The 55639-nt window shown below is 64.1% G+C and carries 56 protein-coding genes, 2 tRNA genes and 1 pseudogene (1 of these 59 cut by a window edge); 30 read left to right on the top strand and 29 right to left on the bottom strand.

The window, feature by feature from the left end; genetic code table 11:
• Positions 1 to 451: 451 nt before the first annotated feature.
• Both desA and H0274_RS14595 read right to left on the bottom strand, forming a co-directional pair.
• Positions 452 to 1861, bottom strand: coding sequence for a syringate O-demethylase (gene desA, locus H0274_RS14590; RefSeq protein WP_226796289.1), 1410 nt, complete (start codon positions 1859 to 1861; stop codon positions 452 to 454).
• Positions 1862 to 1918: 57 nt separating this feature from the next.
• Positions 1919 to 2611: an alpha/beta fold hydrolase gene (locus H0274_RS14595; RefSeq protein ID WP_226796291.1), complete on the bottom strand. Its 693-nt coding sequence runs from the start codon at positions 2609 to 2611 to the stop codon at positions 1919 to 1921.
• A gap of 187 nt (positions 2612 to 2798) precedes the next feature.
• On the opposite strand from H0274_RS14595, the gene H0274_RS14600 reads away from it, so the two are divergent.
• Both H0274_RS14600 and folD read left to right on the top strand, forming a co-directional pair.
• Complete coding sequence (locus H0274_RS14600; RefSeq protein ID WP_226796293.1) at positions 2799 to 3668, top strand: methylenetetrahydrofolate reductase; 870 nt, start codon at positions 2799 to 2801, stop codon at positions 3666 to 3668.
• Positions 3669 to 3682: 14 nt separating this feature from the next.
• Positions 3683 to 4621 carry a bifunctional methylenetetrahydrofolate dehydrogenase/methenyltetrahydrofolate cyclohydrolase FolD gene (gene folD, locus H0274_RS14605; protein WP_226796295.1) on the top strand — a complete coding sequence of 313 codons (939 nt, stop codon included), beginning with the start codon at positions 3683 to 3685 and terminating at the stop codon, positions 4619 to 4621.
• A 51-nt stretch (positions 4622 to 4672) separates the two neighbouring features.
• Here folD and H0274_RS14610 read toward each other — a convergent pair whose 3' ends face one another.
• Positions 4673 to 5644 (bottom strand): magnesium and cobalt transport protein CorA, encoded by a 972-nt coding sequence (locus tag H0274_RS14610; protein ID WP_226796297.1) that lies wholly within the window; start codon positions 5642 to 5644, stop codon positions 4673 to 4675.
• A gap of 130 nt (positions 5645 to 5774) precedes the next feature.
• On the opposite strand from H0274_RS14610, the gene H0274_RS14615 reads away from it, so the two are divergent.
• The 5 genes from H0274_RS14615 to H0274_RS14635 all read left to right on the top strand — a co-directional run bounded on the left by H0274_RS14615 (position 5775) and on the right by H0274_RS14635 (position 12067).
• Entirely contained in the window at positions 5775 to 7253 is a 1479-nt protein-coding gene (locus H0274_RS14615) for a flavin-containing monooxygenase (protein ID WP_226796299.1), read from the top strand.
• Between the two features lie 34 nt (positions 7254 to 7287).
• On the top strand, positions 7288 to 8049 hold the full coding sequence (locus H0274_RS14620; RefSeq protein WP_226796301.1) for a competence/damage-inducible protein A: 762 nt from the start codon (positions 7288 to 7290) through the stop codon (positions 8047 to 8049).
• 29 nt (positions 8050 to 8078) lie between these two features.
• Complete coding sequence (locus H0274_RS14625) at positions 8079 to 9014, top strand: hypothetical protein (protein ID WP_226796303.1); 936 nt, start codon at positions 8079 to 8081, stop codon at positions 9012 to 9014.
• Positions 9011 to 9565, top strand: coding sequence for a chorismate--pyruvate lyase family protein (locus H0274_RS14630; protein WP_226796305.1), 555 nt, complete (start codon positions 9011 to 9013; stop codon positions 9563 to 9565). Before H0274_RS14625 ends, H0274_RS14630 begins: the two co-directional genes overlap by 4 nt.
• Before the next feature lie 186 nt (positions 9566 to 9751).
• Positions 9752 to 12067 carry a TonB-dependent receptor gene (locus H0274_RS14635; RefSeq protein ID WP_226796309.1) on the top strand — a complete coding sequence of 772 codons (2316 nt, stop codon included), beginning with the start codon at positions 9752 to 9754 and terminating at the stop codon, positions 12065 to 12067.
• A 92-nt stretch (positions 12068 to 12159) separates the two neighbouring features.
• On the opposite strand, the gene H0274_RS14640 is transcribed toward H0274_RS14635, so the two are convergent.
• From H0274_RS14640 to H0274_RS14665, 6 genes are all read right to left on the bottom strand, one after another.
• A complete protein-coding gene (locus H0274_RS14640) occupies positions 12160 to 12558 on the bottom strand; it encodes a DUF1801 domain-containing protein (RefSeq protein ID WP_226796311.1) in 399 nt (132 codons plus the stop codon).
• A gap of 196 nt (positions 12559 to 12754) precedes the next feature.
• Complete coding sequence (gene rplA, locus H0274_RS14645; protein ID WP_226796313.1) at positions 12755 to 13453, bottom strand: 50S ribosomal protein L1; 699 nt, start codon at positions 13451 to 13453, stop codon at positions 12755 to 12757.
• Positions 13454 to 13456: 3 nt separating this feature from the next.
• A complete protein-coding gene (rplK, locus tag H0274_RS14650; protein WP_226796315.1) occupies positions 13457 to 13888 on the bottom strand; it encodes a 50S ribosomal protein L11 in 432 nt (143 codons plus the stop codon).
• A gap of 206 nt (positions 13889 to 14094) precedes the next feature.
• Entirely contained in the window at positions 14095 to 14631 is a 537-nt protein-coding gene (gene nusG / locus H0274_RS14655) for a transcription termination/antitermination protein NusG (RefSeq protein WP_226796322.1), read from the bottom strand.
• A gap of 28 nt (positions 14632 to 14659) precedes the next feature.
• Positions 14660 to 14854 (bottom strand): preprotein translocase subunit SecE, encoded by a 195-nt coding sequence (gene secE, locus H0274_RS14660; RefSeq protein ID WP_226796393.1) that lies wholly within the window; start codon positions 14852 to 14854, stop codon positions 14660 to 14662.
• Between the two features lie 323 nt (positions 14855 to 15177).
• Positions 15178 to 15253 (bottom strand) — tRNA-Trp (locus tag H0274_RS14665).
• A gap of 111 nt (positions 15254 to 15364) precedes the next feature.
• Between H0274_RS14665 and aat the strand changes: the two genes are divergently transcribed.
• On the top strand, positions 15365 to 16177 hold the full coding sequence (gene aat, locus H0274_RS14670; RefSeq protein WP_226796326.1) for a leucyl/phenylalanyl-tRNA--protein transferase: 813 nt from the start codon (positions 15365 to 15367) through the stop codon (positions 16175 to 16177).
• A 35-nt stretch (positions 16178 to 16212) separates the two neighbouring features.
• Here aat and H0274_RS14675 read toward each other — a convergent pair.
• The 4 genes and pseudogenes from H0274_RS14675 to H0274_RS14690 all read right to left on the bottom strand — a co-directional run.
• Positions 16213 to 16623 (bottom strand): annotated as a pseudogene (locus H0274_RS14675) (DUF2155 domain-containing protein); the annotation flags it as partial.
• A 2-nt stretch (positions 16624 to 16625) separates the two neighbouring features.
• On the bottom strand, positions 16626 to 17027 hold the full coding sequence (locus H0274_RS14680) for an NADH:ubiquinone oxidoreductase subunit NDUFA12 (RefSeq protein ID WP_226796328.1): 402 nt from the start codon (positions 17025 to 17027) through the stop codon (positions 16626 to 16628).
• A 118-nt stretch (positions 17028 to 17145) separates the two neighbouring features.
• On the bottom strand, positions 17146 to 17637 hold the full coding sequence (locus tag H0274_RS14685; protein WP_226796330.1) for a DUF192 domain-containing protein: 492 nt from the start codon (positions 17635 to 17637) through the stop codon (positions 17146 to 17148).
• Complete coding sequence (locus tag H0274_RS14690) at positions 17634 to 18221, bottom strand: regulatory protein RecX (protein WP_413463487.1); 588 nt, start codon at positions 18219 to 18221, stop codon at positions 17634 to 17636. The genes H0274_RS14685 and H0274_RS14690 overlap by 4 nt, the downstream gene beginning before the upstream one ends.
• A gap of 145 nt (positions 18222 to 18366) precedes the next feature.
• Between H0274_RS14690 and H0274_RS14695 the strand changes: the two genes are divergently transcribed.
• Positions 18367 to 20100 carry a fatty acyl-AMP ligase gene (locus H0274_RS14695; protein ID WP_226796334.1) on the top strand — a complete coding sequence of 578 codons (1734 nt, stop codon included), beginning with the start codon at positions 18367 to 18369 and terminating at the stop codon, positions 20098 to 20100.
• A 15-nt stretch (positions 20101 to 20115) separates the two neighbouring features.
• Here the strand turns inward: H0274_RS14695 and H0274_RS14700 are convergent, their stop codons facing one another.
• From H0274_RS14700 to H0274_RS14720, 5 genes are all read right to left on the bottom strand, one after another.
• Positions 20116 to 20952 (bottom strand): hypothetical protein, encoded by an 837-nt coding sequence (locus H0274_RS14700; RefSeq protein WP_226796336.1) that lies wholly within the window; start codon positions 20950 to 20952, stop codon positions 20116 to 20118.
• A 934-nt stretch (positions 20953 to 21886) separates the two neighbouring features.
• Positions 21887 to 22297 (bottom strand): hypothetical protein, encoded by a 411-nt coding sequence (locus H0274_RS14705; protein ID WP_226796338.1) that lies wholly within the window; start codon positions 22295 to 22297, stop codon positions 21887 to 21889.
• A gap of 32 nt (positions 22298 to 22329) precedes the next feature.
• On the bottom strand, positions 22330 to 23247 hold the full coding sequence (locus tag H0274_RS14710; RefSeq protein ID WP_226796340.1) for an SDR family NAD(P)-dependent oxidoreductase: 918 nt from the start codon (positions 23245 to 23247) through the stop codon (positions 22330 to 22332).
• Positions 23248 to 23251: 4 nt separating this feature from the next.
• Positions 23252 to 23770 (bottom strand): nuclear transport factor 2 family protein, encoded by a 519-nt coding sequence (locus tag H0274_RS14715; RefSeq protein ID WP_226796342.1) that lies wholly within the window; start codon positions 23768 to 23770, stop codon positions 23252 to 23254.
• Positions 23767 to 24336, bottom strand: coding sequence for a nuclear transport factor 2 family protein (locus tag H0274_RS14720; protein ID WP_226796344.1), 570 nt, complete (start codon positions 24334 to 24336; stop codon positions 23767 to 23769). Before H0274_RS14720 ends, H0274_RS14715 begins: the two co-directional genes overlap by 4 nt.
• Positions 24337 to 24478: 142 nt before the next feature.
• On the opposite strand from H0274_RS14720, the gene H0274_RS14725 reads away from it, so the two are divergent.
• The 8 genes from H0274_RS14725 (at position 24479) to mdlC (ending at position 35218) form a co-directional block, all read left to right on the top strand.
• Complete coding sequence (locus H0274_RS14725; protein ID WP_226796346.1) at positions 24479 to 25885, top strand: MFS transporter; 1407 nt, start codon at positions 24479 to 24481, stop codon at positions 25883 to 25885.
• A gap of 121 nt (positions 25886 to 26006) precedes the next feature.
• On the top strand, positions 26007 to 26771 hold the full coding sequence (locus H0274_RS14730; protein ID WP_226796347.1) for a nuclear transport factor 2 family protein: 765 nt from the start codon (positions 26007 to 26009) through the stop codon (positions 26769 to 26771).
• A 141-nt stretch (positions 26772 to 26912) separates the two neighbouring features.
• Entirely contained in the window at positions 26913 to 28343 is a 1431-nt protein-coding gene (locus tag H0274_RS14735; protein WP_226796348.1) for an NAD-dependent succinate-semialdehyde dehydrogenase, read from the top strand.
• 34 nt (positions 28344 to 28377) lie between these two features.
• Positions 28378 to 29943 (top strand): FAD-binding oxidoreductase, encoded by a 1566-nt coding sequence (locus H0274_RS14740; RefSeq protein ID WP_226796349.1) that lies wholly within the window; start codon positions 28378 to 28380, stop codon positions 29941 to 29943.
• A 2-nt stretch (positions 29944 to 29945) separates the two neighbouring features.
• Entirely contained in the window at positions 29946 to 31001 is a 1056-nt protein-coding gene (locus H0274_RS14745; RefSeq protein ID WP_226796350.1) for an amidohydrolase family protein, read from the top strand.
• Between the two features lie 102 nt (positions 31002 to 31103).
• Positions 31104 to 31958 carry an SDR family oxidoreductase gene (locus H0274_RS14750; RefSeq protein ID WP_264295676.1) on the top strand — a complete coding sequence of 285 codons (855 nt, stop codon included), beginning with the start codon at positions 31104 to 31106 and terminating at the stop codon, positions 31956 to 31958.
• Between the two features lie 76 nt (positions 31959 to 32034).
• Positions 32035 to 33663, top strand: coding sequence for an MFS transporter (locus H0274_RS14755; protein ID WP_226796351.1), 1629 nt, complete (start codon positions 32035 to 32037; stop codon positions 33661 to 33663).
• A 4-nt stretch (positions 33664 to 33667) separates the two neighbouring features.
• A complete protein-coding gene (gene mdlC / locus H0274_RS14760) occupies positions 33668 to 35218 on the top strand; it encodes a benzoylformate decarboxylase (RefSeq protein ID WP_226796352.1) in 1551 nt (516 codons plus the stop codon).
• Between the two features lie 13 nt (positions 35219 to 35231).
• Here the strand turns inward: mdlC and H0274_RS14765 are convergent, their stop codons facing one another.
• The 4 genes from H0274_RS14765 to hflK all read right to left on the bottom strand — a co-directional run bounded on the left by H0274_RS14765 (position 35232) and on the right by hflK (position 40210).
• Complete coding sequence (locus H0274_RS14765) at positions 35232 to 36260, bottom strand: hypothetical protein (RefSeq protein WP_226796353.1); 1029 nt, start codon at positions 36258 to 36260, stop codon at positions 35232 to 35234.
• Between the two features lie 254 nt (positions 36261 to 36514).
• Complete coding sequence (locus tag H0274_RS14770; protein WP_226796395.1) at positions 36515 to 38041, bottom strand: Do family serine endopeptidase; 1527 nt, start codon at positions 38039 to 38041, stop codon at positions 36515 to 36517.
• 138 nt (positions 38042 to 38179) lie between these two features.
• Complete coding sequence (gene hflC, locus H0274_RS14775; RefSeq protein ID WP_226796354.1) at positions 38180 to 39025, bottom strand: protease modulator HflC; 846 nt, start codon at positions 39023 to 39025, stop codon at positions 38180 to 38182.
• 3 nt (positions 39026 to 39028) lie between these two features.
• Entirely contained in the window at positions 39029 to 40210 is a 1182-nt protein-coding gene (gene hflK, locus H0274_RS14780; protein WP_226796355.1) for a protease modulator HflK, read from the bottom strand.
• 93 nt (positions 40211 to 40303) lie between these two features.
• Here hflK and H0274_RS14785 point away from each other — a divergent pair, with 93 nt between their 5' ends.
• From H0274_RS14785 to hemH, 3 genes are read left to right on the top strand one after another with little or no spacing between them, the layout of a single operon-like run.
• Positions 40304 to 41272, top strand: coding sequence for an Mrp/NBP35 family ATP-binding protein (locus H0274_RS14785; protein WP_413463486.1), 969 nt, complete (start codon positions 40304 to 40306; stop codon positions 41270 to 41272).
• Positions 41273 to 41294: 22 nt separating this feature from the next.
• Positions 41295 to 43562, top strand: coding sequence for a xanthine dehydrogenase family protein molybdopterin-binding subunit (locus H0274_RS14790; protein ID WP_226796356.1), 2268 nt, complete (start codon positions 41295 to 41297; stop codon positions 43560 to 43562).
• Positions 43563 to 43588: 26 nt separating this feature from the next.
• Positions 43589 to 44614 (top strand): ferrochelatase, encoded by a 1026-nt coding sequence (gene hemH, locus H0274_RS14795; RefSeq protein WP_226796357.1) that lies wholly within the window; start codon positions 43589 to 43591, stop codon positions 44612 to 44614.
• Positions 44615 to 44657: 43 nt separating this feature from the next.
• On the opposite strand, the gene H0274_RS14800 is transcribed toward hemH, so the two are convergent.
• From H0274_RS14800 to H0274_RS14810, 3 genes are all read right to left on the bottom strand, one after another.
• Positions 44658 to 45170: a GNAT family N-acetyltransferase gene (locus tag H0274_RS14800; protein WP_226796358.1), complete on the bottom strand. Its 513-nt coding sequence runs from the start codon at positions 45168 to 45170 to the stop codon at positions 44658 to 44660.
• A 64-nt stretch (positions 45171 to 45234) separates the two neighbouring features.
• Entirely contained in the window at positions 45235 to 45801 is a 567-nt protein-coding gene (locus tag H0274_RS14805) for an OmpA family protein (RefSeq protein ID WP_226796359.1), read from the bottom strand.
• Between the two features lie 156 nt (positions 45802 to 45957).
• On the bottom strand, positions 45958 to 46143 hold the full coding sequence (locus H0274_RS14810) for a DUF1674 domain-containing protein (protein ID WP_226796360.1): 186 nt from the start codon (positions 46141 to 46143) through the stop codon (positions 45958 to 45960).
• A gap of 53 nt (positions 46144 to 46196) precedes the next feature.
• Between H0274_RS14810 and H0274_RS14815 the strand changes: the two genes are divergently transcribed.
• Entirely contained in the window at positions 46197 to 47441 is a 1245-nt protein-coding gene (locus H0274_RS14815) for an RsmB/NOP family class I SAM-dependent RNA methyltransferase (protein ID WP_226796361.1), read from the top strand.
• 2 nt (positions 47442 to 47443) lie between these two features.
• Here the strand turns inward: H0274_RS14815 and msrA are convergent, their stop codons facing one another.
• On the bottom strand, positions 47444 to 47983 hold the full coding sequence (gene msrA, locus H0274_RS14820; RefSeq protein WP_226796362.1) for a peptide-methionine (S)-S-oxide reductase MsrA: 540 nt from the start codon (positions 47981 to 47983) through the stop codon (positions 47444 to 47446).
• A 110-nt stretch (positions 47984 to 48093) separates the two neighbouring features.
• On the opposite strand from msrA, the gene H0274_RS14825 reads away from it, so the two are divergent.
• The 9 genes from H0274_RS14825 to H0274_RS14865 all read left to right on the top strand — a co-directional run bounded on the left by H0274_RS14825 (position 48094) and on the right by H0274_RS14865 (position 54221).
• The gene (locus H0274_RS14825; protein ID WP_226796363.1) at positions 48094 to 48945 is read left to right on the top strand and encodes a class I SAM-dependent methyltransferase; all 852 of its coding nucleotides are present in this window, start codon (positions 48094 to 48096) and stop codon (positions 48943 to 48945) included.
• A gap of 94 nt (positions 48946 to 49039) precedes the next feature.
• Positions 49040 to 49492 (top strand): SgcJ/EcaC family oxidoreductase, encoded by a 453-nt coding sequence (locus H0274_RS14830; RefSeq protein WP_226796364.1) that lies wholly within the window; start codon positions 49040 to 49042, stop codon positions 49490 to 49492.
• A gap of 41 nt (positions 49493 to 49533) precedes the next feature.
• Positions 49534 to 50385, top strand: a complete 852-nt coding sequence (gene aguB / locus H0274_RS14835; RefSeq protein WP_226796365.1) for an N-carbamoylputrescine amidase — start codon at positions 49534 to 49536, stop codon at positions 50383 to 50385.
• Between the two features lie 6 nt (positions 50386 to 50391).
• A complete protein-coding gene (folK, locus tag H0274_RS14840) occupies positions 50392 to 50889 on the top strand; it encodes a 2-amino-4-hydroxy-6-hydroxymethyldihydropteridine diphosphokinase (RefSeq protein WP_226796366.1) in 498 nt (165 codons plus the stop codon).
• A gap of 32 nt (positions 50890 to 50921) precedes the next feature.
• A tRNA-Lys gene (locus tag H0274_RS14845) sits at positions 50922 to 50997 on the top strand.
• 72 nt (positions 50998 to 51069) lie between these two features.
• Complete coding sequence (locus H0274_RS14850) at positions 51070 to 51816, top strand: TonB family protein (RefSeq protein WP_226796367.1); 747 nt, start codon at positions 51070 to 51072, stop codon at positions 51814 to 51816.
• A gap of 96 nt (positions 51817 to 51912) precedes the next feature.
• The gene (locus H0274_RS14855) at positions 51913 to 52953 is read left to right on the top strand and encodes a mannose-1-phosphate guanylyltransferase (protein WP_226796368.1); all 1041 of its coding nucleotides are present in this window, start codon (positions 51913 to 51915) and stop codon (positions 52951 to 52953) included.
• 22 nt (positions 52954 to 52975) lie between these two features.
• Positions 52976 to 53773, top strand: coding sequence for a class I mannose-6-phosphate isomerase (locus H0274_RS14860; RefSeq protein ID WP_226796369.1), 798 nt, complete (start codon positions 52976 to 52978; stop codon positions 53771 to 53773).
• Positions 53774 to 53780: 7 nt separating this feature from the next.
• Positions 53781 to 54221, top strand: a complete 441-nt coding sequence (locus H0274_RS14865; RefSeq protein WP_226796370.1) for a DUF2721 domain-containing protein — start codon at positions 53781 to 53783, stop codon at positions 54219 to 54221.
• 200 nt (positions 54222 to 54421) lie between these two features.
• On the opposite strand, the gene H0274_RS14870 is transcribed toward H0274_RS14865, so the two are convergent.
• The 3 genes in view from H0274_RS14870 to H0274_RS14880 are tightly spaced (at most 10 nt apart) and all read right to left on the bottom strand, a layout consistent with a single transcriptional unit that may run on beyond the window.
• On the bottom strand, positions 54422 to 54730 hold the full coding sequence (locus H0274_RS14870; RefSeq protein ID WP_226796397.1) for a polyhydroxyalkanoic acid system family protein: 309 nt from the start codon (positions 54728 to 54730) through the stop codon (positions 54422 to 54424).
• Entirely contained in the window at positions 54730 to 55485 is a 756-nt protein-coding gene (locus H0274_RS14875) for a hypothetical protein (protein WP_226796371.1), read from the bottom strand. Before H0274_RS14875 ends, H0274_RS14870 begins: the two co-directional genes overlap by 1 nt.
• Before the next feature lie 10 nt (positions 55486 to 55495).
• Positions 55496 to 55639, bottom strand: the 3' portion of a protein-coding gene (locus tag H0274_RS14880) for a toxic anion resistance protein (RefSeq protein ID WP_226796372.1). It continues 1065 nt past the right edge of the window; the window shows 144 of its 1209 coding nt (coding positions 1066–1209); the start codon falls outside the window, past its right edge; it ends in the stop codon at positions 55496 to 55498.

A 55639-nucleotide genomic window follows, 5' to 3' on the forward strand; every position in this document is an offset into this window, starting at 1 on the left:
CGAACCACGTTCCCGTCAGATCGAAGGGAGGGGCAGGCCGCTCCTTCTTCAGATTCTCCGGCGCCAAAGCACCCAGATAGCCCGGATGCTTCGGGATCATCTGCTGAAACCGCTCCTCCGATATCGGCGCAGAGCGGTTGGATTGGGCGGCTGCGGGCCCTGCCCATACGCCCAGAGCGACCGTTCCCGCCATGACGGTAGCCGCAATTCTCCCAAGGCGTGGTGAGGCGCCTTTCACCATTCATCTTCTCCCAGCTGTCTGGCGCGGCCTGTCTTCGGCCGCTTCCCGCATGGGCTTGCCAGAAAGCAGTTGATGAAATCAATAAGGTTTGTGTCTGCGGGGGATATTTGTTTTCAAGGCGCTGCATCTGCCCACGAGGCCGATCGCCAAACGAAAAGGGCGGCCGCTTGCGCGACCGCCCCTTCGTTTTGACAGAAACTGTCAGCCGGATCAGGCGTTCGCGCCCTTGCCGGTCTGGCGCCAGCTGTCGGCATAGGCGTTACGCGCCACGGCCGAATAGGGCACCGGCGAAACGATCGCCTTAATTTCGGTCTGCACGTGCGGCTCGACGGTCGGCTTGGTGGTGCCGCCATTGGGTTCGCCCCAAACCAGCGTCACTTCCTTGCCGAATTCGGCGAAGTCCGGATCGATCATGCCGATCGACAGCATCGCGCCTTCGTTCGACGAATAGCCGATCCAGGTCGAAACGCCGATCACCTTGCCGTCGCACTTCACTTCGTCGAACGGGTGCATTGCATACACGGCGCTCGGGAATTCGAAGTACTTCGCACGGTCGCCCTTGGCGAACATCGAGCTCATGACGCGGTTCACGTCTTCCGGATCGAGAGCCAGCGTGACCTTCTGCTTGTGCTTCTGGTCAGCCATCTTCTCCAGGGCTTCGCGGCCGATGAAGTCATGGTCGAACTTCACGATGATGCCGTAACCGATATCCCAGGGGGTCAGGTAGTAGCCTTCGATGCTTTCCGGCACGTAGGAACCGCCGATGGAGCACTTGCCAGCATAGGAGTTCGCCGAAGCCCACTCGCGGAAGCCCTTCGAGATTTCGTCGTCACCGGTGAAGGTGGCGGGCAGCGGCGAAGGCAGCCAGCCCGATTCCAGGGTGTTCGACGAATAGGCGCGGCCGCCGACCAGGGTCAGACCGAATTCCTTGCCGGCTTCCACCAGCGCGCCATGCACGGTGGCGTAGTCGTCCCAGGGGCCGAACAGTTCGTAACCCGGCTGACCGGCCATGCCGTGGCGGAGCGCGATCACGTCCTTACCGGCGATGTCGATGTGGGCCATGTTGAAGAACTTGATGTCCGGCGGGGTCTGACCCATCGCCTTTTCCAGCACCTTCATGGCGTTCGGGCCCTGAAGCTGGAAACGATAGTTCTTGCGCTTGCCGTCGGTACGCAGGGCGGTACGCTCGTCGCGTTCCACCTTCACGTTCCACTTGCCGGTCGAGGCGTGATATTCGGCCCATTCGATCGCCGGAGCGCGGCCGACCAGGCTGAAGGTTTCCTCGTCCAGATAGAACAGGATCACGTCGCCGATCACATAGCCGTCGGGGGTCACGGGAACCCACTGCTTGGCCTTGTTCACGGTGAAGTTCTTGAAGCTGTTGATGCCGAGGTAGTTCAGCATCGCGAAGGCGTCGGGGCCGGTCACATAGAGTTCGACCATGTGGTACGACTGGTTGAACAGAACGGCGCTTTCCGACCAGGCGCGCTGTTCGTTGCGCCAGTTGGAATATTCAGCCGGAACGCCCGGATAGACGTTCGGACCGACCTGCTGGTTGCGCAGGAAGTCGACGACGTTGTCGACCGAATCCAGCTTCTGCTGAAGGGTTTGCTCACTCATTTCATACCTCTCCTAAGGAAAAAGGGCTTGGTTGAAGCTACGGGTTGAACGGATGGGTTAGTCGTCCGCCGGCCGGGCAAGCCAGTCGGCAATCGCTGCGTTCACCGCTTCGGGCGCCTCGGCCATGATCATGTGGCCGGCACCGGGGACGATGACGAGTTCGGAATTCGGAATGGCGGCAGCAATCTTTTCATGCTGCGCGGGGCCGCTCCAGCTATCCTCCGCGCCGGTCATCACCAGCGTGGGGCATGTGATCGTGGGAAGCAGGCTTTCCACTTCGGGACGCCCCAGCAAGGCAGCGATCTGCGCTTCGAACACCTGCGTACCGGCGCGGATGCACATGTCGCGCATGGGGGCCATCAGCTCCTCTTCACCATGGCGCGCGGGCGCCACCATTGGCGGCAACCAGGTATCGACCAGAGCTTCTGCACCCTTTTCCCGCCCAATCGCGATCAGCGCCTCGCGCTTCTCTCGCTCGCCGGGCTGGACAGGATGCATGCCGGTGCTGACCAGGGCGAGTCGCCGCACGCGTTCCGGCGCCAGTCTGAACACTTCCAGCGCCACACGTCCACCCATGGAGTGGCCGAACAGGTCAAATCGCTCCGGGCACTGGCTCAATGCGATGCGCGCCATTTCCTGCAGCGAATCCGCCGTGCCATAGCCATCGATCGCCTTTGCTTGCGGAAAGGCGGCCGTTTGCGCGGCATAAAGGCTGGCATCGCAAATCAGGCCTGGCAGCAGGATCAGCATCCGGTCTCCCTGGAAGTCGCTGGTGCAACTTTCTTCGTCAACGTGAACATTTCACCTATACGAATAAATGACCCTTTGCTAGAGACATTCTTGCAATGGCGGCCCTTGCGTGAAAAAGGGGCGCAAAATCCAACCATCAAGGCGAATCCGCCTCCAGCAGCCGCCTGGAACATTTGGGAGCACACTCATGTCCTACGCCGCCATCCATCCCGACTGGGAAAAGCCGCGCGCCAATATGGTCGATGGCTATTCGCTCGAAATGACGGCGAAGGAGATCGAAGGTCTCAAGGAAGCCGCGCCGCTGATCCGCCCCGGCACCCAGATCGCCGTGACCTTCCTTCCCGGTGAGGAAATGAGCCAGCGCGTGGAATGCGCCAAGCTGGTGCGCGACCTCGGCTTCGAACCGATCGTCCACCTGTCGGCCCGTCGCTTCACTTCGGAAGCCGAGCTTGAACAGTATCTGTCGGACATCACCAGCCAGGCTGCCGTGAAGCGCGTCTTCATCATCGCGGGCGACCCGCCGGAGCCGGAAGGCCCCTATTCGGACTCGCTGCAGATCATCGAGACCGGCCTGCTTGAAAAGTATGGCATCGAGATCGTCGGCATTGGCGGCCATCCCGAAGGCCACCCCAACGTCTCCAAGCCCGACCTGTGGGTGTGGATGGAAAAGAAGATCGCGGCGATCCGTGCGCGCGGCATGACCCCGCTGGTCGTGACGCAGTTCGCGTTCGACGATGATGCGATCATCGAATGGGTCAAGGAAATGCGCGGCCGCGGCATCGACGTTCCGGTGCGCCTCGGCGTCCCCGGCCCTGCCGGCATCAAGCGCCTGCTGGGCTTCGCCAAGCGCTGCGGCGTGGGCGCTTCGGCTTCTGTCATGAAGAAGTACGGCATCTCGCTGACCAACCTCATCGGCAGCGCCGGTCCGGACAAGCTGGTCAACTCGCTCGACAAGGGCCTGACCGAGGAAGCCGGACGCGTTCGCCTTCACCTCTATCCCTTCGGCGCGCTCACTGCGTCGGCGGAATGGATCAATAATTACGCCGCCAAACACTGAGGCAATATCAACGCATGGCTGACATTATCGACGGACGCGCGGTAGCGCGGAAACTTGACGAGGAAACCGCAGCCGAAGTGCGCGCGATGGTCGAGGCGGGGCTTCCCCGCCCCGGCCTCGCCGTGGTTCTGGTGGGGAACGATCCGGCGAGTGAGGTCTATGTCGGCCGCAAGATCAAGGGCTGCGAAAGTACAGGCATTCTCTCCGTCGAGCACCGGCTGCCGGAAGAAACGACGCAGGACAGCCTGCTGACCTTGATCGCCCGCCTCAATGCCGATCCTTCGGTGCATGGTATCCTGGTGCAGGTGCCGCTGCCCAAGCATATCGACACCGGTGTGGTGCTGCGCGCGATTGCTCCTTCCAAGGATGTCGACGGCTTCCATCCGGTGAATGTGGGCCGCCTGTCCACCGGCACCGGCGGTATCGTGCCCTGCACTCCGCTGGGCGTGACCAAGCTGCTCGACACCGTGTTCGACGATCTGACCGGCCTCGACGTGGTGGTCATCGGCAAGTCCAACATCGTGGGCAAGCCGATCGCCATGCTGCTGCTCGAGCGTGAGGCGACCGTTACCGTCACACATATCGAAACCAAGGATCTGCCGGGCCTGTGCTGCAAGGCCGACATCATCATCGCCGCAGCCGGTGCCCCGCGCCTGGTCAAGGGTGACTGGGTGAAGGAAGGCGCGGTCATCATCGATGTGGGCATCACGCGTATCAAGGGCGAAGACGGCAAGACCAAGCTGGTGGGCGACGTTGCCTTCGAGGAAGTACAGCATGCCCGCGCCGTTACTCCGGTGCCCGGCGGCGTCGGCCCGATGACCATTTCCTGCCTGCTGGCCAATACGGTTCAGGCCGCGAAGGAACAGCTTTCCGGCAAGAGCAGCGACGGCTTCCAGATCGACTGGGACGATCTGCCGGATCGTTCGATGATCTTCAGCCAGTCGGAAGACTGATCGCTTTGCGGAACGCAATTGGAAGGGGCCCGGAAACGGGCCCTTTCTTTTTCAGAGCCAGCCGATCCGCCGGAACCGCACATACAGGCCCAGGCATATTGTCAGCATCAGCCCGGTGATGATGAAATAGCCATGGCGCCAGTGCAATTCGGGCATGAAGTCGAAGTTCATGCCATAGACCCCGGCCACGGCCGTGGGCACGCCGAGAATGGCCGCCCATGCTGCCAGCTGCCGGGTGATGGCGCCCTGTCGGTTCTGTTCGAGCAGGCTGGCCACTTCGACAATGCTGCCCAGCGTATCGTTCAGCGCCCGCGCACGGCCGAGGCTGTGGCGGACATGATCGTGGATGTCGCTGAAATAGGGGCGAGCCTTCTTGTCGATCGCCGGGAGGCTGGCGGAGGCGAGCTTGCCGGCCACTTCCTCCATATGCCCCACATTGCTCTCAAAACGCCGCAGCCGGCGGCGCAGGCGGAAGATGCGGCGGATGCGGGCCTGATCGGGAAACCCGGCCACGGCGCCTTCCTCCATCTCCTCCACCGCGAGGTCGAGCTTATCGAGCAGGGGGACATAGCCGTCCGCCAGATAATCGAGCAGCCCATGCAGCACCACATCCGGCCCTTGGGCCAGGCGCTGGGGATTGGCCTCCAGTTGCTGGCGCAGCGCGGTATGCGCCCGCGCGCTGCCCTGGCGCACGGTGATGATGAAATTCCGGTCAAGGAAGATCGCGGTCTGCCCATAGGCGATGCCCTCCTCGTCCTGCAGGGCGGCGGTGCATGCCATGACGAACAGCATCGATCCGAAGGCTTCGGCCTTGGCAGGGGCGCCGCGCGTCAGTGCATCCTCGATTGCCAGAGGGTGCAGGCCATAGCGATCCTGCAGCAGCGCCAGCTCCGCAGGAGTAGGGTCGGCCACGCCTATCCAGTCGAACTCCCCCTCCACGGCAGGCAGGCTACACCGCTGCAGATCGAGTGCGGGATCGGTGACCTTCCCCGCCAGATAACGCCTTGCCGCAACAATGGTCATGCAGCACCATCTGACAGAGGCGCGCAGGGCTGGCAATCGCCGCCGGACGGCCCGCCGGCTGGAGCAGGCGGGCCCATTGGCGAAAGCGGGGAAACGGCTTACACAAATGTAAGCAAAGGGAGAGAGATCGATGACGGGCGATTTTGATGTCCTGATCGTCGGCGCCGGTATTTCCGGCATTTCGATGGCAGCGCATATGAAGATGCTGTGTCCCGGCCGCCACTATGCGATGGTGGAGCGGCGCGACAATCTGGGCGGCACCTGGGATCTGTTCCGTTATCCCGGCATCCGGTCCGACAGTGACATGCACAGCTTCGGCTTTCGTTTCGAGCCCTGGATTCACGAGCAATCCATCGCCGACGGGCCGAACATCCTCGATTATCTCAACCGCGTCGTCGACAAATATGCCATCCGTCCGAACATCCGCTTCGGGCAGAAAGTGCTGCGCGCCGATTTCCGCAAGGACGAGGGATTATGGCACGTCGAGCTGGAAGATAGCACCGGCCTGCGCAGCCATTGCACCGCCTCGTTCCTCTATCTCGGTTCCGGCTATTACGATTACGACGATCCCTACGATCCCGGCTTCCCCGGCAAGGAGGAGTTCCGGGGCACCATCGTCCATCCGCAATTCTGGCCGGAAGGACTGGACTATCGCGGCAAGCAGGTGGTGGTGGTCGGATCGGGCGCCACGGCGGTGACGATCGTGCCCGCGATGGCGCGCGATGCCGGCCACGTCACCATGCTGCAGCGTACGCCCACCTGGATGGGCGCACGGCCGCAGAAGGATGCAATCGCCAATTTCCTGCGCAAGATCCTGCCGGAGAAGCTCGCCTATCGGATTACACGCTTCAAGAATATCCGGATGCACAACTTCATCTTCAAACGGGCTCGCGCCAAGCCCGAGAAGATAGCGGGCTTCCTGACGAAGAAGGCGCGGGCTGCACTGGGCGATGCCTGGAATGCCCGGGATTTCCTGCCGCCCTATAATCCGTGGGAACAACGCCTGTGCCTGGTGCCTGATGGAGATCTGTTCGAGGCTGTGAAATCCGGCAAAGCCTCCATCGTGACCGACCGGATCGAGTGCTTCGACGCCGCCGGCATCCGGCTGGAAAGCGGCGCGCATCTGGATGCGGACATCATCGTCACTGCAACCGGCCTTGCCCTGACCATGGGCGGCAAGATCGCGATAAGTGTGGACGGCGCGCCGGTCGACTGGACGCAGCGCTGGTTCTATCGCGGCTGCATGTTCTCCAACCTGCCCAATTTTGCGGTGGTGTTCGGCTATCTCAACGCATCGTGGACCCTGCGGGCGGACAATACCGCCCAATATATCTGCGGCGTGCTGAACCGGATGGAAGCCTTGGGCGCGGACCTCGTCTATCCCTCCCTGCCTGACGAGAGCGTGCTGGTGGAGGATGACGTGTTCAACTATTCCTCCGGCTATATCCAGCGCGCGCGGCCCATGATGCCCAAAAGCGCGGCGGCCCTGCCATGGCGGCTCAACATGGATTACCTTGCCGATGCGAAGGATTTCCGCGAGCGCCCGGTGGACGATGGCGTCCTTGCCTTTGAAAAGACAAAGGAAGCGATAGCGCAAGCTGCGGAGTAGCGGGGCGAGGTAATTTGTCCTAACCACCCTGCCCATGGGTAAAGGTGAACGAATCTGGACGGCGGCGCTGATCGTGATCGGCGACGAGATTCTGTCCGGCCGCACGCAGGACAAGAACATCGCGCAGGTGGCCGGCTGGCTGCAGGTGCAGGGCATTCGTCTCATGGAAGTGCGCGTGGTGCCCGATGTGCTGGAAGCCATCGTGGAGGCAGTGAATGCCTTGCGCGTGCGGCACGATTATCTCTTTACGACTGGCGGGATCGGCCCCACGCATGATGACATTACCGTGGATGCCATCGCCGCGGCGCTGGGCGTACCGGTAGTGGTCCATCCCGAAGCGCGCCGGATTCTGGAAGACTATTACGTCACCCGCGGCGGCATCAATGAAGGGCGCCTGCGCATGGCGCGCGTGCCCGAAGGGGCGGATCTGATCCCCAATCGCATGTCCGGCGCGCCGGGCATTCACGTGGAGAATATCTTCGTCATGGCAGGCGTCCCCACGATCTGCGCGCAGATGCTCGACGGGCTGACCGGGACATTGGAAGGCGGCGCCGTGCTGCTCACCGAAACGATCGGTTGCTGGATAGCTGAAAGCGAAGTCGCAACCTTGCTGCGGGAAGTGGAAGCGACCCATGAAGGGAGCCAGATCGGCAGCTATCCCTTCTTCCGCGAGGGCAAGACCGGCGCCAATTTCGTGATCCGTTCGACCGATCCCGAAACGCTGCGCAGCGCGGTCGATACTCTGTGCGAAGGGCTGGGCGAACTGGGCAAGGATTTCACGCCGGGCGGCATCTAGATCCGGCGGAAGTGGGAGAGACGAACATCATGACTCGCGACGAACTGGCGGGTGCGATCACCCGCGTGCTCGAAGCCATGGCCACGCATGATCCGGCAAATGCCGGGCTGGCGGCCGGGGCCCGTTATACCGAGAACGGGCAGGAACTGGCCCTGGGCGATGGCCTGTGGCGCACGCTCGATACACTGGGCGCCTATCGTCACGATTTCCTCGATCCGGTCGGCGGACAGGGCGCGACCATCACTACCATTGCCGAAGGCGCGGTGCGCTCGATCCTTGTGCTGCGGGTGAAGCTCGGCGCCGGGGGCATTTCGGAAGTGGAGGCCATCGCGGCCCGGCCCGACGCCGTCACCGGACAGGCCCCTTTCGCGGACGGCCCGAACCAGCTCGACCTGTCAGGCGGCCCTGCGCCCGAATGGTTCGCCCCGATCCCCGAGGCCGAGCGGCTTTCGCGCGCGGAACTGCGCCGCGTGGCCAATATGTATTTCAGCGGGATCGAGAAGAACGACGGCAAGGGCGAATATCCCTTCGCCGATGGCTGCATCCGCATCGAAAACGGTTTCCGCACAACCGATGTCCCCGGCCTCGCCCCCGCGCAGGAAGCACCTGCCGACAAGGACACGCCCTATCAGCCCGATTTCCGCGCAATGGGCGCCCGTGCCCAGCTGGAAACCGGCTTCTTCCGCTTCGTCGACCGCATCCGCGACCGGCGCTTCCCGATAATCGACGAGGAGCGCGGGACCGTGTTCTCCTTCGCCTTCTTCGATCATTCGGGAACGGTGCGCGAATATGAACTGGCGAATGGCCGCAAGGTGACCACCGGCCTTACCCGCCCCTTCAGCTGGGAAATCGGTGAAGGCTTCCGGATCGAGAAGGGGCTGTTCACCCGGATCGAGGCAGTGATGACCGCCTGCCCCTATGGCATGCGTTCCAACTGGCCGCTGGAGGAAGGCGATATAGCGTGAGGGCACGGCCCCTCACCGCGCTGGCATTCTGCATGGTGCTTGCGGCCTGCACCGGGCCGCAATCGGCCCGGCTCGGCCAGTTCGAAGCTGCCCTTGCCGCACGGGACAGTGCCACAGCAGCCCTGGAAGGATGGTGCGGCGCGCGCGGATTTGCCGACCCCGCAAAGGTGATTGCGACGCCGCTGGCCGGCGAGCCGCTGGACGCCAGCGAAGAGATACGAGCCTTGCTGGGCGTCACGGCGCAGGAACCGCTCGGCTATCGCCATGTCCGCTTGTCCTGCGGCGGGCGGGCAATGTCGGATGCCCATAATTGGTATGTTCCCGCCCGATTGACGGCGGCAATGAACAGCATGCTGGAAAACAGCGATACGCCTTTCGGCAAGGTGGTCGCCCCGCTGGGTTTCGCGCGTGAGAGGCTGGCAACCCGGCGCGGCGCTTTCCCGGAATGCCCGCGCGGCACCGTCCTGTCTCACCGGGCATTGCTGCGCCTGCCGGACGGGCGGCCGATCAGCCTCGTCGTCGAATGCTATGGCGAGGCTAATCTGCACTGAGATGCGGCAGGCGCGTTAGCCCCATTTGGCTCAGCCTGAATGCCCATTGTGGCACCGTAGCATCACTTTTCGGCCATCTTTCCGATGCTCGCCGAAGCCCCCTTGCAACTTGTCCGCGCATCATCGTAACTGGCGTTAACTTAACGACCGTTACGTTAATCGGTCGAGGATATAGGGAGAATGTTGATGCCTTACGGCCTTTCGCCGCGCGCATTCCGCGCCGGTGCTGCAAATCTTGCGATCGCCGTGTCTCTCTTCACTGGCGGCACTGCCTTTGCCCAGGACGAAGGCAGCAGCCAGCAGGGCGGCGTCCACGAAATCGTGGTGACTGCCCAGTTCAAGAGCCAGAACATCCAGGAAACCCCGCTGGCGATCACCGCGGTCGATTCCACTCTGATGGAAGCGCGCAGCCAGACCAATGTGCAGGACGTTGCCCAGCGCGCGCCCAGCGTCAGCTTCACCGCCGGCGGCCAGGGCGGCGGCGCGCAGACCGCGGCCGCGAATATTCGCGGTATCGGCCAGAGCGACTTCCAGTTCCCCAACGAACCCGGCGTCGGCATCTATATCGACGATGTCTATTACGGCATTTCCTTCGCCAGCGCCTTCGACCTGGTCGATCTTGACCGCGTCGAAATCCTGCGCGGCCCGCAGGGCACGCTTTCGGGCAAGAACTCGATCGGCGGCTCGATCAAGCTGTTCAGCCGCAAACCGAACGACGATCCCGACGCCTATGTCGAAGCGACCGTCGGCTCCTTCGGGCGCCTGGGTCTGAAGGCCGCAACCAATGCCACCATCGTGCCTGACAAGCTCTATCTGCGCCTCACCGGCGTGGGCAAATATGTCGACGGCTATCTCAAGCGCCTCGACTATGAATGCGTTACCGGCAAAGCTGCCCCTGGCGGCGTGCAGGCATCGCCTGCCGAGGATTGCGTGGTCGGCACCGAAGGCGGACAGAACGTGCTTGCCGCGCGCGGCGCCCTGCGCTGGATCGTGAACGACCGGATCGAGAACAATTTCATCGCCGACGTCACGCGGGACCGTTCGGAAGCCTCGCCGGGCAAGGCGATCTTCCTGCCGCCCATCAACGGCAATGATTACGTCACCGGGCCGGAAGAATACACCAACTACGCTACCTATACCGGCTATCCGGGCCTGGCGGACCAATACACCAACCCGGCGATCAGCTACGTCAATTCGTGGGGCTTCTCGAACAATCTCGAAATCGGCCTGAGCGACAATGTCACCCTGACCTCGATCACAGCCTTCCGCCATGCGGACGGCAAAAGCTCGTGGGATGGCGACAACTCGCCCGAGAACGTCTCCAACAACACCACCATCTTCGACCATGACCAGTTCACTCAGGAACTGCGCCTTTCGGCCACTCTGGGCGAGATGTTCGACATGACGGTGGGCGGCTATTACTACAAGGGCGACAGCCGCATCGGCGGCCGCGTGAATGTGGGCGCTGCCGGGCTGGACTTCGTTTCGAACGATCCGTTCAAGCAGACTTCCAAGTCGGCCTTCATCCACGGCGTGATGCACATCACCGATCAGCTGAACCTGACCGCTGGCGTGCGCTATACGGACGAGAACAAGACCTATACCTTCAGCCGCAGCAACCCCAATCCGAGCCTGCCCACCGATCCGCGCGTGGCCTCGCTCGATGGGCTGACCAAGTCCTTCTCGGGCGACAATATCGACTGGCGCGTGGCGCTGGACTACGAAGTGCTGCCCGACATCCGCTTCTACGGACAGGTCGCCACCGGCTTCAAGGGCGGCGGCATCAACCCGCGTCCCTATCTGGAAGCGCAAGCCGTTCCCTATGCCCAGGAAAAGGCCACCTCCTATGAGGCAGGTCTCAAGACCATGCTGTTCGACCGCAGGCTGCGGCTCAACATGGCCTATTACCACACCGACTATAATGACTATCAGGGTCTGGTCAGCTCGTGCCCCGATCTCAGCCCTCCGGGCTTCACCTTCTGCTCGGCCACGCGCAATGTGGGCGATGCGAAGATCGACGGTTTCGAAGTGGAATTCGACGCTCAGCCGGTCGAAGGCCTCTCGATCGACGGTTCGGTCAGCTATACGAAGTTCGATTTCGTGACCGGCATCGATGGCTCCAGCATCGTTCCGGGCGTTACCAAGGCGCCCTTCGTGCCCGAATGGAAATATGCCATTGGCGGACAATACGAACTGCAGCTGGCCGGCCTGGGTTCGCTCACGCCGCGCGTGGACTGGACCTGGCAGTCGGAGATGGAAAGCAACATCCCCAACGGCATTCCGGGCTTCCTGCTGGGCCGGGTGGAATCGCGCGGCCTGCTCAATGCCCGCGTGACCTTCAAGACCGAGGACAAGGATTGGGAAGTGGCCCTGGCGGCCACCAATCTCACCGACAAGTTCTACTATGCCAACAAATATGACCGCGTGAGCCAGTCCGGCAATGCCTATGGCCTGCCCGGCCGCCCGCGCGAGATCATGTTCAGCATCAAGCGCAACTTCTGATCGCAATCCTCTCGCGATCGATAAAGGAACGGGGCGGTGCGCAAGCGCCGCCCCGTCTTTTTAGGCCCGTTTCGTTTGCGCCACTCTATTGTTCAGCGTCTTGTCCTGGCGCGATTGTGCCGGGCCGCCGCGCGCACCAGCGCCTTGAAGGCTTCCGGATCGACCGCCTCCCCTTCGCGCAGATCGATGGCGCGGCGGGCATTGCCATCCAGGCTGGCGTTGAACAGGCCCGCCGGATCTTCCAGCGCAGCCCCCTGCGCGAAAGTCAGCTTCACCTTGTCCCTGTAGGTCTCCCCGGTGCAGAGGATGCCTTCATCCTCCCACACAGGCACGCCCAGCGGGTTCGAGGGCTTGCGCCACTTCACTGCCTCCACCACCTCCGGCAGGGCCTCATGGATCAGCGAGCGCAGGCGGGCGAGTGTCTGCCCCCGCCAATCGGACAGACTGGCAAGACGCTCGTCGATCAGTTCGGATGGGCTCTTGTCGCTCATGCCCCGAGATTAATGGCGGGCAGGCGACGGGCAAAACAAAAAGGCCGGAGGATTGCTCCCCCGGCCCCTTGGTGATTTCGCTTTGCCGCATCACGGTCCGAACCTGAAAGGTTCGCAAGCGCGAATGCGCGTCGGCCCTCAGGCCGCCCCCTCGGAGGCACCCGGCCTGAAAAGGCCGGATAGCCGCGAGAGAAAATTACGCGCCGGCAATCTCGGTCGTGTCGATCTTCAGGCCGGGGCCCATGGTCGAGGTCACCGAGATCTTGCGGACATACTTGCCCTTCGAACCCGAGGGCTTGGCCTTGAGGATCGCATCGACGAAAGCATCGAAGTTGGACTTCAGCTGCTCGTCCGTGAAGGAGAGCTTGCCGATGCCCGAGTGGATGATGCCCTGCTTTTCGACGCGGAACTCGACCTGGCCGGCCTTGGCGACCTTCACCGCATTGGCCACGTCCATCGTCACGGTGCCCAGCTTCGGGTTCGGCATCAGGCCCTTGGGGCCCAGCACCTTACCGAGACGGCCAACCACGCCCATCATGTCGGGGGTGGCGATGACGCGGTCGTAATCGAGGTTGCCGGCCTGCATGTCTTCCATCAGGTCTTCGGCGCCAACCTTGTCCGCACCGGCTTCGAGAGCTTCGGCGGCCTTGGCGTCCTTGGCGAACACGGCGACCTTCATTTCCTTGCCGGTACCGGCAGGCAGCGAGACCATGCCGCGGACCATCTGGTCTGCGTGACGCGGATCGACGCCCAGGTTCAGCGCGACTTCGACGGTTTCGTCAAACTTCTTGCTGGCGTTTTCGCGCAGGGTCACCAGCGCTTCGCTCAGGCTGTACAGCTTTTCGGCGTCGAGCTTCTCGGTCAGCGCCTTCTGCTTCTTGCTCAGCTTGCCCATGTCTTAGCCCTCCACCACTTCGAGGCCCATCGAACGCGCGGAGCCTTCGATGATCTTGGTCGCCTGCTCGATATCGTTCGCATTGAGGTCGGCCATCTTGGCCTGCGCGATTTCAGCGAGCTGCGAACGCTTGATCGTTCCGGCCGAAACCTTGCCCGGCTCCTTCGAGCCCGACTTCAGGTTGGCGGCCTTCTTGATGAGGAAGGTGGCCGGCGGCGTCTTGGTGAGGAAGGTGAAGGAGCGGTCCGCATAGACGGTGATGACCGTCGGGATCGGCATGCCCTTTTCCATTTCCTGCGTGGCGGCATTGAACGCCTTGCAGAATTCCATGATGTTCACGCCGCGCTGACCCAGGGCAGGGCCGATCGGCGGAGACGGGGTAGCGGAGCCCGCGGGCACCTGGAGCTTGATATAGCCCTCAATCTTCTTGGCCATGGGAAGGCCTCCTTTCGCACTGTCGCCCCGCCTTGCGGCAAAACCTTTCGGCAAGGGCTCATGTTAAGCGGTATTTGCGGAGCCTTTCCCAAGGCCCCTCCCGCACGGAATCCCGCGCGCAAACGCGGGAAGCGGCGCCCCTACAGCAGGAAACGCCGAATTACAACCGCGATCCCGCCCGGCGCGTGCCGCAGCGGGATACCGGCTTACTTGGAAAGTTCGACGTGCTCGAAATCCAGCTCGACCGGAGTCGCGCGGCCGAAGATCGAAACCGAAACCTTGACCTTGTTCTTGTCGAAATCCAGCTCTTCCACCACGCCGGTGAAGCTGCTGAACGGGCCTTCCAGCACCTTGACCTGATCGCCGATCTCGTAATCGACGTGGACTTCGCGCTTGGGCATCGCGGCGGCTTCTTCGCGCGCGCCGAAATAACGGGCAGCTTCGCGTTCCGAAATCGGCTGCGGCTTGCCGTTGGGGCCCAGGAAGCCGGTCACCTTCGGGGTGTTCTTGATGAGGTGATACACGTCATCGTTGAGGTTGAGCTTGGCCAGCACATAGCCGGGCATGGTCTTGCGCTCGACCTGAACCTTCTTGCCGCGCTTCACTTCCGTGATGGTCTCGGCCGGGACTTCGACCTGTTCGACCCCGTCGGAGAGGCCCATGCGTTCCGCCTCCGAGATGATCGAATCGCGGACCTTGTTCTCGAAGCCAGAATAGGCGTGGATGATGTACCAGCGGGACATTGCTTACGGTTCCGTCTCTTGGGTCAGCTCAGGCCAGCGACAGGAGCCACTGGACGATCGCGGAAAACAGAGTGTCGACTCCCAGGAAGAACACCGAGAGGATCACCATCATGATCGCCACGAAAATGCCGGTGGTGACAGTTTCCTGACGGGTGGGCCACACTACCTTGCGGGCTTCAGCCTGCACCTGGCGCATGAATTCGCCCGGATTGATCTTGGCCATGGTTTTCTCGCTTCCGTTTTCGCGATCGGCAAACAAACTCGTCATGCATTCCGCCAAAGGATCTTCGCCGCCCCGGTAATTTACCGGGAGGGGCAAGGATTCTCCGATGTCGGAAAGCCCGACCGCATGTAGCGACGGTGCATCGCCATGGCAAGAGAGGCAGGAGTTTAAGGCTGCGGCGGCAGTTACGTTTCGCGATTGCGGCCTGATCGCGCCGGATCGGGGCCCCTGCGATTCGCTCACCCGCGCCGCGGGCCAGCCTGCGAATCAGGCGCGACGGATGGCGCCATCCGTCCGGTTTCAGGGCAAGGGAGGAAATGGCCTGGCAGGAGTGGCAGGATTCGAACCCGCGGCCCTCGGTTTTGGAGACCGATGCTCTACCAACTGAGCTACACTCCTCCAGGCGGTTGCGCCTCTATCGCCAAGCCTGCGGGATAGCAACCCGCGATCTCAGATGACTGGACAACACTTCCCATTTCCGCCGGGGACAGAGACTGGTAAATAGCGCAAATGCACGCTCCTGCGCCCAAGATCATTCCGCCGGATACGCTGCTGCTGGCCTATCGCAGCGGCATATTTCCCATGGCGGACAGCCGCGATGACCCGGAAGTATTCTGGGTGGAGCCCCGGCTGCGCGCGATTCTGCCGCTGGATGGCTTTCATTGCTCGCGCTCGCTGGCAAAGGTGATCCGGCAGGATCGCTTCATCGTGACCTGCAACGAGGCTTTTGACGAAGTGCTGGATGCCTGCGCCGCCCCGCGCGACGGGCGCCCGGAAAGCTGGATCAGCGAGCGAATCGCCGCCAGCTACCGCACGCTCCACATGTCCGGCCATGCCCATTCGATCGAATGCTGGCTGCCCGATGGTGAAGGTGGGCGCAGGCTGGTGGGCGGGCTTTACGGCGTGAGCTTCGACCGGGTGTTCTGCGGCGAGAGCATGTTCAGCCGCACGCGCGATTCATCCAAGGTGGCGCTGGCCTGGCTGGTGGCGCTGCTGCGCCGGGCGGGGGCGGAATTGCTCGATTGCCAGTTCCTGACCGAGCATCTGGCCTCGCTAGGCGCGGTGGAAGTGCCGCAGGCGCGCTATCTGGAATTGCTGGCAAAGGCCTGCCGCCCCGGCCCCGAGGCGGATTTGCCCGCGGCCTATTCGGCGTTGCTGGCCGAAGCTGCCGGGCTGGGCGCGGCGGCGGGCGATGCACTTTCCTCAGGCGTGGGTTCGGCTCCGGCAGCAGAAGCGGAAGATGCCGCGCCGCGACCCTGCGGAGGCAAAGGCGATTCCTCGCCCGGGAAGCTCATCGCGCAATCCTTGACCCATACGTCATAGATCGGATGCTCCACCACGTTGAGCGAGGGGGAGTTCTTGAACAGCCAGCCCGAGAAGGCGCGCATCCATTTGGGATTCGCGCCGGGCGAGCTGCGCTGGGCGATCAGCACCTGAACGAAAGCCCCCGTTTCGGGCGGATTTTCCCACGGCGCCGTCTTCTCGCAAGTGGCGAGGCGCACGATCACATCGCCGACGCGCTTCGATTCGCCGGGCTTGATCAGAATGTCCTGCGTCAGATTGTTGCGCTTGTTCAGCAGGCCCAGCGTGGCCACGCGTTCTTCGCGCGGAGTGCCCAGCCCTTCATCCGCGACCACGGCAGGCATGTCGGCAGAGGCGAATTCCTTGGGGACGACGGTTTCCTGCCCTTCGGGCACAGAAGGTTCGCCCTTGCAGGCCGCCAGCATGCCGAGAAGCAGCAGAGCCGGAAGGGCTGTCGCCCGGCGCATGATCAGGCGTCCGGATTCCAGGGTTCGTAATCGCCCGTGGCGCGGGCACGCACGCCGCCGCGCTCAAGGGCGCCGGCCGGGCGATAGGCTGCCGCAGTGCCGGTGGCGTTGGGCGTGTAATCCACTTCCCAGATGCGCGGCGGGGGCAGGTTGCTTTCGGGCACGCCGTCAAACGAGCCGTGCAGCCAGCCATGCCATTCGGCCGGAACGCGGCTGGCATCGTTGGCGCCATTATAGATGACCCAGCGCCGTTCGCGTCCTTCGACGGTCTTCTTGTTCTTCGCGCGGTAATAGCGGTTGCCCTGCGCATCGGTGCCCACATGCTCGCCATTCATCGAGCTGAACATCGCGGTGCCGATGGTGGCGCCGTCCCACCAGGTGAAGATCTTGCCGAGGATTCCCATGGGCGCCGCGTTAGCCGCAAAGCCGGGGGCTGTGCAAGCCAAACACTGCGCCCCTCATGCGCAAATCGGGCGGGGCGTTCCGGGGGAGCCCAGGGTCAGGCCCAAGGCCAGGTGTGCTCTACCATTCCACCTTGGCGCCCGGCTCGATCCCCAGCTCGGCCGCGCGCCCGCCATTCAGCTCCAGCACGGCGGAAGCAATGCCATCCGACGTCTGCGGATCGAGCGAATAGGGCACGGTATTGGCCGCGATGTTCAGGATTTTCCCATCGGTGCCGATGAAAATGATGTCCAGCGGGATCACCGTATTGCGCATCCAGAAGCTGGCGAAATCGGGCGGGCGGCGCGGGAAGATCATCCCCTCATCCGCGCCCATCTGCTTGCGGAACATCAGGCCCTTGGCCTGTTCTTCCTCGCTGCGGGCCACTTCCACCATGAAGCGATGCACCTTGCCGCCCTGCGTGATGGTCAGCGGGATGACCTCAAGGCCGGATTCGGAGTGACGGGAAGATGGGGTCTGCGCGGTCGGGCTGCCGGTGGAGGCGGCATCCTGCGCGGAACAGCCCGCAAGCGCGGCGAATGCGGCCAATGCAATGAACCTGGAAACCGTCACGACCACTCCTCTTCTCCGGGGCCCACTTCGTCAGGCCCCGCCGCCCATTCCTCGGCGGCCTCGGGGCTGGGGGCATCCACCAATTCGCGGATATTGTCGAGGCTGTGCCCCGCGCGCAGCATGGCGGCGATCTGTTTCTCGCGCATGGCACGATCCACCGGCGTTGCAGCGAAGGGGCCGAAGCGGCGCTTGCGGGCCAGTGCCAGCACGGCGCGGCGCTGTTCCCCCGCACCGGCGCGCAGCCCCTCGCGAATCTCCTGCGATATGCCCGCCGCGTTCAGCGCCTGACTCACCCGGCGCGGGCCATAGCCCCGGCGCAGCAACCCGCCTGCCTTGACGCGGGCATAGCTGGCGTCGTCCACATAGCCGAGCGCGGCATAGCGGCTGACCAGCGCGGCGATATCCGGCTCCCCATCCCCGTCCCAGCCCCGTTCGCGCAATTTGCGCGCCAGATAGGCTTCGAGCTTCGCCGCGCTGGTGGCAAAGCGCGCGACATAGGCCAGCGCCAGTTCTTCCAGACGCGCGCGATCGAGCGGTTTCGGCGGCTTTTTTTGCCGGGGATTGTGACGATCGGCCGAACGCATGGCCATATTCGTGCCACAGTCCCCGTAGATTGGACAGCATGCGCGAGGTGTATATTCCGCAAGGGATGTAGCTTTTCAGCTTGCGTTCAAGCGCCCGGCAGGATTTGGGGCGCGCTTTGGGATCAAGAACGGGTTTCTCTAGACCATGACCGACGCCGTATTAGTGCCTACTCCGAACAAGTGCGAATTGCCGCGCCGTCGCGCCGATTTCGCCACCTTTGCGGAGGCGCTGGACTATGCCGCTCAAGGCGTGAAGGGCTTCAATTTCCACGATCCGCGCGGGACGCTGATCAGGCCCTACCCCTTCAGCGAGCTGCGCCAGGATGCGCTGAAGATGGCCTATCGCCTGATCGCCCATGGCGCCAAGCCGGGTGACCGGATGGCACTGATCGCGGAAACGGGCCCGGATTTCGCCGCCCTGTTCTGCGGTGCCATCTATGCCGGCGTCTGGCCCGTGCCCCTGCCGCTGCCCACCAGCTTTGGCGGCAAGGATCATTATATCGATCAGATCGCCGTGCAGATGGAAAGCGCGGAACCGAAGTTCCTCTTCTACCCCGAAGAGATCGAGGGCATGGCCCTGGCCGCGGCCGAGCGGCAGGGTTGCGAGGGAATTTCCTGGCAGTCCTTCGCTGCGGAAGACGCGCCCGAGGTGGAGCTGCCGCAGCTCGATCCGGAAGCCATCTGCTTCCTGCAATATTCCAGCGGTTCCACCCGCTTCCCGCATGGCGTGGCGGTGACGCATCGCTCGCTGCTGCATAATCTTGCCGGCCATGGCCACGGCATGCAGATCGGCCCGCTGGACCGCTGCGTCAGCTGGCTACCCTGGTATCACGACATGGGGCTGGTGGGCTGCTTCCTCTCGCCCATCGGCAACCAGTTCTCGGTCGATTATCTGAAGACCGAGGATTTCGCCCGCCGTCCGCTGGCTTGGCTCGATCTCATCAGCCGCAACCCGGATATGTCGGTCAGCTTCTCGCCCACTTTCGGCTATGACATCTGCGCCCGCCGCGTTTCCAGCCAGACCCATGTGGCCGAACGTTTCGACCTGTCGCGCTGGCGCATCGCGGGCAACGGGGCGGATATGATCCGGCCCGACGTGATGCAGAATTTCGTCAACGTCTTTGCCGAAGCCGGCTTCCGCGCCGATGCCTTCCTGCCCAGCTACGGCCTGGCCGAAGCGACCCTGGCGGTCACGCTGATGCCGCCGGGCGAAGGCATTCATGTGGAACTGGTGGAGGAAGAACGCCTTTCCGGCACCCCGCGCGATCTCTCGCGCCCGGCCCGCTATCGCGCCATCGTGAATTGCGGCAAGCCGGTGAAGGGCATGGAACTGGAAATCCGGGGCGAGACAGGCGATGCCCTGCCCGATCACCATATCGGCAAAGTATGGTGCCGCGGCCAGAGCGTGATGCATTCCTATTACCGCGATCCTGAAGCGACCGCCGCCTGTCTGGTGGATGGCTGGCTGGATACGGGCGACATGGGCTATATGGCCAATGGCTATCTGTTCATCGTCGGCCGCGCGAAGGACATGATCATCATCAACGGCAAGAACCACTGGCCCCAGGATATCGAATGGGCCGTGGAGCAGCTGCCGGGCTTCAACCATGGCGACATTGCCGCCTTCTCCATCGAAATGGACACGGGCGAGGAAGTCCCCGCCGTGCTGGTCCATTGCCGCGTTTCGGACGAGGACAAGCGCGTGGAACTGCGCGAGCAGATCCGCGACAAGGTCCGCTCGGTCACCGGCATGAACTGCGTGGTGGAACTCGTGCCCCCCCGCACCCTGCCCCGCACCAGCTCGGGCAAGCTCAGCCGCGCCAAGGCGAAGAAGCTTTATCTGTCCGGCGAGATCGAGCCTTACAAGATCGCGGCGTAAGAAAGCGAGGCTGGGTCAGTCGGCGACGACCCAGCGCCCGTTCCGAAAACGATAGACGAAGGGGCTGATGCAGCGCGGCTGCGCCAGGCAATCTTCCCGAACCGTCTGCTTGAAATTTTCGAGGCGCGGGCCGTCCTGCATAAAGGCAATGAAGACGAACTGGTCGGAAACCGCTGTCGCGAACAAATCCGGCGACAGTTGAGGCTCTGCGGCCGTCCACCATTCCGTGTCCGCAAGCAGACTTGGCAGATATTCGAATTCCTCGAAGACGTAGGGCTGCCCTTCCTTGAGCCCATCAAGCGATAACTCAGGGAGAATCGCCTTGGTCTGCTTCATTGCCAGGGGCCATGCCTCCTCCTGGGTGAGGCCCAGCTCCCGCAGTTCCTTCAGCGCGGGAACGCTTATTGTGCTGGGACTATCCAACGCGAGCAGGGCATAGAGCCCCTCCCCAATCTGGCGATATTGCGGCCGATCGTCGGCGGGAATGGCATCGCGCAAATAATCTATATAGTCCTGATCGCGAACGAGAATTCGCAGATCCTCCTTCGAGGCTTCGGTTCGTGGAGCAGTCAGTTTGGCGACGTAGTCCTGCTTGACTGACTCGCAATCGTCCGCTGAGGCATTCAGACAGAACCCATAGATGCGGTGAAGATTGTAGAGTGCGTCGTCCCGGCGATCCTCATTCGGGGCAACTATTACAAGCGGTTCGTCCGCCTTCACCTGGAGCGTCTCGCCCGGCAGCGCCGATTGCAGGCGCTGCAACATATCCTTGGCGAAAGCCTCTTCAGTGGGTGCGGCGTCGCACGCGCTGGCGACACAGAGAGCGGCAAGGGCGATGAAGAAGCGGACCATGCAGCTTAGTAGGGTTGGCAATATGGCGGCGCAATTGAGCAGGATCACTTAACGTCGGCAATCCGACACAGGCCCCCATCCGGCGGCGAGCCCGGACATAACGCCAGCGTGTAGAACAAACCAATCGCGCGGCCGGCACGGCGTCAGGAACTGAGGCGCGTGCGGAGCGGGCGGAGGGAGTTGCGAGAGACCGGGCGCCCATCCGCAGCGCCTTGGGTTCGGCCCTTTGATCGGTGATCGGCCAGGAAAGGCGCCACGGGCTCGCGTGCGGCGTGCTTTCCCTCGCGAGTGATCATCTCGCGCCACTGGCGGTGATCCGTCCCGGAGAGCCCGTCCTCCAGGGACAGGTGTGCACGGGCAGAGGAGAGCACCACACATCCGATCATCCGCGTCTGAGCGCTGGGAGGCATTGCCATTGGGAGAACCGCCCAAGGGAGCACACACCCGCGCCGGCCGCGTTGTTCTGTTGAACAAGGGAGGCTTGCGGTCGACATCGCGCCCCTCCGGACTGGTAGGTAATTGCAGGTTTGCTAGTCCTGCAATGTGCTGGGGCATATAACCGAAACGGTTCGAAATGTCAAGTGAAAACGCCAATTCAACACAAGCCTCCCTCGTCATCCCAGCGAAAGCTGGGATCGCTGACCGGATTGCGTGGGGTAATGTGGAAGGGTTTCACGCGGAGACGCGGGGGCGCGGAGAGAGAGTGGGCGCTCGCAGAGGCGCAGAGGCGCAGGGAGGAGCGGGGCGCAGGGAGGAGCGGCTGGGCGCATTCCCTCCGCGCCTCCGCGTCTCCGCGTGAGTATTATTGGGTTCGCGCAAAGAGCGCTGAGGGGCTGCCCCAAGCCCTACCCTTCTAATGAGGGCCAAGCGCCACATCTTCGCGTGCTTTGCGCAAACCAAAAACTCCACGCCTCTGCGAGCGCAAAACCTCCTGCTAAATCCCCGAAGCGTCCAGCAACAGCAGGCAGGGCTGCATGATCGCCGCCATGGTCTTCTGCCCGCTGCCGGCCCCGGTGCCATCGGCCTGCAAGCGCTCGGCCTCAGCCTTGTAGAGCGCCTGCACCTGTTCGCGGCTGAGCTTCATCTCGTCCATCAGCCGGGCGCTCGACTGAACGAAGAATTCCTTGCCGCGCTGTGCCAGCGGGGGGAAGGCCAAGGCGCTCTGCACACCGCGCGCCTGTTCGCCAGCGGTGATCGCAAAGGCGGCTGAGCAGCGCAGCAGGGTCTTCTGTTCGAGGTTCATCTGCGGTTCGCCCGCCGGCGCGCCGCCCGTCTGGGGCCCCGTCTGAGCAAGCGCGGGAGCGGCGCAAAGCGCAAGCGCGCCGGCAAGGAGAAAGCGGGTCATTCCCGCGCGCCTGCCATGCCCGGCCCTAAGGCTCACTGCACCGCATCGGCGGCACGGCGGGCCTGTTCGAAACTGTCGCGGCGCATCTTCTCGAAGGCGACGCGCTGTTCGAAACCGGCATCCTGCGGATAATCCCGGTAATCGGCCAGGATTTCGTCAAACAATTCCTCCAGCTCTTCCTTGTGATCGGGGTGCGTGAAGATATTCGCCCGGTTCTCCCGCAGGCCGTCCAGAATGCGGGCGCCGATGATGTCAGGCTCCATGCCGAATTCGTGCACGCCCTCCAGCCGCTTCACTGCCTCCGTATCGACCGGCTTCATCGCGCCCTTCAGCGTATCGGGCCGCACATCGTCGCTGGCGTAGATATAGCTCTTCACCAGGCCGGGATGGACCACGGAAACTCCGATGCCATATTTGTACATCGAATGGCGCAGCGAATAGGACAGGCCGCGCACCGCGAATTTGGCGGTATTGTAGATGCCCGGCGCCCCGCCCGCGATAAAGCTGGCCATGCTGGCGGTGTTGACGATGTGGCCGCCCTTCACTTCACCGGAAAGCGCGCGTTCCTTCATGCGCGGGGCGAAGGTCATCACCCCGTTGATGACGCCGTGCAGATCGACCCCCAGCACCCAGTCCCAATCGTCATAGGAACTGTCCTCGATCGTCTGGAACAGGTTGATGCCGGCATTGTTGAACAGCAGGCTGACCGGGCCGAATTCGGCCTCCACCCGGTCTGCCGCATCGCGGAAGCCATCGCGGCTGGAGACATCGAGCTGCACGCCCATCACCTCGCGATTGTCCAGCGTGGCCAGCGCCTTGTCGATGGAATCCTGGCGAATATCGGCAATGGCGACCTTGCATCCCTCGTTCAGGAGATTGCGCACGATGCCGATCCCCACGCCATTGGCGCCGCCGGTGACGAAGGCAGTGCGACCCACGAAATCCTTCATCCTATCAGTTCCTTTCCCCAGCCGCGCGCGCGGCCGCATCATCGTAATGCCGGACCGGGTTTGCGGAGGGAGTCTCCCGCCCCGGAATGAACTCGTTATAAATCTTGCGCCGCCTGAACAGCCACTGACCGTTCACGCGGGCAAGCTGGTCCTCATAGGTGCCGAAGCTCTGGATTTCGGGCGTGCGGCCGGGGCCGCCATCGGTCAGTTCCCACCAGAAGGCGGTGGTCCATGCCTCGTCCCCTTCCACGCGGATCACGATGTGGTCCAGCACATGGCGCAGCAAGGCCGGGCTGCCATCCTCGCGCTTGAACAGATCGCCCACCGCATCGCGGAACTTCTCGGCGCCAAGGCGGATCTCTTCCCTGCCGGTCAGCGTGGCCATGGCATAATCGAGCACGCCATCCTCGGTGAAGCAGGCGGCATAGGCTTCGGTATCGTGCCAATCCATCGCGAAGAGATAGCGGCCCATCAGATCCTTGATCTCGGCCCGGTCGCGGGCAAGCTGTGCCGGATCGCTCATGCCCGGGCCTTTTTCGCCCGCTCGTCCAGCAGGCGCACCGGATTGACCTCGCCCGTGGAACGGCCTTCGAGGAATTCGTTGAGGATGCGGCGCTTGCTGAACAGCCAGCGGCCATCCTGCTTCACCAGCTCGTCCTCATAAGTGCCGAAAGTGCCTGCCTTGGGCTTTCCGCCCGGCCCGTCATTCGCCATTTCCCACCAGAAGGCGACGGTAAAGGCACGGTCGCCCTCGATCCGGATCACCGTCTGCGAAATGATGTGCCGCAGGATCGCCGGATTGCCGTCCGCATCCTTGTAGAACTGGCCGATGGCCTGCTTGAAGGCGCGCACGCTCTCGCTGATGGCCTGGCGCCCCCTGGCGGTGCCGCGCGCGAATTCCAGTTCGCCATCCTCGGTGAACATGTCGAGATAGGCGTCGTAATCGCCCCAATCCATCGCGAAGAGATAGCGCGCCATCAGGTCTTCGATCGCTGCCCGATCCTCGGCGTAACCCGCCTGCATCACTGCCGCGCTCATCGCCGTGAAACCTGCTGCGATACCTTGCCTGCGGTGGCCTGCATGATGCACTCTCCCTATGGTTACCGGAGCCTCTTGGCCTCACGGACAATGTCAATTTTTGCTTCGCCTTTTTGTATTCACCACTTACAAATTGGCCAAGCACATTCCGCGAGTCTCCACAAAGAGAGACATCGAAGGAGAGGAACAGGCAATGGCGATTGCGCCGAATGCACAGGAATTGACTGCGGAAGCTCAGGCAAGCAGCACCTCAAGCCAGCCCTGGCCTTCGGAAAAAGCGGGATATTTCGCTCTTTTTGCGATCATTTTCACCACCTTCGTCACTTTCCTGGATCAGACGGCATTCGGCCTGCTGGCTGAAAAAATGAAGGTCAGCTTCGGCATTACCGACTTCACCCTGGGCCTGCTGCTGGGCCCGGTGACAGTGGTGGCCTATGTGGTCGTAGGCATTCCGCTGGCCCGGCTGGTGGACATCTATCCGCGCAAATACGTTCTTTCGGCCGGCATTGCCGCGCTGGGCGGAATCATGGCCCTGGGCGGGCTGGCGCAAAGCCTGTGGCAGCTGATCTTCACGCGCCTGTTCGTAGGCGCGAGTTCATCGGCCAACGGGCCCGGTTCCTATTCCATGCTGGCGGATTATTTCCGTCCCTTGCGCATTCCGCTGGTCTTCGCGCTGCTGCAGCTCGGCTTTATTCTGGGCCAGTCGCTGGGCAATATTCTGGGCGGCAGGCTGATCGCCTGGACCGAATCCTTCGGCGAGACGGTGACCCTGCTGGGGATCACCATTTTCAGCTGGCAGATCGTGCTGCTGCTGGTGGGCGCGCCGGGGCTGATCGCGGCATTGCTGTTCCTGCTGGTGAAGGAACCGCCGCGCCGCAGCCCGCCCGAAGCGCGCAAGCTGGTTGATCCGGGCGCTTCTTTCGGGCGCAAGTTCCTGGCCTTCATGGGGCTGGATGCCGCAATCGCCATCTGGCAGCGCAAGGCGGTGTTCCTGCCGCTGTTCCTGGCGCTGGCCATGTCCGCCATCGAAAGCCAGGGCCTGCCCCAGTTCCGCACCCCCTTCATGGTGCGCACCTATGGCTGGGACGAGGCGCAGATCGGCGGCGTGCTGGGCTCGATGCTGCTGGTGGCGATGCTGGCCGGTATCTTCGCGGGCGGAATATTCGTCTCGTGGATGGGCAAGCGCTACAAGGATGCGAATATCCGCGCGACGGCGATCATCTTCGCCTGCACCACGATAGTGACCATCGCCATGCCGCTGATGCCCACCGGGGAAGGCGCGCTGATCTGCATGGCGCTGGCATCCTTCTTCGGCCTGGCGGGCGCGCCGGCCCAGAATGCCGCGATCCAGCGGATCGTGCCGAATGAAATGCGCGGGCAGGTGACGGCGCTCTATCTGTTCATGTTCACTTTCTTCGGCGCCATGGGCCCGATGGTGATCGGCGGCGTCAGCACGTTCATCGTGGGGGACGAGCAGCAGATCTGGGAAGCCATCCTGATCACCGCCTGCCTGTTCCTGCCTTTGGCGACCTTCTTGATGTGGCGCGGCATACGCCCATATCGCGAAGAGGTGGAGCGGCTGGAGGCCGAGGGCAAATAGCCGCGACAAAGGGAAACAGGGCAACAGGACGGGGCAGAACCGTGGCCGAAAGCTTGCCGTTGACAGGTCAAGGCCACTGCGCAATTTGTAAGTAAAGCTTACTATTTCGGGAGAGTACCGCATGTCCGATGACCGGGTTGCCGCGCTTGAAGCGAAGCTGGCAGAACTCGAACACCGCCTCACCGTCCGCGAGGACGAGCTGGACGTGAAGAAGCTGCAATATCTCTACGGCTATCTGATCGACAAATGCATGTACGATCAGGTGGTGGACCTGTTCACCGACGATGGCGAAGTGCGCTTCTTCGGCGGCGTGTGGAAGGGCAAGGCAGGCGTTGCCCGCCTCTATATCGACCGCTTCCGCAAGCGCTTCACCCACAATAACAACGGCCCGGTGGACGGCTTCCTGCTGGACCATCCGCAGATCCAGACGATCATCGACATCGAGCCCGACGGCATGACCGCGAAGCTGCGCGGCCGTTCCACCATGCAGGCCGGCCGCCACAAGGATTATGCCGATCCGGCCGCGGGCCTGGGCGTGCGCCAGTGGTGGGAAGGCGGCCTCTACGAGAATACCTACAAGAAGGGCGCCGACGGCAAGTGGCGCATCCATGTGCTGAATTACTTCCCGCACTGGCATGCCGATTTTGACAAGGGCTGGGCCTATACCGATCCGGAATATACCCCCTTCATCAAGACCCTCTATCCCGAAGACCCGGCCGGGCCGGACGAACTGATCGAGGATCACTGGCTGTGGCCGGTCCACAAGCTGCTGCCGTTCCACATGAAGCACCCGATCACGGGTGAGGAAATGGTCGCGCAGCGCTGGGAAGGCGATGCCAGGCGCGATGCGGAACGCGCAGCCAAAAAGGCCGAAACCACGAAATGAATTCCGGGAAAGGGGCGGCATTTGCGTGCCGCCCCTTTCGCATCTGTCCCAGCCCGCTGGTGCGCACTTTTTCGCTTGCAAGTCAGGCGCAATGGATCAACCGCGCAGCCACATCCCCCCGGGCGAATGGAGTTGCTTGAAATGAGTGCATACCCCTCCCTCCATATGGTCATCGACGGCGAGAAGGTTTCAGGCGGCGCGCGCCGCACCTTCCCCGTGGTCAATCCCGTAACCGGCGAAACGCTGGGCGAATTGCCGCTGGCCGATCCCGCCGACCTCGATCGCGCGCTGGAAACCGCCGAGCGCGGCTTCCAGATCTGGCGCAAGGCCCCTGCCGCGCAGCGCGCCGCCGTGCTGAACGGCGCGGCCCGCCTGATGGCCGAACGGCAGGAAGAAATCGCCCGCATCGCCACGATGGAACAGGGCAAGCCGCTGGCCGAAAGCCGCATCGAAGTGATGATGAATGTCGGCCTGTTCCATTTCTACGCCGGCGAATGCCACCGCCTCTATGGCCGCGAACTCGTCCGCCCGGACGGTTTCCGCTCGGTCGTGCGGCACGAGCCGGTCGGCCCCGTGGCCGCCTTCGCGCCGTGGAACTTCCCCATCGGCAATCCGGGCCGCAAGCTGGGCGCGCCCATCGCGGCGGGCTGTTCGGTGATCATGAAGTCGGCTGAGGAAACCCCGGCTTCCGCCCTTGCCGTGCTGCAGTGCCTCTATGACGCCGGCCTGCCCAAGGAAGTGGCGCAGGCCGTGTTCGGCGTGCCCGATGAAGTGAGCCGCCATCTGCTGGGCAGCCGGATCATCCGCAAGCTCAGCTTCACCGGCTCCACCGTGGTGGGCAAGCACCTGTTGAAGCTCTCGGCGGAGAACATGCTGCGCACCACCATGGAGCTGGGCGGCCATGGCCCGGTGCTGGTGTTCGGCGATGCCGATATCGACAAGGCGCTGGATACGGCGGTTGGCGGCAAATACCGCAATTGCGGCCAGGTCTGCGTCTCGCCCACGCGCTTCATCGTTGAAGAAACCATCTTCGAGAAGTTCCGTGACGGCTTCATCGAACGGGCCAAGGCGATCAAGGTGGGCGATGGCCTGCAGGACGGCACGCAGATGGGCCCGATGGCCAATCCGCGCCGCCCCGAAGCGATGGACCGTCTGATCGGCCAGGCGAAGGACAAGGGCGCCAAGCTGGGCACCGGTGGCGAGCGGATCGGCAATCAGGGCTTCTTCTATGCCCCGTCCGTCCTGTCCGAGATTCCGCTCGATGCGGACATCATGAACGAGGAACCCTTCGGCCCGGTCGCCCTGATCAATCCGTTCAAGGGCGAGGAAGAGATGATCGCGGAAGCGAACCGCCTGCCCTTCGGCCTTGCCGCCTATGCCTGGACCGGCGACGCCAAGCGCCAGCAGCGCCTGGCCCGCGAGATCGAATCCGGCATGATCGGCATCAACAGCCACATGATCGGCGGCGCCGACGCTCCGTTCGGCGGCGTGAAGTGGTCCGGCCACGGCAGCGAGGACGGCCCCGAGGGCGTGCTGGCCTGCATGGTCACCAAGGCCGTCCACGAAGGATAAGCACACACAGACGGGAAGGGAGAGGAACGGAACTATGGATGACAAGACACTTGCGCCGGGCAGCCTGGATCAGGCTGTCCGCGCGATGGAAGCAGCACTAGGTTCCGAAAATGTCCTGACCCAGCAGGCCGCCATGGCCGATTACGGCGATCCCTTTGCCCCTCCCGGCGAATGGTATCGCCCGGGGGCGGTGCTGCTGCCCGGCAGTGTGGAGGAAGTGCAGGCGGTGCTGCGCATCGCCAATGAACACGGCACTCCCGTCTGGACCAGCAGCCAGGGCCGCAACAAGGGCTATGGCGGTGGTGCGCCGCGCGTTTCGGGCAGCTTCGCGCTGTCGCTGCGGCGCATGAACCGCGTGCTGGAAGTGGACGAGGAAAACTGCATGGCGCTGGTCGAGCCCGGCGTCCGCTTCTTCGACCTTTACGATCACCTGCGCGCCATCGGCTCCAAGCTGTGGATGTCGGTCCCCGATCTGGGTGGCGGCAGCGTGATCGGCAATGCGCTGGAACACGGGGTGGGCTACACCCCCATTGGCGATCATTTCGGCCAGCATTGCGGCATGGAAGTGGTGCTGCCCAATGGCGACATCCTGCGCACCGGCATGGGCGGCATGTCCAATCCGCATAACTGGCTGATCTATCCCCACAGCGCCGGGCCCAACTGGGACGGCATCTTCACCCAGTCCAATTACGGCATCGTCACCAAGATGGGCGTGGCCCTGATGCCTGCCCCGGAAGTCTATGCGCCGGGCTGGTTCATGCTCGACAATGAAGAGCATTTCGGAACCTTCCTGGAAGTGCTGCGGCCCCTGATGATCGACGGCACAATTTCCAACCAGCCGATGATCATCAACGCCGTCTGCGCCGCCAGCGCATTCTGGGGGCGCGAGGAATGGTACACGGGAAGCGATCCCATTCCCGAAGAAGTGATCGACCGGATCGCGGCCACGCCGGGCTTCGGCCGCTGGGTGATGCGCTTTGCCGTGATGGGGGACGAGCCCGTCGTGCGGCATAACCGCGCCAAGATCGAGGCCGCCTTTGCCACGATTCCGGGCGCCAGCGTGATGTTCGAGGAATTCGATGGCCGCAATCTGCCCGAATTCGAGAATCCGCATCACCGCGTCCAGGCCGGTATTCCCTCCATGGCGCTGGATCGCATGACCCGCTGGTATGGCGGCGAGGATGGGGGCCATATCGGCTTTTCCTGCGCCATGCCGATTGCAGGCAAGGATGGATGCGCCATTCGCGATCTGACGCGGGGCGTGCTGAACGAACGCGGGCTGGATTATTCGGCGGCAATCATCGTCGGACGCCGCAGCATGATCCATGTCGCGCTGGTGGTGTTCGACACTACCGATGAAGAACAGACCCGCAGCGCCTATGCCGCCACCAAGGCCATGCTCGAGCCTGCGGCCCGGCTCGGCTATGGCGAATATCGCAGCCATGTGGACTTCATGGATGAAGTTGCCGCGCTCTACGATTTCAACAACAACGCCCAGCAGCGTTTCGCCCAGAAGATCAAGGATTGCCTCGATCCCAACGGCATCCTCTCGCCGGGCAAGCAGGGCATCTGGCCCTCCTCTTATTGCAACAAGGACTGATTGTGACACACGAACTCAAGACCGGAGGTGACCGCGGTTACCTGCGCATTGCCACCGAAGAAGCCTTCGCCACCCAGGAACAGTTCGACGCCATCATGCGGCTGGTGAAGGAAGGCCGCGCCGACGAAGGCACGATGTCTCTGTGGGGCTTTTACGGCACCAGCGCCTCGGAACGCACCACTTTCATCCGCGAGCGCCTGCTCGACGTCGGCGAGCTGCGCATCCAGGCAATGGACGATACCGGCATCGACAAGGCCGTGCTGGCGCTGACCAGCCCCGGCGTCCAGTCGCTGTTCGACGTGGAAGAGGCCAAGGGCATTGCGCGGCGTTCCAACGACATTCTGAAGGATGCCTGCGAGAAATATCCCGACCGCTTTTATGGCATGATCGCCATCGCCCCGCAGGACCCGGAATGGTCCGCCGAGGAACTGAAGCGCGGCAAGGAAGAACTGGGCTTCCACGGCGTTCAGGTGAACAGCCACACCCATGGCCATTATCTGGACGAGGAACAGTTCGACCCGATCCTGCGCGCCTGCGCCGATCTGGACCTGCCGCTCTACATCCACCCGCAGGGCCCGCCGGACGGCATGATCGGCACCATGGTGGAAGCCGGGCTTGACGGGGCCGTGTTCGGCTTCGGCGTGGAAACCAGTTTCCACGGGCTGCGCATGATGACCACGGGGGTGTTCGACCGCTATCCCGGCCTGCAGATGATGCTGGGCCACGGTTGCGAGGCGATCCCCTATTGGATCTATCGCCACAATTACATGCATCAGGCCGGTGTCCGCTCGAAGCGCTATCCGCGCCTGCAACCGCTGCAGCACGATCTGTTCCACTATCTGCGCAACAATGTGCTGGCCACCAACAGCGGCATGCCCTTCGGCCCCGCCATCAAGCTCCTGATCGAGGTGATGGGCGAGGACCGGGTGATGTATGCGATGGATTACCCCTACGAATACGTGCCCGACGAAGTCCGCTGGATGGACAATCTGGACATCACGCCGGAACAGAAGAAGAAGTTCTTCCAGACCAATGCGGAGCGCTGGTTCAAGCTCTGATCACGGCGCTGGCGCGCGGGCGATTGCCGCCTGCGCGCCCGCGTGCTTCAAGGCCCGCAAATGAATGGATCACGCCGATAAGGGGCCCCAGGGGAGAGAGACATGACCATCTATGCGATTTGCGGAGCCTCCGGCCAGCTCGGCCATCTGGTGCTCGATGCCCTGCTGCGCAAAGTGCCCGCCGCCAATGTCGTCGCCCTGGCGCGCGATCCCGCCAAGCTGGCCGATTATGCGGCCAAGGGCGTGGAAGTGCGCGCGGCCGATTATGACGCGCCCGAAACGCTCGCCCCCGCGCTTGCCGGAGTGGACCGGCTGCTGCTCATTTCGGGCAGCGCCATCGGCCAGCGCCCGCGCCAGCATCAGGCCGTGATCGACGCGGCAAAACAGGCAGGCGTGGGCTACATGGCCTATACTTCCATCCTCCATGCCGACCGTTCGCCGATCAAGCTGGGCGAGGAACACCGCCAGACCGAGGCCGCGCTGGCCGCCAGCGGCCTGTCCCACGACCTGCTGCGCAATGGCTGGTATAATGAAAATTACGTCTTCTCGCTTCCCGCCCAGATCGAGGCTGGCGTGATTACCGGCGCGCAGGGCGATGGCAGGATCAATTCCGCCTCCCGCAAGGATCTGGCCGAAGGCGCCGCCGCCGTGCTGCTGGAGGGCAAGGGTGGCGATATTTATGAACTGGCTGGCGACACAGGCTGGACCCTGGCCGAATTCGCTGCGGAGCTTTCCCGCCAGTCGGGCAAGCCGGTTGCCTATGTGAACATGGGCGAGGAAGACCATGCCCAGTCGCTGATCGCGGCTGGCTTCCCCGAATATGCCGCGCGAGTAATCGCCAATTCGGCCTACAGCACCAGTCTGGGCGCGCTGGAGGAAACCGGCGGGACTCTGGGCAAGCTGATCGGCCGCCCGACCACGCCGATTGCGGAAACGATTGCGGAGGCGCTGCGTTAAGCCGGTTCAGGCATGAGTGTACTCGCCCCCGACCCCGCATTCGGCAGGGGCGGAGAGTGCGGGGGGAGGAGAAAAGATGGCGAGCAGCACAGCCGATAAGGGCGTGAGCGAAGGCGCAAAAGTCAGCCGTGCGGGCTGGTATGCGCTCACCATGGTTTCGGCCGCGCAGGCAATGAGCCTGCTGGACCGGCAGATCCTTTCCATCCTGGCCCCGCATATCCGCGAGGATCTTCAGATCGGCGATGCCGAGCTGGGCCTGCTTTACGGCACGCTTTTCGCGCTGTTCTATGCCCTCTTCTCGCTCCCGCTCGGCCGTCTGGTCGATGGCTGGGTGCGCACCAAGCTGCTGGCGCTGTGCCTTGCCGCATGGTCGATCTCCGCCGGGCTGGCCGCTTTTGCCAGCGGCTTCACGCTGCTCGCCATTTCCCGCCTCGGCGTGGGCATTGGCGAGGCCGCGACGCAACCTGCCGCCAATTCGATCATCTTCGACGAATTTCCTCGCCGCCTGCGCGGCACCGCCATGGCGGCGCTGGGCATTGCCGTGGCGCTGGGGCTGGGCCTGTCCATGACTCTGGGCGGCGTGGTCGCCCAATGGTGGGACACTGCCTTCCCCGATGGCGGGCCGGGCGGCTTTTCCGGCTGGCAGGCCGCCTTCCTGATCGCCGCCCTGCCCGGCCTGCCGCTCGCCTGGCTGATCTGGCGCATGCGCGAGCCGGTGCGCGGCGGGATGGACGGTATTGCCGCCCCGGAAGATCCCACGCCCTTCAAATCCAGCGCCGGAGTGCTGGCGGCGGTCACGCCGGGCACTAACTGGTTCTACCTCTGGCACCGCAGGGCGGGCGCAAGGCAATGGACGATCAACATCGCCAGCCTGGCCCTGATCCTGCTGGTCTGCATCGGCATGACCCGGCTGACGCAGGGCTTCTCCCCCCGGCCTGCGGTGGAGGCGCTTGGCCTGTCGATCGATCCCCATGTGATGCAATGGTTCGTCGTCGGCTTCGGCGCCTTCGTGATCGTGAACCTGTTCCAGAGCTTCAAGCTGACCGACAAGCCCGCCTATAATGTGATCCTCTCCCCCTCGCTGCTGCTGCTGATGGTGGTGGGCGGCCTTCAGACCTCGATCAATTACGGCGTGATGGGCTTCACCCCCTCCTTCCTGATCCGCGAATTCGGCCTTTCGCCTGCGGCAACCGGCCTGCAATTCGGCCTGCTATCCGCCGCGCTGGGGATGATCGGCCCGATCCTGGCCGGGCCCCTGTCGGACTGGCTGACGCGCCGCATGGGCGGGCGGGGCCGGGTCTTGCTGACCCTTGCCGCTCTGGGCATTTCGCCCTTCTTCGGCATCTGGACCTTCAGCGCCCCGGATGCGACCAGCTTCTATCTGCGTTTCACCGTCTACAGCCTGATCCTCACCCTGTGGCTGCCGCCGATCTATTCGCTGATGTACGATCTGGTCCTGCCGCGCATGCGGGGCATCACCAGTTCGGTCTATATCATCGTTTCCACTCTGCTGGGCCTTGGCATGGGCCCCTATTTCGTGGGCATCGTGAGCGACCGCAATGGCGGGGATCTTGGCCAGGCGATCATGTCGGTCAATGTGGTTGCCCCGGCGATCGTGCTGATATTGCTGTTCGTGCTGTTCAGGGTGAACCGTGACGAATCAACCATGCTGGCGCGGGCGCGCGCCGGCGGAGAACCTGTGTAAGAACATGACCAACGAAAAAGTCACCGTCCGCGAAGCCGCCTTCCGCATCTTCCAGCATTTCGGCGTGGATCGCCTGTTCGGCAATCCCGGCAGCACCGAATTGCCGATGCTCAAGGCCATGCCCTTCCCCTATGTCATGGGCCTGAACGAGGCTGTGGTGATGGGCATGGCGGATGGCTATGCCCGCGCCACGGGCAAGCCTTCGCTGGTGAACCTGCACAGTTCCGCCGGAACGGGCCATTCGCTGGGCAATCTCTTCACTGCCTATAAGAACAACACGCCCATCGTGGTCACCGCCGGGCAGCAGGCGCGCAGCATCCTGCCGCATGACCCCTTCCTGTTCGCGGAACGGGCGACGGAATTCCCCCGCCCTTACGTGAAATTCTCGGTCGAGCCTGCGCGGGCGGAAGACGTGCCGCTGGCGCTTATCCGCGCCTTCATCACCGCGCTGACTCCGCCGATGGGCCCCGTATTCGTCTCCATCCCGGTGGACGACTGGGACCGCGAATGCGAAATGCCGCTGCTGCCCGAAGTGGCGCTGACCCGCACGCCCGATGGCGACGGGCTGGAACGGATCGCAAGGATGCTCGACGCGGCCAGCCGCCCCGCACTGGTGCTGGGCACGGGCGTTGCCAATTGCGGCGGATGGGAAGATGCCATCGAACTGGCCGAGAAGATCGGCGCCAGCGTATGGGCCGCGCCCTATGCCGCGCGGGAGACTTTCCCCGAAAACCACCCGCAATTCGCCGGTTTCCTGCCTGCCTGGCGGGATCAGATCCAGACATTGCTCGATCCCTTCGACGCGATACTGGTCGCGGGCGCACCGGTGTTCACCTATCATGTGGAGGGCAGCGGGCCGCACTGGCCGCGCCATGCCCAGCTTGCCGCGCTGAGCGACGATCCCAATCATCTGGCCGCCCTGCCCGGCGGTTTCGGCGTATTGGGCGATGTCGGCGCGGGACTGGCGATCATCTCCGAATTCGCGAAGGAACGCGCGTTCAATGGCCCCAGCCACCAACTGAAAAGCCCCGAGCCCGCCATGAACGCCCCCTATGTGCTCAAGCGCGTATCGGAGCTGCGGCCCGAGCAGGCCGTGATCGTGGAAGAGGCGCCGACCGCGCGCGGGCCGGAGCATGACGTGCTGCCCATCACGCGCGAGGGCGGCTTCTATACCTGCGCCAGCGGCGGCCTCGGCTATTCCCTGCCGGCCTCCATCGGCATTGCCCTGGGCCAGCCGGACAAGGTGATCGCAATCCTTGGCGATGGCAGCGCGATGTACACGATCCAGGGGCTATTTGCTGCGAAGCTGGAAGCGGCCAATGTCAGCTTCGTGATCCTGAACAATGCGGCCTATGCCGCGCTGACAGGCTTTTCCGGCGAGTTCGGCATGAACCATGTGCCCGGCTGCGACCTCAGCGGGCTGGACTTCGCTTTGCTGGCGGAAGGCCACGGCGTGCCCGCCCGCCGCGTGGACACGCTGGGCGAACTGGACGAGGCGCTGGAATGGAGCTTTGCCCAGACCGGCCCTTCACTGCTGGACATCAGGATCGCCTGATTAGGTCGTAAACCTAATTGCCTGCCACGGCTGCGGCATCCGTCCGCCTTTTGGCGCGCGATCCGGTTATGGCCTCGGTCACCGTGTTCCGCTCGTGGCAGGCATATTCGAAGATCGTGTAGCTCTCGTCGCGGGTCCATTGCAGGTCCGCCGTCCACGGGGCGGTGAAGACGGCGGGATCGTCATAGGTCATGCGATAGGCAATCGTGTCGCGCCCGGTCCTCGTCAGCCGTTCGGTCACCTTGGCCTCCGGGCCGACCGGAAGGGTGGCGTTTTCCCGACCGGGGATGGGGCCTGCGGCACGTTTCGCCAGATCGGTGGTTGCGCTATCGCCGCTGACGATATTGGTCGTCTCGATCACAAGCGTGTCGCCTTCCCAGTGCCCCCGGCTGTTGCCATGCCATGCGCGCATCTGTGAGGGCCATGGCTCCGTGCGGCCAAGCGGGATCACCCGCGCGCCGAAGGTTTCGAGCTGCAGCACGACATAGCCGGGCGACTGGAACACGCGGATGCCGTTATTATAGGGCTGCGGCAACATGACCGCAGGGAAGCCCCGCGTGATGCAGCGTTCGAACGGGTCGAGATCGCTGATCCAGTTCACCACATCCACTGACCGCCAGGTGGACCGGCCCTTGGCATAAAGCTCTGCCGCTTGTGGAGTGAGCGGCGGCAGACGCCCATCCGCCGGCCTGACGATCAAGGAGGTGCGCCTGCCGAACGGCGTCGCCCGCAGCCAGTCCGCAAGGCCCGTCGTGCCGCCGCCCCGGAGTTCCACCGTATAAGCGGCGTCGGATATTTCGGCCTCGCGCAGCCGTTCGGCGAATTCCTTGTCGGTCAGTTCGGCGCGAGTTCCCATTTCCGCCGGGCGCTCAAGCCGGATACGGGCATCATTGATATTCTGGAGCGGCCAGGTCCCGCGAAGATCGGGATCGCCCCATGGCGTCTTCGGCATATCCGAATCCGGCGCCACCAACGGGGCGGCGGTGGCGCCGACCGGGGGCGACTGCGCTCCGGCCCGGTCATTGGCGACAACGAATGTCACTGCCGATACCGCGCAGCAAACAGGGATCAGGCGCAATATCCGGATCATTCGAATCCCCCACACAGCCAGGCCATGTGTATGCAAGTGCTATCCCGATGACGCGCCTACAGCCAGCAAAAATCAGTGCGCGCGGCGGCGATAGTGGATGGCAATGGGGCCATCACAGCGCGTGTTTGCAGGCGATGTAATCGCCAAAGAAAAAGGCGCGCCTCCAGCGGGGCGCGCCTTTTCGTAATGGCCTGTGGCCTGTTGGATCAGCGCAGGCGCACGGGGATGAAATCCTGCGGACGGCGCAGCGGCTTCACCTGCAGCAGCACCGCATCGCGGCCCGCATCCTTGGCGGCCTTAACCGCAGCTTCCAGTTCTGCCACCGAGGTGATCGGGTTGTTATTGACGCCCAGCACCACGTCGCCGCGCTGCAGCTTGCGGCCCGCATCGGCGTTGGCATCCACGGCGTCGATCACCGCGCCCTTGGTGCCGCTGGGCAGGCCGAGCTGGCCCGCGATCTGCGGGGTCAGTTCGATGGCGCGCACGCCCAGTGACTTCTCCAGCACGCCTTCGGCCTGTTCCGGCGCGGGCTGGCCCGGCTGGGGCTTGCCTTCCGGATCGAACACGCGGCCGGCCAGTTCTTCCTCGCTTGGGCGCTTGCCGACCGTGGCGGTCAGGCTCAGCTTCTGGCCCTTGCGCAGCACTTCCAGCGGCACGCGGGTACCCGGCGCGATATTGGCGACGAGGTAGGACAGGGTCTGATCCGGCGTCACGTTCTGGCCATTGACCTTCAGCACGATGTCCCCCGCCTGCAGCCCGGCCTTGTCCGCCGGTTCGCCGGGTTCGACCGACTGGATGAATTCGCCGCGATTGCTAGGCACACCCAGCGATGCTGCAATATCCTCGTCCATCGGACGAATGCGGACGCCGAGATAGCCACGCTCGATCACCTGGCCCTTCATCAGCTTCTGCACGATCGGCTCGGCGATTTCGGCGGGGATCGAGAAGCCGATGCCCACGCTGCCGCCCGAAGGCGAGAAGATCGCATTATTGATGCCGATCACCTGACCCTGCATGTCGAACAGCGGGCCGCCCGAATTGCCCCGGTTGATCGAGGTATCGGTCTGGATATAGCGGTCATAGGCGCCGCCGCTGCCGGTGTTGCGATAGACGGCCGAGATGATGCCCGCCGTTACCGTGCCGCCAAGGCCGAAGGGCTGACCGATGGCGATCACCCAGTCACCCACGCGGGATTTGCGGGAATCGCCGAACTCCACGAAGGGAAACGGCTTGGCACGTTCGATCTTCAGCACGGCAAGATCGGATGCGGCATCATTACCCACCAGCGTGGCGGGATATTCGGTGCCGTCGGTCAGGGTGACGGTGATCTGTTCCACCTTGCCCTGCCCATCTGCGGTGATGACATGGTTATTGGTGACGACATAGCCATCCGCCGAGATCAGGAAGCCGGAGCCGAGCGACTGCGCCTCACGCGTCTGCGGCACGCCGCCGCCGCGCGGGGTGAGGCCGCCGAACAGGTCACCGAAGGGGCTCCCCGCGAAGGGGTTGGTGTTCACGGTGATGCGCTGGCGGGTGGAGATATTGACCACCGCGGGCTGCAATTGTTCGGTCAGGTCCGCAAAGCTGGCCGGGGCGCCTGCCCGCGGCACGACATGCTGCATCCGGCTTTCGTCATTCTGGGCGACCTGTGCCCCGGCAGGATGACCGGTGATAAGAGAAATGGCCGCGCCGCCAATCAGCAGCGCCGATGAAAATCCATAAGCGTAACGCACGGGCTTCACGTCCTTTGTTCCTCTCGTATAGGCGCCTCGCGGCGCTTGCTCGGGCCGTGGCATTCTCATGCGCCTGTGGCCTGAACTGAAATTGAATGACAATCGTAGTCGGCCCGGAAGCCGCGCCAAAAGCGGGTTTTAGCGGCGGCCCCGGAACTGACGGAGATATTCGTTATCGGGCGAAAGGATGATCGAGCTTTCCGACTCGGTGGAGGCGAAAGTCGTATCGTAGCTCTGCATCGCGCGGTAGAAATCGTAGAATTCCGGATCCTTGCCGAAGCTCTGGGCATAGATCTTCGCTGCCTGGGCATCGGCCTCGGCCCGGATGATCTGCGCGTCGCGCAGGCCCGTGGCCTTGGTGGTGGCGGCTTCCTGTTCACGCGCGGATTGCATGCGGGCAAAGGCGGATTGCAGCGGAGAACCCTGCGGCAAATCGGCCCGCTTGATCCGCACATCCAGCACCTGCGCGCCATATTCACGCGCTTCTTCATCCAGCTTGTTGCGGATATTGTGCATGGTGGTGCCGCGTTCCGCCGTCAGCAGCGAGGCGAAGCTGCGGCGGCCCAGTTCCTGGCGCACGACCGAGCTGAAGATGGGTGAAAGCTGGGCTTCCACATTCTCCGTCGTGCCGACGGTGCGGACCATCTTCACCGGATCGATGATGCGATAGCGGGCATAGGCATCCACTTCCAGCCGCAGCTGATCCGTGGAAAGCACCTGCTGGGGCTGCATGTCCAGATCGCGCACGCGCTTGTCGATGCGCTGCACCCTTTCGAAGAAGGGAATGCGCCACACGATGCCCGCGCCGGTTTCGCCATAGGCGGTTTTCGGCTTGAAGCGGTTGACCACGCGCACCGGCTCACCGGTACGGATGATCACGGCCTGTTCCTGTTCCGGCACCACGACGATGCTGGACAGCACGGCTGCCGCCACCACGACCAGGCCGATGATCGCAACCTTGTAGTTCTGCCACACGGTGTTCATCGCTTACTGCCCTCCCGCAGGCTTGGCGGCGGCCCGCTTCTTGATTTCAGGCAGGGGCAGATAAGGCGTCACGCCATTGGTCTCCACAATCGTCTTGTCGGTACGGCTGAGCACGCGCTCCATGGTTTCGTAATACATGCGCCGGCGGGTCACCTCGGGGGCGAGCCGGTATTGCTCATAGACCTTGTCGAAGGCCGCAGCATCGCCCTGCGCGCGGGCAAGCACCTGCTGCGCGGCGGCTTCGGCCTGGTTCTTGTAGGTTTCTGCTTCCTGCTGCGCGGCGGACACGGCCTTGAAGGCTTCTTCCACTTCGGTCGGCGGATCGGTCTTGCGGATTTCCACGCCCTGGATCTGCACGCCCGAACGATAGGCATCGAGCACGTTCTGCATCCGCGCGCGGACATTGGCCTCGATATTGGCGCGGCCCGCACCGGAAAAGACGCTGTCCAGCGGCTCTTCCGCAACGGAAGCGCGCATCGCAGCCTCCGCCACTTCGCGCACGGTATTTTCCGGCTCCGCCAGCTGATAGCGGAACTGCGTCAGATCCTTGATGCTCCAGCGCACGAGGTAGGACAGGTTCACCAGATTCTGATCGCCCGTCAGCATCAGCTTCTGCGTATCGCCATCGGGAATCTGGAAGATCCGGATTTCGGAAACCTGCTCCACATGCACATCCTGGATCGGCCAGGGCAGAGTGAGCGAAATGCCCGAACCGATGGTGCGCGAATATTTGCCGAAGGTGGAAACGATCCCCTGCTCCTTCGGGCCGAGCTGATGCACCATGGAGAAGGCCAGCCACAGGGCGACCACACCGGTAACGATCAGCGGCATCCAGCTGCGCCCGCCGGGTGCGGGGGGCAGGCGGAAATTGGGCGGGCCACCGGGGCCGCCCTGCCTGCGACGCGGGCCTTCGGGGCCGCGCTGTTTGAAGATGTCCTCTATGCTGGCGGAACGGCGAGGTTCACCGTCACCGGGATCGCTCCTGCCACCGGGAAGCCAGGGATTGCGCGGCCCGCGCGGGGGCTCACTGCCCTGCCCGCCGCCGCTGTCGCCGCCTTCGCCGGAGGGTTCACCGCCAGAGGAAGTGTTGCCCTTGCCATCATCCGCACCGCCGCTGCCGCCCCAGGGGCTCTTGCCTGCCATGGCGAGCGCGATGCGATCGAAAAATCCGCCCATTCGTTCCATGGCCCCACTTATAGGCACGAAATCCGCGAAAAACAGGGTGGGGTTTGCAGATTTTCCCTGCAAGCCCGGTCGAGCTTCGCTAACGGGGGTGGGATGAGTATGGAAGAAACCCTGAAAAGCCGCCTTCCCGCCAAGGCGCTGGAGCGGCTGCAGACCCTGCGCCTGAACGATGGTGTTGCCACCCTGATCCTCGATGCCAGCGGCCTCGATGCCCTTGCGCGCGACAAAATGGAGATCGCCGTGCGCGATACTCTGCGCGATGCCGAGGGCGTGAGCGAAGTGCGCGTGGCGCTGATGGCCGACAAGGCCCCGCCCGTGGCGCGGCGCATCATTGCCATCGGTTCGGGCAAGGGCGGTGTGGGCAAATCCACGCTGACCGCCAATCTGGCTGTCGCCCTGAAGAAGGCAGGCCGCAAGGTCGGCGTAGTGGATGCGGATATTTACGGCCCCTCCCAGCCGACGCTGCTGGCCAGCCAGGGCGAGAGGCCGCGCGCGGAAGGCAACAAGCTGATCCCGGTGCCCAGCGCGGCGGGCATTCCCGTGCTGTCGATGGGCCATCTGGTGGAACCGGGCAAGGCCATCGCCTGGCGCGGGCCGATGGCGGGCAATGCGCTGGGCCAGCTGATCGATGCCGAATGGGGCGATGTGGACCTGCTGCTGATCGACCTGCCGCCGGGCACGGGCGATGTGCAGCTGACCATGCTGCAACGCTTCAAGCCCGCAGGCGCGGTGATCGTTTCCACGCCGCAGGATCTCGCCCTGATCGACGCGACCCGCGCGATGCAGCTGTTCGAGGCGGGACAAGTGCCGATCATCGGCATTGTGGAGAATATGGCGGGCTATATCTGCCCTCATTGCGGCGAAGTGTCCGATCCCTTCGGCCATGGCGGGGCGGAAATCGCCGCGCGGGAAAAGGGCGTGAATTTCCTGGGCCGCGTGCCGCTGGCGATGGAAATCCGCATGGCGAGCGATGCGGGCACCCCGCCCGCCGCCGGGGACGGGGCGGAAGCCGCGGCCTTTGCCGATATTGCCGCCCGGCTTTCGGACTGGCTCGGGGCCTGACGCAACCGGGGGGAGGCACGCCATGCAATTATCGCGCAGAGGGGTGCTGGCAGGGGCGGCCATCGGCGGCGGATTGCTGGTTGCCTGGACATTGCGCCCCCGCCGCTTCGCCCCTCCGCTCAGTGCGGGCCGCAACGAGGCGAGCTTCGATGCCTGGTTGAAGATCGCAGGCGATGGCGTGATCACCGTGGCCGTGCCCCAGCTCGAAATGGGGCAAGGCGTCACCACGATCCTGCCGCAAGTCGTGGCGATGGAACTGGGCGCGGACTGGCGACAGATCGCTGTGGAGCCCACCCCGGTCAGCGGCGCCTATCCCAATCTGCCGCTGGCGGCGCGCTGGGCGCCCTTGTGGAAGCCTGCCCTGCCCTTCCTGGCGGACGATGCCGATGACTGGCTGGTGCGCCGCTTTGCCGAGGATCACCGCTTCATGGTGACGGCGGACGGCACCTCGCTCGCCGCCTATGAGGGGCCTTGCCGCAATGCCGCCGCCGCCGCGCGGGGAATGCTGGCGATGGAAGCAGCGGATCGCTGGGGCGTGGCCTGGGAAGAATGCGAGGCTGAAGGCGGCTTCATCGTCCACGGCAAGCGCCGCCTCAGCTTCGCCGAACTGGCGCTGGACGCAGCCGGGCGCACTCCGCCCGATCCGCCGCCCTTGCGTTCCCTCCCTCCCGCCGAAAAGCCGAGCGAGCTGGGCGCGGAAGCCCCGATCTTCTATCCCCGGCTGGACCTGCCCGCCAAGGTGGACGGATCGCTGCTGTTCGCGGGCGATGTGCGCCTGCCGGACATGGTCTATGCCGCGATTATCCATGGGCCGATCGACCGCTCCACGTTGAAGAGCTTCGATGCGCAGGCCGCCGCCGGTTCGCCCGGGCTGGTCGGGATCGTGAAAGGCAAGCGCTGGATCGCGGCCGTGGGCCGCACATGGTTCGCCGCCGACAAGGCGCTGCGCAAACTGGCCCCCAGCTTCATGGTATCGCGCGGAATCGACAGCGGCCGGATCGAGGATGCACTGGAAAATGCGGTGATGAAGGGCGCGGCGGAGCGGATCGTGACGCGCGGCGATGGCACGGACCCGATGGGCAAGCCCACCCTGCGCGCGCGCTATGACGTATCCCCCGCGCTCCACGCCACTCTGGAAACCTCCAGCGCCACGGCCCGGTTGATCGACGGCAGGCTGGAACTGTGGATCGCCACTCAGGCACCCGAACATGCGCGCGAGGCGGCGGCGAAGGCGCTGGGTATTTCCACCGCCGATGTCGTGCTCTACCCCATGCCAGCAGGCGGCAGTTTCGACCGGCGGCTGGAAGTGGATCACGCCATCGAAGTGGCGCTGATCGCGCGGGAAGTGGGCCGTCCGGTGCAACTCGTCTGGTCACGCGGGCAGGAGGCTTTGGCCGGGCGCCCACGCACGCCGGTGGCCGCGCTGCTATCCGCGAAGACGAGCGAGAGCGGCCATATCGCCGTCTGGCGCGCCAAGCTGGCGCTACCGCCCACGACGCAGGAATTTGGCGAGCGGCAGTTCAACAATCTTGCCAGCTGGTCCGCCATCGAGGCGAGCGAGGGCCGGGCCGATCCCATGGCCGTGGAAGGGGCCGATCCGCCCTATGACATGGATCATGTCGCGGTGGATCACGTGCCGGTGAATATCGGCCTGCCCACCGGGCGGATGCGCGGCAATGCCCATGGCTACACCTGCTTTTTCACTGAAAGCTTCGTTGACGAGCTGGCCGCGCTGCACAAGCGGGAGCCGCTGTCATATCGCATGGAAATGCTGGGCCACGATCCGCGCCTTGCCCAATGTTTGCAGCGCGCCGCCCGGCTGGCCGAATGGGGCGGCGGCGGAGAACAAAGCGGCCAGGGCCTCGCCTGCCACCGCATGGGCCCCCTGGAGGGCGGCGGGCGCATCGCCGCAATCGCCACGGCCAGCCAGGGCGAAGGCGGGGTGAAGGTGGAAAAGCTCTCCGTCTCGGTGGATATCGGGCGCATCGTCAATATCGACATCGCTCGCCAGCAGATCGAGGGCGGGCTGATCTTCGGCATGGGCCTCGCTCTGGGATCGGCGACCGACTACGAACGCGGCCATCCCACTGCCACAAGGCTGGCCGCGCTGGACCTGCCGACCCTGGCCGATTGCCCGCAGATCGAGGTGGACTTCGTGGATAGCGATGCCGAACCTTTCGATCCGGGCGAGCTGGGCGTGGCCGTGGTGGCCCCGGCCATCGCCAATGCGCTGTTTTCGGCAACGGGGCTGCGCTTGCGGCGCCTGCCCTTGTTGTCAGGTGGCTTGTAAGGCAAGGCAACCTATGGGCCTTTCACATGACTTATACTGAACAGAAACTCCCTGCCGATCATCCCCCCGTCCGCACGGGCGGCGTGGGCGTGCTGCTGATCAATCTCGGCACACCGGATGCGCCTACTCCGGCGGCAGTGAAGCGCTATCTGGCGGAGTTCCTGTCCGATCCGCGCGTGGTGGAAATCCCTGCGCTGCTGTGGCAGCCGATCCTGCGCGGGATCATCCTGAACACGCGCCCGAAGAAATCGGCCCATGCCTATCAGCAGGTGTGGACCGAGAAGGGTTCCCCCCTCGCCGCGATCACTGCCGAACAGGCCGAAGCCCTGCAGGCCCGGCTGGGCAGTACAGCCGTGGTCCGCTGGGGCATGCGCTATGGCAATCCCTCCATCCCCCAGGAGCTGAAGGCGCTGATGGATCAGGGGTGCGACCGTATCCTGCTGGCCCCGCTCTATCCGCAATATGCCGCCGCCACCAATGCCACGGTGATGGACAAGGTCAGCGACACGATGCGCGCTATGCGCTGGCAGCCCGCGCTGCGCGTCCTGCCGCCCTATTATGACGATCCCGTCCATATCGCCGCGCTGGCAAGGGATCTGGGGGCGCAACTGGATGCGCTGGATTTCGAGCCGGAAGTGCTGCTGCTGAGCTTCCACGGCATGCCGGAGCGCACGCTGCATCTGGGCGATCCCTACCACTGCCAATGCCAGAAGACCGCGCGCCTGCTGGGCGAGGCACTGGGGCGGCCTCGCCTGCGAATCGACACGACCTTCCAATCCCGCTTCGGCCGCGCCAAATGGCTGGAACCGGCCACTGACGTGGTGCTGGAAGTAGAGGCGAAGGCGGGCACGAAGCGTATGGCCGTGGCCGCGCCGGGCTTTTCTGCCGATTGCCTGGAAACGCTGGAGGAACTGGCGATCCGGGGCCGCGATCAGTTCATGGCGGCAGGCGGGGAGCGATATGCCACGCTGGCCTGCCTCAATGCGGGCGAGGCGGGAATGGATATGCTGGAAGCGCTGGTGCGGCGCGAACTGGCGGGGTGGGTCGAATGACCACACAACCTTGGATGCCTGCGGGAGAGGTTTTGGGGGCCACTCACCCCCGCGCCCAATCCTCCACTTCCAGCGCCAGATCCACGCTGTCCAGCCATTCCCCGCCAATATACCAGCTCTTCTCGCGATAGCCGGTTTCGGCAAAACCCAGCCGCCTGAGCAGTCTCAGGCTCGCCTCGTTGCGCGGATCGACATCGGCGATGGCGCGGGCCAGCAGATGGGTGGTGAAGCCCCGTTCCAGAATGGCGCGCAGCGCTTCCTGCGCGAAGCCCTGGCCCCAACAATCGGGATGGAGGACATAGCCCACGGCCGGAAAGCGGTGGAAGCCCGCCTTGCCGATTACGCGGCCCTGATGTTCGACGATGAAATCCTCGCCCTCTTCCGGGCGGATCGCCATCATGCCGGCCAGCCATTTGCGGGTAATGTCGGGCGAGGAATGGGGCAGGGTTGACCAATAGGCCATGGCCCGCGCGTCGCTCAGGATCCTGTGCAGCCCCTCAAGATCGCCCTCGGCAGCGGGGCGCAGGATCAGGCGTTCGGTCAGGATAATGGCCATGGCCGGACCTATCGCCCGCCGCGCACTATCGCGCAAGCAGGCGGCAGGCCCGGCTCAGGAAGATTTACTTGAGAACCACGATCACCACGCGGCGATTTGCCGCGCGACCGGCGGCCGTGTTGTTCTGGGAAACGGGGGCTTCCTCGCCATAAGAAATGGTCGCCATGCGGCTCAGCGGAACGCCGGCCTTGTAGAGCACCAGCCGCACGGCCTCGGCCCGTTCCATGCCCAGCTTCTGGTTATAGGCAAGGGAGCCGGTCGAATCGGTGTGGCCCTGAATTTCGAGATAGGTGGCGGTATTTTCCGCCTTGAGCTGGCTGACGAGTTCCGCGAGCCGCTGCTGCCCCGCCGGAGAGACGTGAGCGCGGTTGCTGTCGAACTTCACCGCGTCGTCAGAAAGAACCACATCGTAAGCGAACTTGCCTTCGGCCAGCTTGCCCGCCGCAATCGCGCGTTCCAGCGCTTCGCGACTGGTCTTGTCGATCTGGTCCATCCGCTGGTCCGCCTTGTCCATGCGGGCGTTCTGCCGGGCTTCCAGATCTGACACACGCTCCTTCACGTAACCTTTGGTGGCGCAGCCGGATACGGCCAGAGCTACCACGGCAAGAAGCGCGGTATGGGAAAGACGCATTGAATTCTCCAGTCAGGCGACCTGATTTGTTTTATAGCTGCGCGCGCCAATCGGGCACACGCCGCCAAGCATGGCACTGGTGCCGCGCGGCTGGACGCAGCTACAGCATTAAGGGTTAATGCGGTGTCTTTTTGCGGTAAAATGCTTGAAACATCGTCAGAAATCGACCGCGATGCCGTCTTTCACCCAGTCGCCATAGCGCGTCGGGCTGAGTCCCTGCGGGTCTTCGGCGGGCTTGGCTTCCTGCGGCGCGGGCACCGGGGTGTTTTCCCAATGATCGGGCTTCTTGAAAGGCCGGGGCCGCTGTGTTGCGCGCTTTGTCGTGGGGGCAGGACGGGTCATGGGAGCAAGATGGGCGCGCTGGCGCTGCGATGCAATGGCGGATAGGGGAAGCCATGGCTGACATACCCGGACTTCCCGCGCGCCGTGCCGCGCTCAAGCTCACCGATGCCGTGCTGCGTCGGGGCGAAACGCTCGACATTGCCGCCCATGCGGCCTTGCAGGGCCTGCAAAGCGGTGCGGACAAGGCACTGGCGCGCGCGCTGGCTGCCGAAGTGCTGCGCTGGCTGACCGATCTGGACGCGCTGATCGATTCGGCCACCCGGCAGATATTGCCCGACGATGCCAAGCCGCGCGCCGTGCTGCGGCTGATGCTGGCGGGCTGGCTGCGGCTGGATACGCCGCCCCATGCCGTGGTTGCCACTGCGCTGCCCCTGCTCACCGGCGGCCCGCGCAGGCTGGCGCATGGCGTCTTCGGCGCTCTGGTAAGGAAGGGCGTGACCCTGCCTGCCATGCCGACCCTGCCCGATGGAGTGGCCGGGCGCTGGGGCGAACGATCCGCCGCCATCGCCGCCGCCCTTGCCGAACCGCCGCCGCTGGACCTCTCGCTGCGCGATGCGGCCCAAACCGAACAATGGGCCGAAAAGCTCGGGGGCCTCTCGCTGCTACCCGGCCATATCCGCCTGCCGCGCGGCACGGCGGTGGAAGATCTGGAGGGCTTTTCCGAAGGCGCATGGTGGGTGCAGGATCTCGCCGCCAGTCTGCCTGCCCGTGTGCTGGGCGTGGGGATGGGGCAGGGCAAGGGCCGCCGCGTGCTGGACCTGTGCGCCGCGCCGGGGGGCAAGACATTGCAACTCGCCGCCGCCGGCTGGGATGTGACCGCGCTCGACATGGGCCCCAAGCGGATGGCGCGGCTGAAGGAGAACCTCGCCCGCATCGGCCTTTCCGCCACCACGGTGGTGGCCGACATGCTGGAATGGGAACCCGACGCGCCCTTCGATGCCGTGCTGCTCGATGCGCCCTGCACCGCTACCGGCACCTGCCGTCGCCATCCGGATGTGCTCCACCGGATCGGCCCGCGCCAGATCGAGGACATGGCCGAACTGCAATCGCGCCTGATCGAACGCGCTGCCCGCTGGATCGTGCCGGGGGGCCAGCTGGTCTATGCCGTCTGCTCGCTCGAACGCGAGGAGGGGGAGGAACAGGCCGCCCGTGCGGGGCTGCGCACGGAAGCGATCCCGGCATCGCTGCTGCCGCAGGGTGTTACGCCCACGGCCGAAGGCTGGGTGCGGACGGACCCCGGAATGCTGCCCGAAGCGGGCGGACTGGACGGCTTCTTCATCGCCCGCTTCCGGGCCTGAGATCAGCTTTCCTTCACCCGCTGCGCAAAGCCCTTGCGCAATTTGGCGAGCTTGGGCGGGATCACGGCAAGGCAATAGGGGTTACGCTGGCCTTCGCCCTGCCAATATTCCTGATGATAGTCCTCGGCCGGATACCATTCGGCCGGGCCTTCAATCGTGGTGACCACCTTGCCGCCATGCTCGGCATTCGCCCGCGCGATCGCGGCCTCCGCCTCGGCGCGCTGGGCGTCGTCCAGCGGGAAGATGGCGGAGCGATATTGCGTGCCGATATCGTTGCCCTGCCGGTTCAGCTGCGTGGGATCATGGGTGGCCATGAATACATCCAGCAGATCGGCATAGGAGATTACCGCCGGATCGAAGGTGATGCGGATCGCCTCGGCATGGCCGGTATCGCCTGAACAGACCTGCTTGTAGGTGGGGTTGGGAACGCTGCCGCCAATATAGCCGCTTTCCACTTCCTCCACCCCGGCGCACATGCGGAAGACCGCTTCCGTGCACCAGAAGCATCCGCCGGCGACAATGGCCGTTTCACTTGCGCTCATTGTGGGATCTCCTTTGCTCCGAAAGATAGGAAGCCGATGGCCGCTTGTCATCCGCACCTCTTCCCGTAGAGTTCCCGCCAAGATGGACTGACTCCACGGGGAGAGGATCGATGAGGAAATTTGTAAGCCTTGCCGCTGGCGCAGTGCTGGTCGCAACGGGGCTGGCTGCCACCCCTGCCCTGGCCCAGTCGAAAGAGGCAGCAGTGCCCGCCAATCCTGCACTGGATGCGGCGCTCGCCTCGAAAATCCGGGGCGATGACGGCAAGCGCGACAAATTCCGTCACCCGCGCGAAACGCTGGCCTTCTTCGGCGTGGAACCGGGCATGACCGTGGTGGACTATATGCCCAATGGCTGGTGGTACACGCGCGTGCTGGTGCCCTATCTGGGCAAGGACGGGGCCTATATCGGGATGAACCCCGATGTCTCGAACCAGACCGGCTATATGAAGAATACCTATGACGATGTGGCCGGCAAGCTCGCCGCCGAACACGCCAAATGGGCCGGCCCGAACGATGCGAAAGTTTCCGGCTTCAACGTCAATGTCGTGCCCGAAGGGCTGGACGGCACGGTGGACCGGGTGCTGATCTTCCGCGAAGTCCACAACATGTTCCGCTTCGACTGGCTGCGCCGCGATCTGGCGATCATGCGCAAGATGCTGAAGCCGGACGGGCTGATCGGCATTACCGACCACCGAGTGGCCGAAAACGTACCCTTCGAGCGGAGCGACGGCAGCAAGGGCTATATGCGCGAAAGCGATGTGATCGCCCTGTTCGCCGCCAGCGGGTTCGACCTTGTCGCCAAGAGCGAGATCAACGCCAATCCCAAGGATACGACCGACTGGCCGATCGGCGTGTGGGAATTGCCGCCCAGCTATGCCGGGGCTGACGATGCCAAGAAGGCGAAGATGGACGCGATCGGCGAAAGCGACCGCATGACGATGGTGTTCCGCAAACGCCCCTGATTGTCCGCCCTTATCCTCCGCTTGGACAGGGCCTTGGACAGGCTGGCGCCCCCGCGATAGGATCGGCCTGCCGTCCAATCGGGGGGAGACTGCCGTGATTCGTGCCGCCGTAATCCTGTGTGCCGCCCTGTCGCTCGCCGCCTGCCAGGTCGCAAAGGAACCGCCCGCCACACAGATCGAGCAGCAGGCCGTCCTGGCCGCGCTGGCCGAAAGCACGGCGGGCTGGAACAGCGGCAATATTGACCGGTTCATCGGCGTCTATTCCGAAGATCCGCAGGCCACTTACGTCACCAGCGAAGGGCTGGTGCGCGGGCGCAAGGCGCTGGCGGAGCGTTATTCCGCCAAATATGATTTCGCCAATCCCGCCGCGCGCGGATCGCTGAGCCTGGAAACACTGGACTTCCGCCTGCTGGATGCCAGCCATGCGCTCTATATCGGGCGCTATACGCTGGTCTATCCTGACGGGAAGATGGCCAGCGGCCCGACCAGCCTCGTCCTCCAGAAAGAGGCCGGCGGATGGAAGATCATCGCCGACCATTCGAGCTAGAGGCCTAGACTTGGCCAACAGGGGGCAATAGGTCGCCAGCCATGAGACAGATCACCGTTGCCGCGCTGCAGCTTGCCCTCAATGCCGAGGACGAGCGGGACAATATCGCCGCCGTCGGCGCCCTGGTGGAGGAAGCCTCCGCCGGCGGCGCGCAGATCGTGCTGCCGCCTGAACTGTTTTCCGGCACCTATTTCTGCAAGGTCGAGGATGAGGCGCTGTTCGCGCTCGCCCGCCCGACGCTGGAACATCCCTCCGTCATTGCCATGTGCAATCTGGCGCGGGCGCTGAAAGTGGCCATCCCCACCAGCTTCTTCGAGCGGGACGGGCACCATTATTACAACACTATCGCGATGATCGGCCCCGATGGGGAAATCATGGGCACTTATCGCAAGAGCCACATCCCCGATGGGCCGGGTTACGAGGAAAAATACTATTTCCGCCCCGGCAATGACGGATTCAAGGCCTGGGACCTGTTCGGCACCCGCGTGGGCGTGGGCATCTGCTGGGACCAGTGGTATCCCGAATGCGCCCGCGCCATGGCGCTGCTGGGGGCAGAAGTGCTGTTCTATCCCACGGCCATCGGGTCTGAACCCTATGATCCCGAACTCGATACCAGCCGCATCTGGCGCCGGGCGATGATCGGCCATTCAGTAGCCAATTGCATGCCGGTGGTCGCGGCCAATCGTATCGGCACGGAAGATGGACAGGTCTTCTACGGCCATAGCTTCATCTGCGACGAATGGGGCGACATGGTGTGCGAATATGGCTCGGGCGAAAGCGGGGTGCTGCTCACTACGCTGAACCTGGACCGCGCCGCCCGCCACCGCGCAGGCATGGGCTTTTTCCGTGACCGGCGGCCCGATCTCTACGCCCGCCTCGCGCGCGACGAATAAACCGCCATGGCGCGGCACCGTTACCTCATCGCCCTGGGCTCGAATCGCAGGCATCATCGCCACGGCTGTCCGCGCGATGTGATCGGGGCGGCGCTCGTCTGCCTGGCTGACAAGGGCGTCCGCATCCGCCGGACATCGCCCATCCTGCAGACCGCGCCCATCGGCCCCTCGCTGCGGCGTTATGCCAATGCCGCCGCCGTGATCGAGACGAAGCGCGGGCCAGAGCGGCTGCTGCGCCTGTTCAAGAAGATCGAGCGCAAGTTCGGCCGCCGCACGGGCGGGCAGCGCTGGACCTCGCGCGTGATCGACCTGGACATCGTGCTGTGGGACGGCGGCCCCTATGCCGCGCCGCATCTCACGATTCCGCATCCCTTGTTCCGCGAACGCGCATTCGTGCTGCAACCGGCAGTCACTATTGCCCCCGCCTGGCGCGATCCGCTGAGCAGTTTGACGGTCCGGCAGCTAACAGCGCGCTTGACCGCACCCCGCCCCCTTTCTAGGTGAGCCCGGCGCAGCACCGCAGCGCACCCTGGTAAGGGCCCTTAGCTCAGTCGGTAGAGCAACTGACTTTTAATCAGTAGGTCGCTGGTTCGAATCCAGCAGGGCTCACCATCTCCCTCAGTCCCGGCACGCCCCATGTTGCGCGGCCTTGCCGGCGCGGCCTTCCGGCACGATAAGTGCCTGATGGAGGAGCAACCCGGCAGCTTTCCCCGCGTGCCCGCCCGCCGCAAGCCCAGATGGGGCACGCTGGCGCTGGTCCTGCTGCTGCATGTCCTGGCGATTGTTGCGCTGGCGCGTGCCTTTGCGCCGCAATTGACGGATAGCGTGGTGCGGCAGGCCGCATCGGTTCTGACCGTGACGATCACCGCGCCGAGCGAGCCGCCCCCACCTTCACCCCCGCCGGCCACTCGTCCGCCCGAACCCGACGAAGGCGCAGCGGCGCCCGAGGGCAAGCAGGCCATGCCCCGCGAAGTGACCGCGCCTGTCACACGCCTGCCGGTAAAGCCCCTGCCCGCGCCGCTGGCCAGTTCCACCGGCAATGAGAATCGCTCCGGCGCGCGGGATGAAGGAGAGGGAACCGGCGCCGGAGGCGAAGGGGCCGGCACTGGCAGCGGCCAGTCCGGCACCGGGCAAGGCGGCGGCGGCGGCGGGCGCAAGCTGGAAAAGATCGCGGGCGACATCAATTCGGCCAAAGACTATCCGAAGAAGAGCCGCGACCTGCGTATCGGCCACAGCGTGACCATCCTGCTGACCGTGGGCACCGACGGACGAGTAACGGACTGCACCGTGACCGAACCCAGCCCCGATGCCGAAGCCGATGCGATCACCTGCCGCCTCGCGCGGGAGCGTTTCCGCTTCAATCCGGCGCTGGATGCGCAAGGCAATGCGATGATTGGAAAATTTCGCTGGCGCCAGCGCTGGTTCTTTTAATCGCAACCCCTGTGGCATTGTTGCTTTCGTAATAATCATCAGCAATGGATGGGTTCGCACTAGGGAGGCTGGGCGCCGTAGCGGCGCGCGACATTTATGAACCCGATCACACCTGTCATTCTGTGCGGAGGCAGCGGTACGCGCCTCTGGCCCCGCAGCCGCAAGGCCGCACCCAAGCCTTTCCTTCCTCTGGTGGGCGATTCGAGCCTGTTCGAGGCAACCTTGGCACGGGCAAGCGATCCGGCCCATTTCACGGCACCCATCGTGGTGGCGGGCAGCGCTCACGTGGACCTGATCGAGGGGCAATCCCCCGCAGGCAACGGCATGCGCCTGATCGTGGAGCCGGCTGCAAAGAATACTGCGCCCGCCATCGCGCTTGCCGCCCATCTGGTGCCGGAAGATACGGTGATGCTGGTCTGCCCGAGCGATCACCACATCGCCGATGAAGCTGCCTTTCTGGCCGCCGCGCTGGAAGCGGCCCGGCTGGCGGCGGAGGGATGGCTGGTGGCCTTCGGCATTGCGCCGACCCGCCCTGAAACCGGCTATGGCTATATCAAGCGGGGCGAGGCACTGCCCGGCGGCTATCGCATCGATCGCTTTGTCGAAAAGCCCGATCTGGCGCGGGCCGTGGCCTATCTGGCCGAGGGCAATTATTGCTGGAACGGCGGCATCTTCGCTTTCCGCGCCGGCACGTTCCTGGACGAACTGGCCCAGCACCGGCCCGAAATGGCCCGCGCCGTGCGCGAGGCTGTGGAGCAGGGCGAGACGCAGGGCGCACGCTTCCTGCCCGCCTTTGCCCCCTTCTCGGAAATCGCCGGGGATTCGGTGGACTATGCCGTGATGGAAGAGACTGACCGGGCGGCCATGGTGGACGCGGATATGGGCTGGTCCGACATCGGCAACTGGCAGAGCCTGCGCGAAGTCCGCGCCGACGAGGCGGACGAGGCCGGCAATATCGCACGCGGCCCCGCCGATCTGCTCGATTGCCGCGATGTGATGGTGGAAACCGATGGGCCGCGCGTCTCGGTCGTAGGGCTGGACGATGTGATCGTGGTGGTGGATGGCGGTGAAGTGCTGGTTACCAGCAGCCGCGGCGCCGCCAATGTCGGCAAGCTGAAGGGGCCATCCAACCAGTGAGCCAGCCAGTGGGAGCGCCGCGATGACGACCTGCCTGTTGCCCACCCGCCGGGTGGAAAAGCCCTGGGGGCGCGAGGTACTTCCACCGGCCTTTGCCACCGATGACGGCGCCCGCGTGGGCGAGATCTGGTTCGAACCGCCCGCAGCGCATGGCGAGTTGCTGGCCAAATATATCTTCACCAGCGAGAATCTCTCGGTGCAGGTCCATCCGCCCGGCGCACAGGGCAAGGATGAATGCTGGCTGGTGCTGGATGCGGAACCCGGCGCAGTGCTGGGCATCGGCTTTACCAGCCCGGTTTCCGCCGAAGCCATGCGGCAAGGCGCGCTGGACGGATCGATCGAGCAGATGCTGGCATGGCATCCGGTTTCGGCAGGTGATTTCGTCTATATTCCGGCGGGCACGGTCCACGCCATCGGCGCGGGCATCAGCCTGGTGGAAGTGCAGCAGAACCGCGACTGCACTTATCGCTTCTACGATTACGGCCGCCCGCGCGAATTGCATCTGGACGAGGCGCTGGAAGTGGCGCGAGGTATGCCCCACGATCCGGCTCTGCGTACGCGCGTGCCGCAACGCGGCCATGTGCCGCTGGTGCGCGGGCCGTTTTTCCGGCTGGACCGGGTGGACGGATCGCCCGGCGCGGCGCTGGATGCCAGCTATGGCTCAGCGGCGCTGCTCGTCCTGCCGATGGACGAAGGCGTCCGCGTGAATGGTGAGCCTGTGGGCAGCGGACAATGCGCGCTCGCCTCATCGCTCGCAGCTGTGGAGATTCCGGCGGGAACGCGGTGCCTGCTTGCGCAGCCCTGCCAGCCCGGCGCATAAGATGGCAATGATCGCCCATACGATCCAGCTTGCGCTCGCGCCCGTTTTCGTCCTGGTGGCGATCGGCAATATCCTGAACATCCTCGCCCAGCGGCTGAGCCGCGTAGTGGACCGTTCGCGCGTGCTGCAGGATCGGCACCGGCAGACCACCGGGGTGGAACACGATATGGTGGTGCTGGAAATCCGCACGATAGACCGGCGCATCAAGCTGATCAGCCGCGCGATCCTGCTGCTGGTGATCAGCGGCATCACCATCGGCTTCACCGTGGCGCTGCTGTTTCTGGAAGAGTTCCTTGGCCTCAGTGTCCAGCCCGTTGCGGGCGGTTGCTTCATCTTCGCTATTTCATTGCTGATGGGGGCGCTGATCCTGTTCATGCAGGAAACCCGCACGGCCACGGCCCTGCTGCGCATTCCCGAGGAATTTCTGGAGAGCCACCGCGAGTTGTGAGCGGACTCAAAGAAGACTCTTTGAGCTGCCTGTCCCCGTCCATCCTGAGCCTGTCGAAGGACGCGCGCTGCCGTTCGTTCGGGGTAGGTCCCCACCCCCCCGCCAGCGTCACAATAAGGTTTCCTGGGCTGGTGTTCCGCGTGTCCTTCGACAGGCTCAGGACGAACGGATGGGTAAATGGGTAAACCCCAAAGCCCGTCCTACCCCTTCGGCGCCGCCAGCAATTTCTCGCCCATCTGGCGCATCGCGGCTTCCGCCATCGGCTTGGCGAAGGACAGGGCCAGCGGCAGTTCCAGTTCGAACGCCACCTCTTCTTCCCCGATTTCCACCGCGCCGGACAGGTTCTGGCCCATGGCGGAGATCGCCATGGACATGCGGTCCTCCCCGGTCCAATCCGTCGTCACATCGGCGATGCCTGCGGGCAAGTGTCCGGCGATCTTGTGGCTGTTGTCATGCAGGCGGCGGCGGACTTCCTCCTTGCCGAGGCTGTGCGGCAGGACGAGACGCATCACTTCTTCTCCGGCGAGGCGTTTTCGCTCTCACCATATTTGTAATCCAGGAAACGGGTGCGGATCGCCAGATCGTCGATCGCCCCGGCAGCCAGCTGCCGGGTCACGCTGTCGATCTCGCCGCTGATCCGGCCGAGACTTTCCACGATCTGCTTGTCGGGCGTGCTGCCCGCGCTTTCCTCGCGCCGCAGATGGGCGGGAATACGGCGATAGGTCTCGACCGTTTCGGGCAGATGTTCGCCCACCAGCTTGCGCACTTCCTGCGCGGCGGGATGGGCCGGATCGATCCCTTCCAGCTGCGCGCCCAGCGCATCGAGCTGCAGCCCGATCTGGTCCATCAGAGTGACGGCAGGCGCAGGCAGGGCAGCACGCTGGTGTTCCAGCCACAATTCGGTGCGGCCCACCAGCTGGCGGACATCGCCCCGGTTAAGATCGGCCCGCTTGGGCACTTTCACTTTCGGGAAGTTGGAGAACAGCATCACGGCGGCCGCCACCGCCAGGAAAGCCACCATCAGCCCGGTAAAGCCGATTCCGTCCAGTGCCAGCCCGGCCACCATGGAAGCGGCGACAATGGCCAGCAGCGCGCCGGCGATCAGCTTGATCCGCAGCATCAGATTGCGCTGCTTGATCTCCGCCGAACCGCGCCCGATGGAGGCGAAGCCTGCCCGGCGGTGCCGCCCGCCTGTCTGATTGTCCCTCAACAGGGCGCGGCCTTCGTCCAGCGCCCGGTCCGTATCGCGGGAAAGATCGACCATGAGTTTCGCGTCAGCCTTCCAGCGAGAGGATCGAGGGTCCGCTCACTTCCTTCTTCGCCTGCGTGGCGCCTTCCGCACGGGCGATATAGCCCTTGGACTTCTCGACCTCGTTCGACAGCGTGTTGACCGTCTGCTTCATGGAATCGAGCGCCTT

This window comes from Fulverythrobacter ferritrahens, from assembly GCF_020539485.1.
GTDB lineage: Bacteria > Pseudomonadota > Alphaproteobacteria > Sphingomonadales > Sphingomonadaceae > Andeanibacterium > Andeanibacterium ferritrahens.

Excerpts from the sequence above, each read along its gene's own strand:
- H0274_RS14815 (WP_226796361.1), top strand. The coding sequence starts at position 46,197 with ATGGCTGACATACCCGGACTTCCCGCGCGCCGTGCCGCGCTCAAGCTC.
- H0274_RS14620 (WP_226796301.1), top strand. The coding sequence starts at position 7,288 with ATGGGTAAAGGTGAACGAATCTGGACGGCGGCGCTGATCGTGATCGGC.
- H0274_RS14715 (WP_226796342.1), bottom strand. The coding sequence starts at position 23,770 with ATGAGCGATCCGGCACAGCTTGCCCGCGACCGGGCCGAGATCAAGGAT.
- H0274_RS14800 (WP_226796358.1), bottom strand. The coding sequence starts at position 45,170 with ATGGCCATTATCCTGACCGAACGCCTGATCCTGCGCCCCGCTGCCGAG.
- rplA (WP_226796313.1), bottom strand. The coding sequence starts at position 13,453 with ATGGGCAAGCTGAGCAAGAAGCAGAAGGCGCTGACCGAGAAGCTCGAC.
- H0274_RS14695 (WP_226796334.1), top strand. The coding sequence starts at position 18,367 with ATGACCGACGCCGTATTAGTGCCTACTCCGAACAAGTGCGAATTGCCG.
- H0274_RS14640 (WP_226796311.1), bottom strand. The coding sequence starts at position 12,558 with ATGAGCGACAAGAGCCCATCCGAACTGATCGACGAGCGTCTTGCCAGT.
- folD (WP_226796295.1), top strand. The coding sequence starts at position 3,683 with ATGGCTGACATTATCGACGGACGCGCGGTAGCGCGGAAACTTGACGAG.
- H0274_RS14855 (WP_226796368.1), top strand. The coding sequence starts at position 51,913 with ATGAACCCGATCACACCTGTCATTCTGTGCGGAGGCAGCGGTACGCGC.
- mdlC (WP_226796352.1), top strand. The coding sequence starts at position 33,668 with ATGACCAACGAAAAAGTCACCGTCCGCGAAGCCGCCTTCCGCATCTTC.
- folK (WP_226796366.1), top strand. The coding sequence starts at position 50,392 with ATGGCGCGGCACCGTTACCTCATCGCCCTGGGCTCGAATCGCAGGCAT.
- H0274_RS14785 (WP_413463486.1), top strand. The coding sequence starts at position 40,304 with ATGAGTATGGAAGAAACCCTGAAAAGCCGCCTTCCCGCCAAGGCGCTG.
- H0274_RS14805 (WP_226796359.1), bottom strand. The coding sequence starts at position 45,801 with ATGCGTCTTTCCCATACCGCGCTTCTTGCCGTGGTAGCTCTGGCCGTA.
- H0274_RS14600 (WP_226796293.1), top strand. The coding sequence starts at position 2,799 with ATGTCCTACGCCGCCATCCATCCCGACTGGGAAAAGCCGCGCGCCAAT.
- H0274_RS14790 (WP_226796356.1), top strand. The coding sequence starts at position 41,295 with ATGCAATTATCGCGCAGAGGGGTGCTGGCAGGGGCGGCCATCGGCGGC.
- secE (WP_226796393.1), bottom strand. The coding sequence starts at position 14,854 with ATGGCCAAGATCAATCCGGGCGAATTCATGCGCCAGGTGCAGGCTGAA.
- H0274_RS14635 (WP_226796309.1), top strand. The coding sequence starts at position 9,752 with ATGCCTTACGGCCTTTCGCCGCGCGCATTCCGCGCCGGTGCTGCAAAT.
- hemH (WP_226796357.1), top strand. The coding sequence starts at position 43,589 with ATGACTTATACTGAACAGAAACTCCCTGCCGATCATCCCCCCGTCCGC.
- H0274_RS14595 (WP_226796291.1), bottom strand. The coding sequence starts at position 2,611 with ATGCTGATCCTGCTGCCAGGCCTGATTTGCGATGCCAGCCTTTATGCC.
- H0274_RS14860 (WP_226796369.1), top strand. The coding sequence starts at position 52,976 with ATGACGACCTGCCTGTTGCCCACCCGCCGGGTGGAAAAGCCCTGGGGG.
- H0274_RS14740 (WP_226796349.1), top strand. The coding sequence starts at position 28,378 with ATGGATGACAAGACACTTGCGCCGGGCAGCCTGGATCAGGCTGTCCGC.
- hflK (WP_226796355.1), bottom strand. The coding sequence starts at position 40,210 with ATGGAACGAATGGGCGGATTTTTCGATCGCATCGCGCTCGCCATGGCA.
- H0274_RS14610 (WP_226796297.1), bottom strand. The coding sequence starts at position 5,644 with ATGACCATTGTTGCGGCAAGGCGTTATCTGGCGGGGAAGGTCACCGAT.
- H0274_RS14870 (WP_226796397.1), bottom strand. The coding sequence starts at position 54,730 with ATGCGTCTCGTCCTGCCGCACAGCCTCGGCAAGGAGGAAGTCCGCCGC.
- aat (WP_226796326.1), top strand. The coding sequence starts at position 15,365 with ATGCACGCTCCTGCGCCCAAGATCATTCCGCCGGATACGCTGCTGCTG.
- H0274_RS14865 (WP_226796370.1), top strand. The coding sequence starts at position 53,781 with ATGATCGCCCATACGATCCAGCTTGCGCTCGCGCCCGTTTTCGTCCTG.
- nusG (WP_226796322.1), bottom strand. The coding sequence starts at position 14,631 with ATGTCCCGCTGGTACATCATCCACGCCTATTCTGGCTTCGAGAACAAG.
- H0274_RS14810 (WP_226796360.1), bottom strand. The coding sequence starts at position 46,143 with ATGACCCGTCCTGCCCCCACGACAAAGCGCGCAACACAGCGGCCCCGG.
- hflC (WP_226796354.1), bottom strand. The coding sequence starts at position 39,025 with ATGAACACCGTGTGGCAGAACTACAAGGTTGCGATCATCGGCCTGGTC.
- H0274_RS14615 (WP_226796299.1), top strand. The coding sequence starts at position 5,775 with ATGACGGGCGATTTTGATGTCCTGATCGTCGGCGCCGGTATTTCCGGC.
- H0274_RS14690 (WP_413463487.1), bottom strand. The coding sequence starts at position 18,221 with ATGCGTTCGGCCGATCGTCACAATCCCCGGCAAAAAAAGCCGCCGAAA.
- H0274_RS14755 (WP_226796351.1), top strand. The coding sequence starts at position 32,035 with ATGGCGAGCAGCACAGCCGATAAGGGCGTGAGCGAAGGCGCAAAAGTC.
- msrA (WP_226796362.1), bottom strand. The coding sequence starts at position 47,983 with ATGAGCGCAAGTGAAACGGCCATTGTCGCCGGCGGATGCTTCTGGTGC.
- H0274_RS14700 (WP_226796336.1), bottom strand. The coding sequence starts at position 20,952 with ATGGTCCGCTTCTTCATCGCCCTTGCCGCTCTCTGTGTCGCCAGCGCG.
- H0274_RS14730 (WP_226796347.1), top strand. The coding sequence starts at position 26,007 with ATGTCCGATGACCGGGTTGCCGCGCTTGAAGCGAAGCTGGCAGAACTC.
- aguB (WP_226796365.1), top strand. The coding sequence starts at position 49,534 with ATGAGACAGATCACCGTTGCCGCGCTGCAGCTTGCCCTCAATGCCGAG.
- H0274_RS14850 (WP_226796367.1), top strand. The coding sequence starts at position 51,070 with ATGGAGGAGCAACCCGGCAGCTTTCCCCGCGTGCCCGCCCGCCGCAAG.
- H0274_RS14750 (WP_264295676.1), top strand. The coding sequence starts at position 31,104 with ATGACCATCTATGCGATTTGCGGAGCCTCCGGCCAGCTCGGCCATCTG.
- H0274_RS14680 (WP_226796328.1), bottom strand. The coding sequence starts at position 17,027 with ATGGGAATCCTCGGCAAGATCTTCACCTGGTGGGACGGCGCCACCATC.
- desA (WP_226796289.1), bottom strand. The coding sequence starts at position 1,861 with ATGAGTGAGCAAACCCTTCAGCAGAAGCTGGATTCGGTCGACAACGTC.
- H0274_RS14875 (WP_226796371.1), bottom strand. The coding sequence starts at position 55,485 with ATGGTCGATCTTTCCCGCGATACGGACCGGGCGCTGGACGAAGGCCGC.
- H0274_RS14725 (WP_226796346.1), top strand. The coding sequence starts at position 24,479 with ATGGCGATTGCGCCGAATGCACAGGAATTGACTGCGGAAGCTCAGGCA.
- H0274_RS14825 (WP_226796363.1), top strand. The coding sequence starts at position 48,094 with ATGAGGAAATTTGTAAGCCTTGCCGCTGGCGCAGTGCTGGTCGCAACG.
- H0274_RS14710 (WP_226796340.1), bottom strand. The coding sequence starts at position 23,247 with ATGAAGGATTTCGTGGGTCGCACTGCCTTCGTCACCGGCGGCGCCAAT.
- H0274_RS14705 (WP_226796338.1), bottom strand. The coding sequence starts at position 22,297 with ATGACCCGCTTTCTCCTTGCCGGCGCGCTTGCGCTTTGCGCCGCTCCC.
- rplK (WP_226796315.1), bottom strand. The coding sequence starts at position 13,888 with ATGGCCAAGAAGATTGAGGGCTATATCAAGCTCCAGGTGCCCGCGGGC.
- H0274_RS14625 (WP_226796303.1), top strand. The coding sequence starts at position 8,079 with ATGACTCGCGACGAACTGGCGGGTGCGATCACCCGCGTGCTCGAAGCC.
- H0274_RS14735 (WP_226796348.1), top strand. The coding sequence starts at position 26,913 with ATGAGTGCATACCCCTCCCTCCATATGGTCATCGACGGCGAGAAGGTT.